General features: G+C 65.6%; 46 protein-coding genes (2 of these 46 running past the window's edge). 8 read left to right on the top strand and 38 right to left on the bottom strand.

The genetic code is table 11. The annotated features are described in order from the left end of the window. From HGI30_RS14290 to HGI30_RS14320, 7 genes are all read right to left on the bottom strand, one after another. On the bottom strand, positions 1 to 142 hold the beginning of the coding sequence (locus tag HGI30_RS14290) for a carbohydrate ABC transporter permease (RefSeq protein ID WP_168908171.1). Its footprint begins 734 nt before the window's first position; 142 of the gene's 876 nt are visible here — the first part of the coding sequence; its start codon is at positions 140 to 142; its stop codon lies off the left edge, out of view. 84 nt (positions 143 to 226) lie between these two features. Beyond that, on the bottom strand, positions 227 to 1,633 hold the full coding sequence (locus HGI30_RS14295) for an ABC transporter substrate-binding protein (RefSeq protein WP_168908172.1): 1,407 nt from the start codon (positions 1,631 to 1,633) through the stop codon (positions 227 to 229). 28 nt (positions 1,634 to 1,661) lie between these two features. Then, positions 1,662 to 2,132: a NanQ anomerase/TabA/YiaL family protein gene (locus tag HGI30_RS14300; RefSeq protein WP_168908173.1), complete on the bottom strand. Its 471-nt coding sequence runs from the start codon at positions 2,130 to 2,132 to the stop codon at positions 1,662 to 1,664. Positions 2,133 to 2,367: 235 nt separating this feature from the next. Further along, on the bottom strand, positions 2,368 to 3,549 hold the full coding sequence (locus HGI30_RS14305) for a response regulator (protein WP_168908174.1): 1,182 nt from the start codon (positions 3,547 to 3,549) through the stop codon (positions 2,368 to 2,370). Further along, entirely contained in the window at positions 3,533 to 5,332 is a 1,800-nt protein-coding gene (locus HGI30_RS14310) for a sensor histidine kinase (protein WP_235680134.1), read from the bottom strand. Before HGI30_RS14310 ends, HGI30_RS14305 begins: the two co-directional genes overlap by 17 nt. Positions 5,333 to 5,573: 241 nt before the next feature. After that, a complete protein-coding gene (locus tag HGI30_RS14315; protein WP_168908175.1) occupies positions 5,574 to 8,264 on the bottom strand; it encodes a discoidin domain-containing protein in 2,691 nt (896 codons plus the stop codon). A gap of 1,222 nt (positions 8,265 to 9,486) precedes the next feature. Then, a complete protein-coding gene (locus HGI30_RS14320; RefSeq protein WP_168908176.1) occupies positions 9,487 to 15,729 on the bottom strand; it encodes an S-layer homology domain-containing protein in 6,243 nt (2,080 codons plus the stop codon). A gap of 516 nt (positions 15,730 to 16,245) precedes the next feature. Here HGI30_RS14320 and HGI30_RS14325 point away from each other — a divergent pair. From HGI30_RS14325 to HGI30_RS14335, 3 genes are all read left to right on the top strand, one after another. Beyond that, positions 16,246 to 16,863, top strand: a complete 618-nt coding sequence (locus HGI30_RS14325; RefSeq protein WP_168908177.1) for a TetR/AcrR family transcriptional regulator — start codon at positions 16,246 to 16,248, stop codon at positions 16,861 to 16,863. Between the two features lie 73 nt (positions 16,864 to 16,936). Continuing rightward, positions 16,937 to 19,354: an MMPL family transporter gene (locus HGI30_RS14330; protein WP_168908178.1), complete on the top strand. Its 2,418-nt coding sequence runs from the start codon at positions 16,937 to 16,939 to the stop codon at positions 19,352 to 19,354. Positions 19,355 to 19,558: 204 nt separating this feature from the next. Further along, complete coding sequence (locus tag HGI30_RS14335; protein ID WP_168908179.1) at positions 19,559 to 20,011, top strand: helix-turn-helix domain-containing protein; 453 nt, start codon at positions 19,559 to 19,561, stop codon at positions 20,009 to 20,011. A gap of 158 nt (positions 20,012 to 20,169) precedes the next feature. Here the strand turns inward: HGI30_RS14335 and HGI30_RS14340 are convergent, their stop codons facing one another. The 3 genes from HGI30_RS14340 to HGI30_RS14350 all read right to left on the bottom strand — a co-directional run bounded on the left by HGI30_RS14340 (position 20,170) and on the right by HGI30_RS14350 (position 23,755). After that, a complete protein-coding gene (locus tag HGI30_RS14340; protein WP_168908180.1) occupies positions 20,170 to 21,012 on the bottom strand; it encodes a sugar ABC transporter permease in 843 nt (280 codons plus the stop codon). Further along, a complete protein-coding gene (locus tag HGI30_RS14345) occupies positions 21,012 to 22,307 on the bottom strand; it encodes a carbohydrate ABC transporter permease (protein WP_168908181.1) in 1,296 nt (431 codons plus the stop codon). Before HGI30_RS14345 ends, HGI30_RS14340 begins: the two co-directional genes overlap by 1 nt. A 107-nt stretch (positions 22,308 to 22,414) precedes the next feature. Next, positions 22,415 to 23,755, bottom strand: a complete 1,341-nt coding sequence (locus tag HGI30_RS14350; RefSeq protein ID WP_168908182.1) for an extracellular solute-binding protein — start codon at positions 23,753 to 23,755, stop codon at positions 22,415 to 22,417. A 1,097-nt stretch (positions 23,756 to 24,852) separates the two neighbouring features. Here HGI30_RS14350 and HGI30_RS14355 point away from each other — a divergent pair. Beyond that, on the top strand, positions 24,853 to 25,170 hold the full coding sequence (locus tag HGI30_RS14355; RefSeq protein WP_168908183.1) for a hypothetical protein: 318 nt from the start codon (positions 24,853 to 24,855) through the stop codon (positions 25,168 to 25,170). 89 nt (positions 25,171 to 25,259) lie between these two features. Here HGI30_RS14355 and HGI30_RS14360 read toward each other — a convergent pair whose 3' ends face one another. The 3 genes from HGI30_RS14360 to HGI30_RS14370 all read right to left on the bottom strand — a co-directional run bounded on the left by HGI30_RS14360 (position 25,260) and on the right by HGI30_RS14370 (position 27,516). After that, the gene (locus HGI30_RS14360) at positions 25,260 to 26,492 is read right to left on the bottom strand and encodes an aminopeptidase (protein WP_168908184.1); all 1,233 of its coding nucleotides are present in this window, start codon (positions 26,490 to 26,492) and stop codon (positions 25,260 to 25,262) included. Positions 26,493 to 26,635: 143 nt separating this feature from the next. After that, positions 26,636 to 27,034: a nuclear transport factor 2 family protein gene (locus HGI30_RS14365; RefSeq protein WP_168908185.1), complete on the bottom strand. Its 399-nt coding sequence runs from the start codon at positions 27,032 to 27,034 to the stop codon at positions 26,636 to 26,638. Next, a complete protein-coding gene (locus HGI30_RS14370) occupies positions 27,031 to 27,516 on the bottom strand; it encodes a DinB family protein (protein WP_168908186.1) in 486 nt (161 codons plus the stop codon). The genes HGI30_RS14365 and HGI30_RS14370 overlap by 4 nt, the downstream gene beginning before the upstream one ends. Before the next feature lie 206 nt (positions 27,517 to 27,722). On the opposite strand from HGI30_RS14370, the gene HGI30_RS14375 reads away from it, so the two are divergent. Beyond that, positions 27,723 to 28,634 (top strand): LysR family transcriptional regulator, encoded by a 912-nt coding sequence (locus tag HGI30_RS14375; protein ID WP_168908187.1) that lies wholly within the window; start codon positions 27,723 to 27,725, stop codon positions 28,632 to 28,634. Positions 28,635 to 28,728: 94 nt separating this feature from the next. Here HGI30_RS14375 and HGI30_RS14380 read toward each other — a convergent pair whose 3' ends face one another. The 3 genes from HGI30_RS14380 to HGI30_RS14390 form a co-directional block, all read right to left on the bottom strand. Then, the gene (locus tag HGI30_RS14380; RefSeq protein WP_168908188.1) at positions 28,729 to 29,913 is read right to left on the bottom strand and encodes a hypothetical protein; all 1,185 of its coding nucleotides are present in this window, start codon (positions 29,911 to 29,913) and stop codon (positions 28,729 to 28,731) included. Positions 29,914 to 30,083: 170 nt separating this feature from the next. Continuing rightward, positions 30,084 to 30,647 carry a hypothetical protein gene (locus HGI30_RS14385; RefSeq protein ID WP_168908189.1) on the bottom strand — a complete coding sequence of 188 codons (564 nt, stop codon included), beginning with the start codon at positions 30,645 to 30,647 and terminating at the stop codon, positions 30,084 to 30,086. Beyond that, entirely contained in the window at positions 30,644 to 31,279 is a 636-nt protein-coding gene (locus tag HGI30_RS14390; RefSeq protein ID WP_168908190.1) for an RNA polymerase sigma factor, read from the bottom strand. Before HGI30_RS14390 ends, HGI30_RS14385 begins: the two co-directional genes overlap by 4 nt. Before the next feature lie 128 nt (positions 31,280 to 31,407). Between HGI30_RS14390 and HGI30_RS14395 the strand changes: the two genes are divergently transcribed. Further along, positions 31,408 to 31,992: a hypothetical protein gene (locus HGI30_RS14395; RefSeq protein WP_168908191.1), complete on the top strand. Its 585-nt coding sequence runs from the start codon at positions 31,408 to 31,410 to the stop codon at positions 31,990 to 31,992. A gap of 415 nt (positions 31,993 to 32,407) precedes the next feature. Here HGI30_RS14395 and HGI30_RS14400 read toward each other — a convergent pair whose 3' ends face one another. The 4 genes from HGI30_RS14400 to HGI30_RS23050 all read right to left on the bottom strand — a co-directional run bounded on the left by HGI30_RS14400 (position 32,408) and on the right by HGI30_RS23050 (position 38,092). Further along, positions 32,408 to 35,185 (bottom strand): ComEC/Rec2 family competence protein, encoded by a 2,778-nt coding sequence (locus HGI30_RS14400; RefSeq protein ID WP_168908192.1) that lies wholly within the window; start codon positions 35,183 to 35,185, stop codon positions 32,408 to 32,410. A 353-nt stretch (positions 35,186 to 35,538) separates the two neighbouring features. Then, positions 35,539 to 36,081, bottom strand: coding sequence for a deoxycytidylate deaminase (locus tag HGI30_RS14405; RefSeq protein WP_235680135.1), 543 nt, complete (start codon positions 36,079 to 36,081; stop codon positions 35,539 to 35,541). Positions 36,082 to 36,163: 82 nt separating this feature from the next. Further along, positions 36,164 to 37,477, bottom strand: a complete 1,314-nt coding sequence (locus HGI30_RS14410) for a homocysteine synthase (RefSeq protein ID WP_168908193.1) — start codon at positions 37,475 to 37,477, stop codon at positions 36,164 to 36,166. A 60-nt stretch (positions 37,478 to 37,537) separates the two neighbouring features. Continuing rightward, positions 37,538 to 38,092, bottom strand: coding sequence for a ComEA family DNA-binding protein (locus tag HGI30_RS23050; protein ID WP_206109922.1), 555 nt, complete (start codon positions 38,090 to 38,092; stop codon positions 37,538 to 37,540). 242 nt (positions 38,093 to 38,334) lie between these two features. Between HGI30_RS23050 and comER the strand changes: the two genes are divergently transcribed. Further along, on the top strand, positions 38,335 to 39,174 hold the full coding sequence (comER, locus tag HGI30_RS14420; protein WP_168908194.1) for a late competence protein ComER: 840 nt from the start codon (positions 38,335 to 38,337) through the stop codon (positions 39,172 to 39,174). A gap of 516 nt (positions 39,175 to 39,690) precedes the next feature. On the opposite strand, the gene leuS is transcribed toward comER, so the two are convergent. Continuing rightward, complete coding sequence (leuS, locus tag HGI30_RS14425; protein WP_168908195.1) at positions 39,691 to 42,132, bottom strand: leucine--tRNA ligase; 2,442 nt, start codon at positions 42,130 to 42,132, stop codon at positions 39,691 to 39,693. A 481-nt stretch (positions 42,133 to 42,613) separates the two neighbouring features. Between leuS and HGI30_RS14430 the strand changes: the two genes are divergently transcribed. After that, positions 42,614 to 43,336, top strand: a complete 723-nt coding sequence (locus HGI30_RS14430) for a 3-ketoacyl-ACP reductase (protein ID WP_168908196.1) — start codon at positions 42,614 to 42,616, stop codon at positions 43,334 to 43,336. Positions 43,337 to 43,681: 345 nt separating this feature from the next. Here the strand turns inward: HGI30_RS14430 and HGI30_RS14435 are convergent, their stop codons facing one another. From HGI30_RS14435 to HGI30_RS14515, 17 genes are all read right to left on the bottom strand, one after another. Continuing rightward, the gene (locus tag HGI30_RS14435; protein ID WP_168908197.1) at positions 43,682 to 44,425 is read right to left on the bottom strand and encodes a tyrosine-protein phosphatase; all 744 of its coding nucleotides are present in this window, start codon (positions 44,423 to 44,425) and stop codon (positions 43,682 to 43,684) included. Positions 44,426 to 44,428: 3 nt separating this feature from the next. Next, positions 44,429 to 45,295 (bottom strand): carbohydrate ABC transporter permease, encoded by an 867-nt coding sequence (locus HGI30_RS14440; protein WP_168908198.1) that lies wholly within the window; start codon positions 45,293 to 45,295, stop codon positions 44,429 to 44,431. A gap of 17 nt (positions 45,296 to 45,312) precedes the next feature. Then, a complete protein-coding gene (locus tag HGI30_RS14445; protein WP_168908199.1) occupies positions 45,313 to 46,284 on the bottom strand; it encodes a carbohydrate ABC transporter permease in 972 nt (323 codons plus the stop codon). Positions 46,285 to 46,303: 19 nt separating this feature from the next. Beyond that, complete coding sequence (locus tag HGI30_RS14450; RefSeq protein WP_168908200.1) at positions 46,304 to 47,626, bottom strand: ABC transporter substrate-binding protein; 1,323 nt, start codon at positions 47,624 to 47,626, stop codon at positions 46,304 to 46,306. After that, positions 47,623 to 48,429 carry a metallophosphoesterase gene (locus HGI30_RS14455; RefSeq protein WP_168908201.1) on the bottom strand — a complete coding sequence of 269 codons (807 nt, stop codon included), beginning with the start codon at positions 48,427 to 48,429 and terminating at the stop codon, positions 47,623 to 47,625. The genes HGI30_RS14450 and HGI30_RS14455 overlap by 4 nt, the downstream gene beginning before the upstream one ends. Next, positions 48,426 to 49,433 carry a metallophosphoesterase family protein gene (locus tag HGI30_RS14460; protein ID WP_168908202.1) on the bottom strand — a complete coding sequence of 336 codons (1,008 nt, stop codon included), beginning with the start codon at positions 49,431 to 49,433 and terminating at the stop codon, positions 48,426 to 48,428. Before HGI30_RS14460 ends, HGI30_RS14455 begins: the two co-directional genes overlap by 4 nt. Positions 49,434 to 49,621: 188 nt before the next feature. After that, positions 49,622 to 50,269: a GntR family transcriptional regulator gene (locus HGI30_RS14465; protein WP_168908203.1), complete on the bottom strand. Its 648-nt coding sequence runs from the start codon at positions 50,267 to 50,269 to the stop codon at positions 49,622 to 49,624. Between the two features lie 98 nt (positions 50,270 to 50,367). Continuing rightward, positions 50,368 to 51,141: a class I SAM-dependent DNA methyltransferase gene (locus tag HGI30_RS14470; RefSeq protein WP_168908204.1), complete on the bottom strand. Its 774-nt coding sequence runs from the start codon at positions 51,139 to 51,141 to the stop codon at positions 50,368 to 50,370. Between the two features lie 22 nt (positions 51,142 to 51,163). Beyond that, positions 51,164 to 52,522: a CvfB family protein gene (locus HGI30_RS14475; protein ID WP_206109923.1), complete on the bottom strand. Its 1,359-nt coding sequence runs from the start codon at positions 52,520 to 52,522 to the stop codon at positions 51,164 to 51,166. Continuing rightward, complete coding sequence (gene rsfS, locus HGI30_RS14480; RefSeq protein ID WP_168908205.1) at positions 52,519 to 52,866, bottom strand: ribosome silencing factor; 348 nt, start codon at positions 52,864 to 52,866, stop codon at positions 52,519 to 52,521. Before rsfS ends, HGI30_RS14475 begins: the two co-directional genes overlap by 4 nt. A 19-nt stretch (positions 52,867 to 52,885) precedes the next feature. Then, complete coding sequence (gene yqeK / locus HGI30_RS14485) at positions 52,886 to 53,455, bottom strand: bis(5'-nucleosyl)-tetraphosphatase (symmetrical) YqeK (protein WP_168909897.1); 570 nt, start codon at positions 53,453 to 53,455, stop codon at positions 52,886 to 52,888. Then, positions 53,448 to 54,059: a nicotinate-nucleotide adenylyltransferase gene (gene nadD / locus HGI30_RS14490; RefSeq protein WP_168908206.1), complete on the bottom strand. Its 612-nt coding sequence runs from the start codon at positions 54,057 to 54,059 to the stop codon at positions 53,448 to 53,450. Before nadD ends, yqeK begins: the two co-directional genes overlap by 8 nt. A gap of 50 nt (positions 54,060 to 54,109) precedes the next feature. Further along, positions 54,110 to 54,406 (bottom strand): ribosome assembly RNA-binding protein YhbY, encoded by a 297-nt coding sequence (gene yhbY, locus HGI30_RS14495; protein WP_168908207.1) that lies wholly within the window; start codon positions 54,404 to 54,406, stop codon positions 54,110 to 54,112. A gap of 44 nt (positions 54,407 to 54,450) precedes the next feature. Beyond that, a complete protein-coding gene (gene aroE, locus HGI30_RS14500) occupies positions 54,451 to 55,350 on the bottom strand; it encodes a shikimate dehydrogenase (RefSeq protein WP_407944990.1) in 900 nt (299 codons plus the stop codon). 33 nt (positions 55,351 to 55,383) lie between these two features. After that, the gene (gene yqeH, locus HGI30_RS14505; protein ID WP_168908208.1) at positions 55,384 to 56,523 is read right to left on the bottom strand and encodes a ribosome biogenesis GTPase YqeH; all 1,140 of its coding nucleotides are present in this window, start codon (positions 56,521 to 56,523) and stop codon (positions 55,384 to 55,386) included. After that, the gene (locus tag HGI30_RS14510) at positions 56,520 to 57,047 is read right to left on the bottom strand and encodes a YqeG family HAD IIIA-type phosphatase (RefSeq protein WP_168908209.1); all 528 of its coding nucleotides are present in this window, start codon (positions 57,045 to 57,047) and stop codon (positions 56,520 to 56,522) included. The genes yqeH and HGI30_RS14510 overlap by 4 nt, the downstream gene beginning before the upstream one ends. Positions 57,048 to 57,285: 238 nt before the next feature. After that, positions 57,286 to 57,452 carry the end of a DUF4129 domain-containing transglutaminase family protein gene (locus HGI30_RS14515; protein ID WP_168908210.1) on the bottom strand. 2,089 nt of this gene lie beyond the right edge of the window, so the window shows 167 of its 2,256 coding nt (coding positions 2,090-2,256); the start codon falls outside the window, past its right edge; its stop codon occupies positions 57,286 to 57,288.

A 57,452-nucleotide genomic window follows, 5' to 3' on the forward strand; every position in this document is an offset into this window, starting at 1 on the left:
CCTGGTACTGCACCTTGTACAGGCTGAGGCGGATGCCTTCGAGAATCGGGTAGACGACGAACACGAGGAACAGCAGGAACTGCGGAGCGATGAACAGATAGCCGGTCAAGCCTTCTCGAAGTGCGGGTTGGATTCGTTTCATGGCTGCGTACCTTTCTCCCCTCGGCGGCAGGCGCCCTCAGGACGCCTGCCCTTGCTTCGGGAACGTGATTTCTTCGGGTCGGGGCTAAGGCTGGATGACGGAGCTCTCCCGCGCCTTCTCGAGCACGGCGTTGCCTTTGGCCTGGTAGTCCTTGACGGCCTGGGCCGGCGTCTTCTCGCCCGTATACATCGCCTGCAGCTCCGGATAGAGCACCTGCCTCAGCTCGCTGTAGCCGGCGACGTTGCCCGTGAAGGCGAACATATGCGAGGCGTTCTTGTCGTAGGCGGCGAAGAGCGGGTACGACGAGGCCAGCTCGCCGGCGACCGAGCTGCGCACCGGAATGCTGTTCTTCGAAGCCTTCACGAGCTCGGGATCGGAGGAGAAGAATTGAATGAAGTCCTTGGAGGCTTCCATGCGCGCCTCGTTGCCGGTATTGAACAGGCCGGCGCCGATGACGTAGGTGAACGTGAGCGGATCGCCCGCTGCGGACGGGATGTTGGCCAGGCGCATGTCGAACGACGGCGACTTGCCGGCCTTCATGTCCGCCTTGGCGTTGTTGAACAGGACGGCGTTGGTGAAGCTGATCGCCAGCTGCTGGTTCTGGAACATCGCGTTGGCGTCGTTCGAGGAGACGGACTCCGCGCCCGGATTGCTGTAGCCGCTGCTGTAGACGTTCTTCATCCACTCCGCCGCCTTGACGCCGTTCGCGTCGTCGACCGCCAGCTTGCCCAGATCGTCGAAGAAGGCGTTGCCGAACATCCTCAGGTAGGCGAGGTTCCACGTGTCGCCCTGGTTGTTGAGCGCATACAGCGCCATCGGATAGGCGTTCGGGTACTTGTCCTTCGGCAGCTTGGCCTGGAGCGTCTCGAGGATCGCGTCGTACTCGTCCAGCGTCCATGTCTTGATCTCATCCTCGCCGCCGACCATGGATTCGAGGCCGGCCGCCCGGAACATGTCGGCGTTGTACGCCAGCGTGCCGGGATTGTGGGCGAACGGATAGAAGTACACGTCCTTGCCGAACGTGACGTTGTCCCAGTAGCCTGAGGCGATGTCCTGGCGCGCCTCGTCGTCGACGATGTCCGTCAGCGGCGCGAGCGCGCCCCGATGCACGTAGTCGCCCATCGCGAACACGCTTTCAAAGAAAATGTCCGGCGGCGTGCCTCCGTTCAAGTTGACGTTGAGCAGCTCGTCGCGCTGGTCGCCGGCGACGACCTGCACGTTCACCTTCACGTCGTACTTGTCGTACTGCGAACGGAACTTCTCGGCCGCCTTCAGGAAGAAGCTGTCGTAGTCCGCGCCCTCCTCGGTCGCGTCGAAGACGCCTTTCCACTGCGGGGTGAGCCACAGGTTCAGCTCCACCTTCTCCTTGCCGCTTGCGGCCGACTCGCCGCCTTCCGCCTGCGTTCCGCCCTCGTTGCCGCCGGAGCAGCCCGCGGCCACCGCCAGAGCCGTCATGGCCGACAGGACGGCCGTCCATCTGCGCTTGCGCATGTCTGTTTCCCCCTTGTCGTGGATGTGTTCAGCCTTGCATCTGGAGCCGGATCTTCACGACGACCTTGCGGATCGTGCCCGGCGCGCCTGCCGCTACGCCCGGACGGTGGATGTCCTGCGGGTCCAGCACGACGTACATGCCGGGCCGCAGCGCCAGCATCGCCTCGCCGTCCAGCTCGCCGTAGAGCGCGCAGTCGTCCTCGGCATCGTACGGCTGGCGGACGGCTTCGCCGCCCTCGCGGCGCTTCCAGCCGATGCGCTCCTCGCCCTCGAGCAGGCAATGGATGTCGAGGCAGCGCTCATGGCTCTCCGCGAGCCGGTCCGGGGCCGCCCGGGTGTCCAGCGTCATGACGACGGCGTGCACCCCTTCTCCGAGCTCGATCCGTCCGTCGGGCGCCGCCCCGAAATCCGTCTTCCGCAGAAACGACAGTGCCTCCGCCACGGCCGGGAGCTGCGGCAGCGCTTCGTGTTCCCGGCTTGCCAGCGTTCCTGCCATCATGGACGCTCCTCCTTCTTGTCGCCTGAAAGCCCTTTATCGGTGTCAGCTTTCCGGTCGATGGCTCCATTATATCGGCCTCTGGCAACGGCAGACAGGCACGCATTTGTTCAAAGCATTCACTCTTTTTTGTCTTTTTACGGAGGATGTTCACATTCTTTCGAAATGAAAACGGAATCATTCACGATTTTACGAAAAAGAGAGGCTTCCTCCATGGAAGGAAACCTCTCTTTTTTCGTCATCTCATTCCTTTGCGGAAGCGGGTCCGGTACTGCTGCGGACTGACGCCTTTGATCTTTTTGAAGATGCGACCGAAATAATTGATGTTCTCGTAGCCGACCTGCTCCGAGATCAGGTAGCTCGGCTGATCCGTCGCCCGCAGCAGCTCGGCGGCCTTGTCGATGCGCAGCCGGTTCACCCAGTCGGTGAACGTGGAGCCCGTCTCGCGCTTGAACAGCGTGCTCAGGTACGCCTCCGTCATGCGCAGCCGCCGCGCCGCTTCCTTGAGCGAGATCGGCTCGCGGTAGTGCTCGCCCATATGCTCCAGCAGGCTGCGGATGTCCTCGCGCGTCGATAGCGCCTGCCTTCCTCCGCCTGCTCTGGCCTCCTGCTCCGCGAACGTCCGGACGGCCTCCCACGACGACAGCGGCGGCGACAGGCGCGGCGTAAGCGGGATGCCGAGCCAGCGCCCGGCCGCATGGCCGATCGGGGCGATCAGCGCCCGCAGCTCGTCGTCGCCGAGGCCGTCCGCGCGCAGCAGCGCCCCGGCCGCGCCGTCCGGAGCGGCGGCGACGGCGGCCGCGCGGCTCTGCAGCTCCGCTTGCACGAGATGCGCCAGCCGGGTGCTGCGGGCGCCGTCCTCCGCCGCCTCGCCCGGCGCGCCGCGCAGCAGCAGCAGCCGGTGCGCGCCCGGCGGGAACGCCGCACTCGGCACGGCGGCAGCGGCTGCCCCGGCCAGCGCCGCTTCCAGCAGCGCCGCGAGGCCGGGCTCCGCCGCCGGCGCTTCCAGCGGACTCGGAGCGGTTCCGCGGCCGCGCTCCAGCTTGCCCGCCGTTTCCTTCAGCAGCTCCAGCAGCACGGCCGGCTTGATCGACGTCTTGAGCACGTAGTCCTCGATGCCGAGCTTCATCGCCCGCCGCACGTAGTCGAACTCGCCGTAGCTGCTGAGCACGAGGATGAGCACATGCGGGTACAGCGCCTTGACCCGCTCGATCAGCTCCAGCCCGTCCATCCGCGGCATGACGATGTCGGTGAGCAGGATGTCGGGCGGCTGCCGCTCCATGAGCTCGAGCGCCTTCTCTCCGTCCGCCGCTTCGCCGATGAAGTCGAACGAATGGCGCTCCCAGTCGACGAGCGACCGGATGCCGAGCCGCACGAGCAGCTCGTCCTCGACCAGCATCACCTTAACCTTCTCCCCCATCGGGACTCCCCCTTCGTCTCTCGGGCAGCAGGCAGGACACGGCCGTGCCTGCCCCTTCCCGGCTCTCCACCTCAAGTCCGTACGGCTCCCCGTACTGCAGCCGCAGCCGGTCATGCACGTTCTTCACGCCGATGCGCCCGGACGGCTCGCCCGCCGCCTCGCCGGACAGGCTGCGCCGCAGCGCCTCCAGCCGCTCCGGTCCGATGCCGGAGCCGTCGTCCCGCACCGTCACGGCGACCGCGCCGTCCCTCGCCCTCGCCTCGATGCGGACGCTTCCGGCTCCCGGCCGGTCGGCGAGGCCGTGCAGCAGCGCGTTCTCGACGATCGGCTGCAGCATCATCTGCAGCGCCTCCTGCTCCAGCAGCGCCTCGGGAACGTCGATGTCGAGCCGGACGTCGCCTGCGCTCATCCGCATGAGGCTCACGTAGCTGCGGATGTACTCCAGCTCCTGGCCGAGCGTCGAGAGGCGGCCGTCGCGGCCGATGCTGCCCTCGAGGATGCCCCCGAGGCTCGACAGCATGTCGCCGACCTCGTTGTCCTGCCGCAGGTACGCCATCCATTTGATGTTGTTGACCGTATTCAGCAGAAAATGCGGATTGATCTGCGCCTGCAGCGCGCGGAAGCGCATCTCCTCCTTCTGCCGGTACTCCTGCTTCACCCGCTGCAGCAGCTCGCGAATTTCCCGCACCATCTCATTGTAGGTGCCGATCAGGGAGGCGATCTCCTCCGGTCCCGCCACCTGCAGGGTGGAGTGGAACTGCTTGCGCTCGAGATCGGCCATCTTGCGGCGCAGCAGCCGCAGCGGACGCGACATGCCGCTCGCGATCGTCAGCGAGACGAGCACGAACACGAGGACGATCGCCACCAGGGCGATGACGTTCGTCCGCCGGATGGCGGATATCTCCTCGAACACCTTGTCGTACGGCACGATCTGGACCGTCTTCCAGCCGTTCGTGCCGACCGTGTCATGGCTGACGATCCACTTGGCGCCGTCCTTTTCGATGATGCGCTGCCCTTGTCCGGTCTGGTGGATGCGGGCGAGCGCGATCTCCTCCGGCGCCGCCTCGCCGAGGCGCGCGCCGCTCGAGCTGGACACGACCTGCCCGTCCCGGTCGACGAGGTAGACCGTGCCGTCGAGGCCGCGCAGCATCTTGCGCACGTCCGTCTCCGGCACGCTGAACGTGACGGTCCCGAGATTGTCCCCCGCCGGAAAGTCGTTGATCGTCTTGACGAGCGTCACGAGGCGGCGCGGCTCCAAGTAGAGCATCCGCGAGTCGGCGGCCATCCATTGCTGCTGATAGGGCCGGCTCATGAGCTCGACGTACCAGTCCGAGCCGATGTAGGCGCGGATGGCGGGCTCGCTGACGTAGCTCGTGCTCAGCCAGCCTCCCGCCCGGTCGACGAGCGTCACCTCGGTGTTGCTGAAGTAGGAGCTGAACACGCGGTTGAACGCGGCGTCGCTGAGCCGCAGCCGCTCGAAGCGGGAGTAGCGCCCGGGCTCCTTGAGCATCGCCCGGATGTCGGCATGGAGCGTCATCTCCACCGACGCCTGCACCATGTCGTCGAGCAGCAGCCGCACGTTGAACGTGACGAGCGACAGCGCGTCCTCGTTGGACTCGCCGATCTTCTGCTCGATGACGCGCTCGAGCGGCTTGTCCAGCAGGTACATCGTGGCGACGACCGGACCGATGAGGAACACGAGGATGGAGAGAAAGATGCGGTTGCGGATCGAATTCCAGCGGAACGCCCGGCGTCGGGCAAAGAAGGATCGCAGGGGCGTCAAACGGGCTCACATCCTTTTGTCGTTCTGGCTGCCTGGCGTTCGAGAGGAAAAGAAAGGAAAAGAAAGCGAATCCACAGGCCTCTTTCGCCTAAGCATACCGGAATTCGCCGCCCCATGAAATACCTTCCGGGAAATGGAACAAGCCCCCGCCGGAGCGGGAGCTTGGAGACGGAAGGCATGGGAGAGTCGCTGGCGGACCGAGGGGAGCGGCCAGCGAAGCGGGCGGCCGCTTCGTCGGACGCTACCAGTTGTTGCCGGAGCCGCTCGCCGTGAAGCTCGGCGAGTCGTTCACGAACTTGCCGGACGGGGCGCCGTTTACGGTATTGTTCGTAAAGGTCGAGCTGCCCGTCGCGGAGCCGCGCATGTAGAAGCCGTGCGTGCCGGCGTTCGTGATCGTGTTGGAGCTGTACGTCACCGCGATGCCCGGTGCCGGTTCTTCGATGAAGACGCCGGCGTACGTGCTGTCCTCGATCGTGTTGCCGGCTACGGATACGCTCAGGTTCTGCGCCTTGCCGTTGTTGTTCAGCCAGTACGCCCAGATCGCGCCGATGCCGTATCCGTAGTCCTTGTGGAGCGAGCCGGCGCGCGCGAGGCGGTTGTTCTGCACGGTCAGCGTGCCCGTCATGGACGGCGGGTTGAAGTTCGTGCCGAAGCTGATGCCGGAGCCGTTGACGACCGTGTCCTCGAGCAGGTTGTTCAGCACTTTGTTGTCCTTGCCGCCATAGATGGCGATGTTGTTGGCGAGCGTCGGAATCTGGACCGTGTTGAAGCTGAACGTATTGTTCGTGTTCAGATACGTGTCCGACCACATCGCCAGCCCGTCGTCGCCGCTCGTGCGGACCGAGTTGTTCGTGACGGTCGTGTTCGACGTGCCGTAGTGGAGGTTGACGCCGTCCGCCCAGACGTGGCGGATGCGGGAGTTCGAGAACGTCGCCCCGCTGGTCTGGTTCGTCAGCCAGAGTCCGACCTTGGCATGCGTGATCCACAAGTTCGTGATCGTAGAGTTCGTGCCGTTGCCTTCTACGGCGGTCACGCCGTTGTAGTCGTCGCGGATGCGGTCGTCCGGCGCGATCTTGAAGTCGGAGATCGTCACGTTGCCGCCGCGCAGGTACAGTCCGGCATACGCCCCGTTGATCTCGGAATGCCAGATGCCCGCGCCGCGCATGGAGACGCCGCTGTCGAGATACAGGCGGGTGCCGGTGCCGTTGTAGCCGGCGCCCTTCGTGCCGCTGCCGATCGTGAACGCGCCGGACGGAATCCAGACGCCCTTGAGCGTGCCCCCGGAGTTCTTGACCGCCTGGATCGCGCTGTTGAACGCGGCCGTATCGTCGCTTCCCCCGTTCGCCGTCGCGCCGTAGTCCGTCACGGAGGCGTAGTTCGCCGGCTTGGAAATGGCGGCAGGAACCGCCTCCGTCTCCACGAGGTCGACCGTGACGTAGGACGTCTGGGCGAAATTCAGGTTGCCGGAATCGCGCTGCAGCTTGATGACGGTGCCGGCCGGGTAGGATTGGTCGAGCTTGAAGCCGACCTCGTCGTACATATGATGCGGCGTCGTCGGCTGGGCGTTCGGATTGTTGGACCAGCGGATCTCGCCGCCCTCGGTATTGTAGGAGCCGTAGATCCAGCTGTACTTGGACGTCAGCGGCACCTGCTGCTTGAGCGTGCCGTTCACGTACAGGCTGATGCCCGCGTCGATGCCGGTGCCGGCGGCGTTGTCCGGAATCGAGTAGCGCACCGTCACGCCCTGCGCCGCCTTGGCCAGCGTCAGCTGCACGTACTGGCCCGCGCCGGTCAGCCGGACCGCCCTGCGGCCGGACGCTTCCGAGGCGGGATCGCCGAACGTGCGGGACGGACCGATGACCGTTCCGTTGTAGGTCAGGCTTTCCGCCTGGTACGTGTCGTACGGCATCGTCGCGCCGAAGGAGCCGGACGGCGCCGGGGTCGGGGTCGGGGTGGCCGTCGGCGTCGGGGTTGGCGTGGCCGTCGGCGTCGCAGTAGGAGTCGGCGTCGGCGTTGCGCCGCCCTGTCCGTAGACCTCGAGCTCGGCGGCCTGTCCGCCCGTCGCGCCGCTGTTGGCCGTGAAGCTCAGCCGCACATAACGGGCACTGGAGGCGGAAAAGGAGATCGCCGCCTCGTTGCCCGTCGCCGGATCGAACGTGTAGCTGGCCGACGCCTTCAGCGTCGAGTAGGACGTATTGTTCGCGCTGCCGAGCACGGCCAGCGTCTGCGAGCGGCTGCCCCAGCCGGACGGCAGCTTGACCTTCACGCTGGTGATGCTCTGGGCGCTGCCCAGGTCGACGGTCAGCGTGTTCGGGTAGGTCCCGGCCGCGCCTTCATAGTAGGTGGAGACGTTGCCGTCCGTCGCTGCGGAGGCCGGGAAGCCGCCGACGCTGCTGCTCGCCGTGGCGGTTTTGCCCAGCGCCAGGTTGGCGCCGAGCGACGCTTCCAGCGCCAGATGGTCGACGTTCACGTTGCCGCTGTCCGACGCGTCGAACTTGTACTGGAGCGTGTTGGAGCCTGCATTCAGCGTCACCGTCTCGCTGGCGGCGGCCCAGCTGTCCCAGTTCGCCGTGGCGGGCAGCGACAGCTGCTTCAGCTTGGAGCCGTTGACATACAGGCTGAGCGTCTGGGACGAGCCCGTGCCGTTGGCGTACCGGAGCGCGGCGGAGTAGCTGCCGGCGGAGGCGGCGCTCACGCTGAAGGTGGTGGAGGCATTGCCTTTGTTCGCGTCCGTATAGCCGCCGACAAAGCCGGTGCCGGTGTATCCGGCATGGTCGCTGGCGACGGACGCGCCGCCGGCCCGGACGGCGGACTCCGCCTCGTAGATCGTCGGAGCGGCGGACGCTTGCGGCGCTGCCGCCACGAGCTGCACCGCCAGGACGGCGGTGGCGAGGACAGCGGCGCATCGCCGCATCCATGGGGATCGATTCATTGTTGTTCCTCCTTGAGTAGGTTGATTGAAGTTCATTCGCGGACCGTTTCGGGCGGTCCGGATGACGGTATTCGGATGGCGCTCCTCCCTCCCTTCATGAAGCCGAGCCGGGATGCCGGTTCGGAAAGCCGCGCCCCCTTCTCAGAAAGCGCTTTCCACGATCTCATTATCTCGACAACGCGATGCGGATACTACCATTCTGGTGACCTGTACGGACATTTTGAGCAGATTTTCGCTGCCATTCATGCGCGATCCGATCCGCATTCACCGTCCCATCGAGCTGCAACCCGAACGAATCGGGCTGCAGCTTGCCGCGAGCGCGTCTTTCGAGCTGTAACTCGAACTGCCGAGTTGCTCGGTTTTTCCGCGCATCTCCGACCGTTCGGCCCTCCACTCGCCCGAGTTGCTCGGTTTTTCCGCGCATCTCCGACCGTCCGGCCCTCCACTCGCCCGAGTTGCTCGGTTTTTCCGCGCATCTCCGACCGTCCGGCCCTCCACTTGCGCGAGTTGCTCGGTTTTTCCGCGCATCTCCGACCGTCCGGCCCTCCACTTGCGCGAGTTGCTCGGTTTTCCCGCGCATCTCCGACTGTTCGGCTCTCCACTCGCCCCAGTTGCTCGGTTTTTCCGCGCATTTCCGACCGTTCGACCCTCCACTCGCCCGAGTTGCTCGGTTTTTCCGCGCATCTCCGACTGTTCGGCCCTCCACTTGCCCGAGTTGCTCGGTTTTTCCGCGCATCTCCGACCGTCCGACCCTCCACTCGCCCGAGTTGCTCGGTTTTTCCGCGCATCTCCGACCGTCCGGCCCTACACTCGCCCGAGTTGCTCGGTTTTTCCGCGCATCTCCGACCGTTCGACCCTCCACTCGCCCGAGTTGCTCGGTTTTTCCGCGCATCTCCGACCGTTCGGCCCTCCACTCGCCCTCCACTTGCCCGAGTTCCTCGGTTTTTCCGCGCATCTCCGACTGTTCGGCCCTCCACTCGCCCGAGTTGCTCCGACCCGCATTCCAAACGAACTCGATTTTTTCGACTTAATGGCTCGACTGCGCACCTCCGGCTGACTCGCTGGCTTGCAAACGTATCGCACAAAGGCGACTGACGTCTCCCATGGTCCCTTGACCGGCTGCTTCGGCTTGTCGTTCCGGAGACAAAAACAAAAAAGCCGCCCGCATGCCGATGAATCGGCAAACGGGCGGCCAGAGCTTCCTCTGTGCGGTCAAATGGAGTTACGGCCGCAGCTGCTCCAGAAAACGGAGCAGAAGTATCGCAGCCTCGGCCCGCGTCACGTCCGCCTCCGGATGGAACTTGCCGTCCGGAGCGCCGAGCAGCAAGCCGCGCGCGGCCAGCTCGCGTACCGAGTCCGCCGCCCAAGGGCGAATCGAGGCGGCATCTGCAAACGGAGGCGCCGAGGACGATGCCGCTGCTGCAACGGAACTTCCGGCAGTCCCTTCTGCTTGCGCGCCGCCGCCTGCCTCCAGGCCGGCGCTCGCAGCGGCCTCGGAAGCGGCGGCTCCGCTCGTTGCCGAAACGCCCGCGAACGCCAGAAGGCGCGCGGCGAGCACCGCCAGCTCCTGCCGGCTGAGCGCGTCATCCGGCCGGAAGCGTCCGTCGGCATCGCCTTGCACGATGCCGGCCGCCTGTACGGCGGCCAGCGCCGCAGCCGCGTCCGGCCGGCTGGCCGCATCGCTCCACGACGCCGGAGCCGCAGGCATCGCCTCCAGCCCGAACGCGCGGGCCAGCAGCAGTGCGATCTCCGCGCGGGTCACGCGGCGCGAAGGCTCGAACGAGCCGCCCGGCACGCCGGCGGCGACGCCTTTGGCCGACAGCGAGCGGATCGCCTCCGCAGCCCAGTGGCCGTCCGCCACGTCGCGGAAGGCTTGCGCCGGCATCTGCGCCGCCGCGAAGCTGCCGGCGCCAAGCGCGAGCACGGTCACGACGCTGCCGCTGCCGTCCGGCGAAGCGAAGGCCGGTGCGGAAAGCCGCTTACCGCTGCCTCCCGCCACGCCGACCGCCGCTGTCCGCGACGTCTCCAGCGGCTCCGCGACGCGGAAGCGCAGGGACACATAGCCGAGCGAGCCGGCCGGCACCGGCAGCGTCCGGCCGCCGGCGCCAAGCTCGGCGCTCCAGCAGATCGAGCCGGAGCCCGTCCGTCCGCCTCGCTCCGCAGCCGCAGCGGCCAGCTGCGCCTTCTGCGCGTCCGACGCCTCGCCGAGCTCCAGCTTCAGCGCCGCCTCGGCGCCGCCTGCCGCGATCAGCGCGGCCAGCCGGGCCGCCTGCGGCGCCGCGAGCTCCAGCGAGCGCCCGTCGCCTTCCAGGCGCAGCGCCGCGCGCGGCTCGCCGGCGAGCGCCTGCAGCGCCGCGAGCGGCACGAGAGCGGCCAAGCCGCCGTCCGCCGCGCGGTAAGCCTGCAACCGCACAGAGAGCTGTCCCGTGCGGACGGCTTCCTTCAGCAGCAAGCCGTTGGCGGCGAGCGAAGCGTCCGCATCCAGCATTGGCGTCGGCGTCGGGCTGGCTGTCGGAGCAGGCGACCCGCCGCTTCCTCCGGAAGGAGCCGGGGTCGGATCCGGCGTCGCCGTCGGACCGGATGTCGGCGTCGGCGCCGGGGTCGGCGACGATCCGCCCGGCTCCTCCGGCTGTCCGGGCTCGGACGGCTCGGCCAGTCCTTCGCCCGTCGCCGCGCCGTCGACCGGCAGCGGCCCGGACGGCACGCCTGCCGCCTCCTGCAGCTCGACCGTCGCGCCGCCGGCCCGGAAGCGGCTGCCGAGCTTCGCTCCGCGCTGCTCCAGCCCTTCCAGACGCAGCAGTCCGGCCGCTCCCGGTCCGGCATGGATGCCCCACGTGCCGGAGCCGTCCAGCACGAGGTCGCGGATCGTGATCTTGCCTCCGGCCGCGCCCAGCGGCTGATTGCCGCTGACGTACAGCCCGGAGTACGTGCTGTCCAGCACGTTGTTGTCGAGGATGTCGATGTCGGCCTCGATCGGCAGGCTGTCCGTGAACAGCCAGATGCCGCCGAAGTCCTGCTTCCAGTTGGCCTCGCGCCCGCCGGTGCGGATCAGCGTGTTGCGCTCGACGACGGTGCGGCCGCCGAACGGAACCGGATTGAAGCGGGTCGACACGGCGATGCCCGCGCCGAAGCCGACCGTATCGCTCAGCACGTTGTCCTGCACCTTGTTGTCCGAGCCGCCGAACACCGCGATGTTGTCGGCGAGCCAAGGCAGCTGCACCGTGTTGTAGCGGACCGTGTTGCCGGACACGCGGGCATCGTCCGCGCTGACGCCTTCCGGCCGGGCCGACCAGAGCGCGATCGAGTCGTCGCCGCTGTTGCGGACGTGGATCTGCTCGGCCATCGAGTTGCGCGTTCCGGTCGAGAAATTGATGCCGTCGGCATATGTGTCGCGGATGCGCAAGCCCGCCGCGTAGAGCCCGTCGGTGACGATGCCGCCGTCCTCGTCGTCGCTGCGCACCGACCAGATGCCCGCCTTGGCATGCTCGACCCAGACATGCTGGATCGTCGAGCCGGCGCCGAACGTGCCGTCGAAGGCGGCTTCGCGCCGCTCGTCATGGCGGGCCGTCACGCCGACGTCGATCATCAGGTCCTGGACGGCAATGCCGCCGCCGACGCCCATGAAGCCCGCGCCCTGCAGCTTCGCCTGCCACATGCCCGCTCCGCGGATCGCGATGTCCTTCAGCTCGATCGGCCCTTGAGCAAGGTCGAACGTGCCGGCCGGGATCCAGACGCCTTCGCCGGCCTTGCGGGCGTCCTCGATGGCGGCGCGAAGCGCGTCGGAATCGTCCTGCCCGTCATCCGGCGCCGCGCCGTAGTCGACGATGGACCGATAGCCGTCCGGCCGGGCATAGGCCGCCGGGGCCAGCTCCAGATCCGCGCTGTCGAGCACGACGTACTCGGCTCCGTCGTCGGCGCCGAGCTGCAGGCGCAGCAGCGAGCCCGCCGGAAGCGTCCTTCCGAACCGCAGCTGCGACTCGTCGTAGAACCGGTGCGGGTCGCCGTCCTCCGGCTCATTGGACCAAGGGTACTTGCCGTACACCCAGCTGTGCTTGCTGGACAAAGGAATCTTGCCCGCATCCTTGCCGTCCACCGTCACGCTGAGCGTCGCGTCCAGCCCTTGACCGTCCGCGCTGTCCGGGAGGATGTAGCGCAGCGCCATCGCGCTCGCGGGCTTGTCGAGCCGGAACTCCACATGCCGCCCCGGCTCGTCCAGCAGCACCGCGCGGCGCCCTGAAGCCTCCGACGCGAACGTCATGAACGTCCGGTCCGGCCCGAGAATGGTGCCGTCCGTCGACGCATGCTCCGCCTCGTACGTGACGAAGGGCAGCGTCGCCCCGCGATAGGCGCGGCTGACCGCCCGCTTCACCGTCAAGCGGTCGACGAGCAGGCCGCCCTTCGCCCCCTCCGCGCCCTCCGCGAAGCTCAGCTCCACCGAGTTGTACCCTTCGCGCAGCGACAGCGCAAGGGATGCGTCCGTCCAGCCTGCAGGCCCGTCCACGACCAGCTCGCCCTGAGGCAATCCGTTCACGGATACGGCCGCGACCCCGGCGCCGCCCTCGGCGGCGATCCGGAACGACGCCTCGTAGTCGCCGGCCGCCCCGGCGGCCACCGCGAGGATGAGGCGGTTGCCGGGACGGCCGAGTCCGGCCGCATAGCCCTTGCCGCTATGCCCTTCCCGCTGCGACGCGGCTGCCGCGCCGCCGCTCATGAAGCCGTTCTCGGCTTCATAGCGGATGTCGCCCGGCTGTTCCTCCAGCGTCCACCGGATGCTCTCCGGCGCCGGACCTGTCTCGGCGGCAGCCTCCAGCCTCAGCTGTCCGCCGCTCAGCGCCAGCGCCCGGCCGGGCCACGCGGCGCTCTCCAGCACGAACCGGCCGCCGCGCGCCGCGAGCGTCCACTGCGCCTCGGCCGATGCGGCGTCTGCGGCGCTTGCGGAGCGGATCGAGCCGTCCGCTCCGGCCGCCAGATAACGCTCTCCCGCCGCGCTGCTCAGCCGCTGCCGTCCATTGAAGTCCTCCAGCCGCCACAGCGCGTCCGCTCCGGCCGCATCGCCTGTCAGGGCCGTCACCGCTCCGTTCCGGTCCCAGCCGACATAACGGCCGGCCACGGCGTTCGCCAGCCGGTACAAGCCACCATGCGGCGCGGCCGGCGTCGAGCCGTCGCCGGCCGCATCGGCTTCCTCCGGCACGAAGCTCTCTTCCGGCGCGGCTTCCAGCCGCCACTGCACCCCGGCCTTGTCCACCGAGCGCAGGCCGAGCTGCGCATAGCCCTGGCCGTCCTCGATGTGCACATATTCGTCGGAGCGGCCGTCGGACAGGCTTCTCACCAGCACGACGCCGGAAGCCGCGCCGCGCTCCAGCGCCCACTCCGCGCCATGGAGCGCGGCGTCAGGCTCAGCAGCCGAGGCCGTCAAGTACGGCTTGCCCTCGTTCCAGCGCAGCCAGCCGCCTGTCGCGCGGTTCTGCAGCCGCCAGCCGCCTTCGTCCGCTGACGGCAGCCAGTGGGAGCGCGCGTCGCCCGGCTCCGGCGAGCCGTACAGCACCGCGCCGCGCCCGTTCGCCAGCAGCGCCGCACCGCCGCTGCCGACCAGCCGCACATAGCCGTCCGGCAGCTCGACCGGCTGCTCCGGCTGCGGCTCGCCGCCTTCCGCGAACGTCTCGAAGCGCCATTTCGGACTGCCCCAGCTCGGATCGATCGGGTTGTACTCCGCCGTCTTGAGCTGATGCTCGACGTTCAGGTAGCCCGACGCGGACTCCGGCCGGACGTCCGCCGCGCTGCGGATGAGCCGCAGCCCCTTCGTCTCCTTGACGATCCATTCATCGAGCGCGGAGCCCTCGGTGCGCTCCGCGACCCGCACCGGCTCGCGCGAATCCGGCTTGACGCCTTCCAGCGTCATGTAGTGCCCGGTCGCCCGGTTGCGGATCGTCTGCACGCCTTCCTTGCCGGCCGCCCCCTCGACGAGCCACATCGCGGCTTCATCCGCCGCCGCGGCATTGCCGTAGGCGAGCTTGCCGTCCTTCTCGAACAGATACAGCTCCAGGTAATCGTTCTTGATGCGCACATAGGGCGAAAGCTCCGCATCCGGAGCCGGATCCTTGACCGCCCACGCGGCAAACGCCACCTCGCCGGACGCGACCGCTCCCGCGCGGACCGTGCCGTCGCCTGCCGCCGCATGAAGCCTCATCGCCGGGTCGTCCCAAGCGGCGAACGCCGCCTTGATGCCAGCGCCGAGCTCGTCCCTAGCCGGCGCCATGCTCCATCGCGCGGACGCTCCAGCATCCGCCGCTGCCGCCAGCATGAGCGGGCCGCCGTCCGCCGGACGGCTCATGTAGCGGCCGTCGGCGACGCTCCGCAGCCGCACGGCCATGCCGTCATCCTCGATCGCCCAATACGACGACGGGTCCTGGTAATCGGCCGCGAGCGAGGCGACCGCTCCGCCGCGCGCGGCCACATACAGCCCCGCGCCGCCGTCCTGCAGCCGCTTGGCCGGCGCGTCCGTCGCCGCCTCCAGCCGCCAGCTCGAGCTGCCCCAGCCGGGCTGCGCCCAGTCGCTGATCTGCAGCCAGCCCGTCTGCTGCTGCACATGCAGGATATACGACGGATGCTCCGCGCTGCGGAGCGTCAGCTTGCCGCCGGCCTGGACCTCGACGAGCAGGTCGCCCGCCGAGCTGCCTTCCGGCAGCTCGGACGCTTTCGCCGGCGCGTTCAGCGCGTCGCCGTCGTTGCCGAGCCGGTTCAGCACATGGCCGGTCGCCCGGTTGACGAGCCGCTCGCTGCCCGCCGCCGCTCCCGGCATGCGGATCCAGTGCGAGGCCGGGTCGTTCGCCGCCGGCGTGCCGTACTCGACTTTGCCGTCCTTTTCGAACAGGGCCATGCCCTTCCAGTCGTCTACGAGCCGCACCGGCTCGGCGTCCAGAGCCGGCTCCAGATGCCAGGCCGCCGAGCCCCAGGACGGCTGCGCCCAGTCGCTCGCATTGGCGAAGCCGGTGAGCATCTGAATGTTCAGCACCTTGCCCGGCGCTCCCGGCACGGAGACGTTCACCGCATCCGCGCCGTAGCTGCCGCCGGCCGGCGCGACCGTCCAGGCGGCAGCGGCATCGTCCTCCGCTGCGGGCGATACGCCCAGCGCATCGAGCGGATTCGGCGATCCAGCGCGCGTGAGCGCATGACCCGTCGCCCGGTTGACGAGCCTTTTCGCGCCATCCGGCCCGGCCTGCACGCTCCACTGCGCCGAGCGGTCGGCGATCGCCGGGAAGCCGTAGCGCAGCTTGCCTTCCGCTTCATACAAGTAGTAGCCCTTCCAGTCATTCTTGAGCCGCATGTACACGGACTCCCCGACCGTCGATGCCGATCCGCCCCCAGCGCCTGCGCCCGGCTCCGCCGCCGCAGCCGCCGACAGCGGCGGCAACAGCAGGATCAGGCTGAGCAGCGCGGCGAGCATCCGGCTGAAGCTGTTCCTCATCTGTCTTTCCCCCTCTTGAGATAGCAACCGCTTTCAGTTTACGCAGAGGCGGACGGGCCCTCTACCAGAAAGGGGACCTAGAAGGGTAAAATGGTGACTTTCTCATCAAAAACGGAACGCAAAAAAGCCTCCCGCACTTATGTGCAGGAGGAGACAGAAAGGTTATGCTGCGGCCCGGAGCCCTCATCCGCGCCCACTCTCACATAAGCGCTCTGGGAAGGAGGCCGAGCGGACCGCAGCGCCTCGGAGTTTCGTCCTTGGCTCCGCCTAGTATACCGCATCGGGCGGCCGGCCGCCTTAGGGAGCGGGAGGCAGCGGAGGAAAAAAGGGGCAGGCCCGCCGGACGGCGTTCGCCGCAGCGCTCGGTCAGCGGCTCGGCGAACGGCCCCTCCTCTTCCAGCCGGATCTATTTCGTTCACAATACATGCACAAAAGGCAAACTTGCACAATGGGCAATGAATGAAGTACGATGAGCACAGCCATTTTTCATCAGCTTATTCAAGGAGGTGAACCTTCATGCGGCCGCACAGCCTGCGGGACATGAAAAAAGAAGCGACCGCCCATGCCCTGGCGACCGCCGCCTTCGAGCTCGCGCTCGAAAAAGGGCTGGACGGCTTCGTCGTCGAGGACGTCGTCCAGCGCGCCGGCTATTCGCGGCGCACGTTCGCGAACTACTTCTCGTGCAAGGAAGAGGCGGTCGCCATGATCGCCATGACGTTCGACGGCAGCGTGCACGAGGACGGGGAGCTCAACTTCGACCTGTCCGAGCGGCTCTCGCCGGTCGACGTGCTGCATCGCTGGCTCCAGGCCCGCTTCACGACCGACCTGCTGCGCAAGATCCGCGAGCTGTTCTCGCTCTCGCGCCGCCACCCCACGCTGGAGCCGTTCATCCTGAGCGTGCTCAAGCGGCTCGAGGCCGGCGCGGAAGAGGAGCTGCGGCGGTTTTCCCGGGACGGCCAGGACCTCGTCTATTCGCATCTGCTTATCGGCGCCGTGTTCGGCGCGGTGCTGCCGATCCTCGACGGCACGCTGCAGGTGCGGCTGCCCGGCGACCCGGAGGAGCGCGCGCCGGGCGCCATTCCGTTCGAGCAGCATCTGGCGGCGACGTTCGCGTACTTGAGGAACGGCTTCTGACGGCCTTCCTCCACGACCTCATCCCGCTTCATCCGCTTGCATCTTGCCCCATCAAAGGAGAATGCATTCCATCATGTCCAAATTATTCTACAAGCTAGGCAAGACCGCCTTCGACAAGCCGTGGGCGTTCATCGCCGCCTGGATCGTCATCCTCGGGGCCGTCGTCGCCCTGATCGCGTCCAACGGCGTGAGCGTCAGCTCCGAGATGAAGATCGAAGGCACCGAGTCGCAGAAGGTGCTCGACAAGCTGCAGCAGGAGCTGCCGCAAGCGGCCGGCGACCAGGGCAGCGTCGTGTTCACCGTGCCGGACGGCGAGCGGCTCGACACGCCGGAGCGCCAGCAGGCGATCCTCGCGGCCATCGCCGACATCTACAAGCAGGAGTATGTCATCAATCCCGCCGACCTGGCGGCGGCCGCCGGCGCGCAAGCGCAGCAAGGCGCAGCTCAAGGCGCCCAAGGCGCGGCCCAGAGCGGCCAGGATGCCGCAGCCGGTCAAGGCGCCGGTGCCCAGGACCAGGCGGCAGGCGCCGCCCAAGGCCAGGGAGCCGCGGGCGCGGCGGCGGCGATGCCGTACGGCCCGCTCCTCGTCGACGGCCAGCCCGTCCCGGGCGCGCTGATCGCCTCCAACGGCAGCGTCGCGCTGTTCCAGTTCCAATTCACCGTGCAGAAGACGTCCGTGCCGGCCGACGTGCTGAAGGACATCATCGCCACCGTTGAAAAAGCCGAGAGCGGCACCGGCATCGACGCGCTGCCGAGCGACTCGCTGCTCATGCCGGAAATCCCGATCGGGATGAATGAAGTGTACGGCCTCATCGTCGCCGTCCTGGCGCTGCTCGTCACGCTCGGCTCGCTCGTCGCCGCGGGCCTGCCGATCCTGACCGCCCTCATCGGCGTCGGCATCGGCGTCGGCGGCGCGTACTCGATCTCGAGCTTCGTGCCGATGACGTCGTTCACGCCGATCCTCGCCCTCATGGTCGGCCTCGCGGTCGGCATCGACTACGCGCTGTTCATCGTCAACCGCCAGCGCCGGCTCATCCTCGACCAGGGGCTGACGGCGCGCGAGGCGGCCGGACGCGCGGTCGGCACGGCAGGCAGCGCGGTGTTCTTCGCCGGCCTGACCGTCATCATCTCGCTGTGCGGCCTGCTCGTCATCGGCATCGCGTTCCTGAGCACGATGGCGCTCGTCGCTTCCGTCACGGTGCTCATCAGCGTGCTCGTCGCGCTGTCGCTGCTGCCGGCATTGCTCGGCCTCGTCGGCGAGCGCATCTGCTCGGCCAAGGCGCGCGAGAAGAGCCGCCAAGCGGCGGGCACGCAGAAGCACGGCTTCGCCAAAAGCTGGGTCCGCTTCATCATCCGCTTCCGCTGGATCGCCATCCTCCTCGTCATCGTCGCGCTCGGCGCGGCCGCCCTGCCGGTCCGCGACATGCAGATGGGCATCCCGTCCGGAGCGACGGCCAACCTCGACTCCGGCCAGCGCCAGAGCTACGATGCCATCGCCAAAGGCTTCGGCGAAGGCTACAACGGCCCGCTGCTGCTCGTCGCCGAGCCGCGCGAAGCCGGCGGCGCGATCGCGCCGGAAGCGCTCGGCAAGCTGGCCGCCGAGCTGCAGCAGGTGAAGGACGTCTCGATCGTCACGCCGATGGGCCTCTCCGAAGGCGGCAAGATGGCGATCCTGAGCATCATTCCGAAGTCCGGCCCGACCGACGAGGCGACCAAGGACCTCGTCGAGACGTTGCGGGACAGCGACTCCGCCTTGGCCTCCGGCAACGGGGTCACGATCGGCGTCACCGGCTTCACGGCGATCAACATCGACATGTCGGCCCGTTTGGCCGAGGTGTTCCCGCTGTACATCGGCATCATCGTGCTGCTGTCGCTCCTCATCCTGCTGCTCGTCTTCCGTTCGATCCTCGTCCCGATCAAGGCGACGGTCGGCTTCCTGCTCAGCGTGCTCGCCACGTTCGGCATCACGACCGCCATCTTCCAATGGGGCTGGATGAAGGACCTGCTCGGCTTCGATACGGGCGGACCGATCATGAGCTTCATCCCGATCCTCGTCACCGGCATCCTGTACGGCCTGGCGATGGATTACCAGGTATTCCTCGTCTCGTCGATGCGCGAGTCGTACGTCCACGGCCATCGCGGACGGGACAGCGTCGTGCACGGCTACGAGCAGGCGAGCCGCGTCGTCGTCGCGGCGGCGGTCATTATGGTGTCCGTGTTCGCCGGCTTCATCTTCACCCATGACATCATGATCAAGCAGATCGGCTTCGCGCTGGCGCTCGGCATCCTGCTCGATGCCTTCCTCATCCGCATGACGCTCGTGCCCGCCGTCATGGCGCTGTTCGGCGACAAGGCGTGGAGCCTGCCGCGCTGGCTCGACCGCATCCTGCCGAACCTCGACGTCGAGGGCGACAAGCTGATCGCCGAGCTGAACGCGGCCGGCGGCGAGCGCGAGCAGGTGGCGAAGGTCGCCTCCGCGCGGAAACCGTAAGCCAGACAGCATGCTTCCCGTTCAAAAAGCGTCCCGATCCGCAGCCATGCGGACGGGACGCTTCTTTTTTTTGCAAAGTGGCAACCATAAGCCCGAATCCATGACAACATGAGGTTGCGGAGCCGTGCAACCCATGCGTTCTTTACATTTGAATTCGATTCGACAAACAATAGCTTATAAACGGATAGAAAGGCAGCTGCTGCTATGATCTTCAGCGAGAAATTAAAAACGGAGAGAACCAAGAAGGGCTGGTCGCAAGAAGAATTGGCCGAGAAGCTTTTTGTCAGCAGACAATCGGTTTCAAAGTGGGAGAAAGGTCAAAACTATCCCAGCATTGAAACCTTGATTAAATTGAGCGATTTATTTCAGGTGACCCTGGACGACTTGTTAAGGAGCGACGGTGAGTTAACCAAAAAGGTGATTCGCGAAAGCAAGCAATTGGCTTATCCGAAAGCAACGTTCGCGTTTGACCTGTTGTTCTCACTCGGACTTGTCCTGCTGGGAATCAAGCTTGCTGTTTTGCTTTTGAACCAAGCGACGCCTCTTGACATCAAGCTGTATGGCGGATCTTTTTTATGGAATTTCGGATCTGCCCTGCTCCTGATCGGCGCCGGAATCGGGTCCCGTATCCTGAAGGGCAAATTCAAACAAGATTAAGGACGTTCAGCTCGTTCCATGCCGAACCAGAAAAACCGCCTTGCACCAAGGCGGTTTTCTCAGGTTCAATTAGCCTTTGCCGAAAGGAACGGAACGGCTGCCGAAGCACGGACGGCTCCATCACGCGCCTCCGGCTGCGCCGCCCCTGCCCTCTCCGATCACCCCTTCGTCGCTCCGTCCGCGAGGCCGGAGATGAGGAAGCGCTGCAGCAGCAGGAACACGGTGGCGATCGGGACGGCGATCAGGATCGTGCCCGCCGCGAAGATCGTGAAGTTGTTGGAGAACTTGTCGTTGATGAAGTTGTACAGCCCGAGCGCCAGCGTGTACTTCTCCGGCGAGCGCAGGATGATGCGCGGCGTCAGGAAGTCCATGAACGGCGCCATGAACGTGAACAGCGCCACGACGGCCAGGATCGGCCGCGCGAGCGGCATGAGGATGCGGAAGAACACCGTCAGATGCCCGGCTCCGTCCATCGTCGCGGACTCGTCGAGATCGCGCGGGATCGTGTCCAGGTAGCCTTTGACCAGGAAGACGTTCATCGGCAGCCCGCCGATCGAATAGATCAGGATCAGCCCGGTGAACGTATCGAGCAGGTTCACGAGGTTCAGCAGCAGGTAGATCGCCACCATGCCCATGAGCACGGGGAACATCTGCAGCAGCAGGAACGTGTAGATGCTGTGCTTGCGCCCGGCGAAGCGGAAGCGCGAGAACACGAACGCCAGGATCGAGACGAGCGACACGCTGATGAGCGCGTTGAACGAGGCGACGATGAGCGTGTTCTTGTACCACAGCCCGTACTGGCTCAGCGGATCGGCGAACAGCCAGCGGTAGTGGCCCAGCGTCAGGTTGTCGGGAATCAGCTTGGCGCTGAACAGGGTGCTGCCGGGGTTGAGCGAGATGCTCACCGCCCACAGCAGCGGATACAGGATGACGGCGAACATGACCAGGACGATCAGATAGATGCCGGATACTTCCAGCCGGGAACGCAGCGTGCGGCCCATCAATATCCCTCCTCGCGGAACGAGCGCGTCCGCCGGAACTGGTACAGGGCGAAGGCGGCGACGACGATGCCCATGATGATGCTGATGGCCGCGGCCATCTTGTAGTTGTTGTCGGTGAACGTCAGGTTGTACACCCAGGAGATGAGGATGTCCGTCGCCCCCGCGCTCTGCCCCGGCACCGGCGGCCCGCCTTTGTTGAACAGGAAGATGAGGTTGAAGTTGTTGAAGTTGAACGAATACTGCATGATGAGCAGCGGCGCGGTCGCGAACAGCACATGCGGCAGCGTGATGAACCGGAACTTCTGCCAGCGGCTGCCTCCGTCGACGTCGGCGGCCTCGTACCAGTCCTTGGAGATGCTCTGCAGCACGCCGGTGAACAGCGTGAACACGTACGGGAAGCCGAGCCACACCTGGATCAGGATGATCGCGGTCCGTGCCCAGCCGGCGTCCGTCAGCCACGGGATCTGGATGCCGAAAGGCGCCAGCAGCTGCGTGTTGATCGCCCCGAACGTGTCGTTGAACATCGCCGCGAACACGAGCACCGTCATGAACGACGGCACCGCCCACGGCAGGATGAGCACGGTGCGGATCAGCTTCTTGAAGCGGATGCGGCTGTCGTTGACCAGCACGGCGAGCAGCATCGCCAGCGCGATCTGCAGCGTCGTCGCGACGAGCGTCCAGACGACCGTCCACGACAGCACCGACAGCAGGCTCTGCGTCCACAGCGGATTGACGAACAGCTCCTTGAAGTTGGCCCAGCCGACCCAGTCGAGCAGCTTCGCCGGCGGCGAGTTGTACAGGCTGTAGTTCGTGAACGCCAGCGCGACCATGAACAGCAGCGGGAAAATGACGACCATCGCCAGCAGGATGAAGCTCGGCACGACGACGAAGTACGGAAAGCCCTTGTCGTAGCTGTCGTGGAACGCCTGCCGCACGGACGGGATGCGCTCGCCTTCGCGGCGGCGGACCGCGTCGCGCCAGGCGTCGCGGATGTTCAGCCCGTAGGCGCACAGGAGCACGACGCTGAGCAGCGCCGCCAGGATGCCCTCGGTGAGCAGCGTGCGGCTGTCGTCGACGTTCGGGTCCTCGCCGAGCGTGACGAGTCCTTGCAGCCCGCCGGCCGTCCACGGTCCGAGCGACGCCGCCAGCGACAGCGCCAGCAGCAGCAGGATGCCTCCCTTGATGTAGCGCCGGTTGTACAGCTGGCCGAGGCCGGGCACGACCGACAGCCATGCCGCCGTCTTCGGCGACGGCGCCGAGGTCGGCGACGGCCCGGTTTGCAGCGCGTTTTGCATGATGACTCTCCTTCCTCTCCTTGCTCTAGGCTGTCTTGATCTGCTTCAAAAGAAAGCCCGCGGAGCGTGCCGGTCGCCCGGCGGCCCGCAGGCTCGTGCTTGCTGCCTTACTTGCCGGACATCGCCATCTTGTCCTGCACCTGCTTGACGGCGTCGTCGAGCGACTGCTGCACGTCGCGTCCCTCGGAGGCGAACTTCAGCGCGTTGGCCATCGGATCCCAGACGTAGTCCAGCTCCGGCACGGTCGGGAACGGCTGGCCGTACTGCACCTGCTCGGAGAACCCGGCGACGAGCGGGTCGCTCGTCAGCTTCTCGTTGTTCAGCACGCCTTTGACCGGCGGCACCTGGCCCGTCTTTTCGTAGTACTCCAGCGCGTTCTCCTCGTTGGTGATGAACGCCGCCAGATCGCTCGCCCACTCCGGGCTCTTGGAGAACTTGGAGAGCATCCAGCCCTTGACGCCGATGAAGGACGTCGGGTGCTTGCCGTTCTCCAGCGTCGGCAGCGGCGCTACGCCAAGGTCGTCGCCGAGCTGCTTCTTGTAGTCGGTGATCGCCCACGGTCCGTTGATGACCGCGCCGACCTGGCCTGCTCCGAACAGGCCGCCGACGACGTCGCCGTTCACGCCTTTGGGCAGGTAGCCCTTGTCGAACCAGCTCTGGATCAGCTTCACGCCGGCGACGGCGCCTTCCTTGTTGAGGCCGATGTCGGCGGTGTCGTAGCCGGTGTCGGTCTTCTTGAAGATGTAGCCGTCGTTGCCGCCCATGAACGCCCACGCGTAGTAGAAGTTCAGGCCTTCCAGGAGGAAGCCGTACTTCTGCTTCTTCGCGTCGGTCTGCTCCGCCGCCAGCTTCTCCAGGTCCGCGACCGTCGCCGGCGGCGTCGGCACGAGCTTCTTGTTGTAGAACAGCGCGTACGTCTCGGTGACGAAGGGCAGGCCGTACAGCTGGCCGTCCTGGCTGAGCGCGGTGAGCGACTCCGGCGTGTACGCGTCCAGCACCGGCTGCTCGGCCTTCACCGGCTGCACGAGTCCTTTGAGCACGAGGTTGCCGATGCCGGGCTGGAAGAACAGGTCCGGCCCTTTGCCGCCCGGTCCGTCGAGGGACAGGATCTGCTGCTGGTCGTTCATCTTGACCGGCTTGACGCTCACCTTGATGCCGGTCTTCTCCGTGTACTTGTCCGTGATCGCCGTGATGGCGGCGACGCTCTCGGCGTTGTCGTCCGGCCAGATCGTCAGCTCGGCCGGCTTCTCCGGCATGCCGCTCGCCTCGCCTCCGGCTGAGGCGTCGTTCGTCGGCGCCGCCGTGTTCGCCGGCGCAGCGGCGTTCTCGTTCGCGGCGGAGCCGCTGTTGGTGTTGCTGCTGCCGTTGCCGTTGTTGCCGCAGGCTGCCAGGCTCGTCAGCGAGAGCGCCAGCATCAGCGCCGCCGCGGCGGTCGTTTTTCGGTTCATTGTTGTATCCTCCCCTGTATGTCGCGATCCAGCTTGCATGATGTCATTGTAGTGGCTGCAGGGATTCAGCCACTACCAACCTGGTGACCGCGTTGAGCACGATTGTGACATGGTGCGGGAGGTCCGCTTGCTGCCCCGCGAAACGGCTTGGGGATCCTGCATGGAGGCTGGCGCTCGGAGGAGAGAGCAACGAGGAAGCCCGCCGCCTCTCCCTAGTTCAACTGCCGAGCCTGCCGCCTCCGCTATGCGGACGGATTCTTCTTGCGATACCGCTGAAGCCCCGACTCCTCTGATTCCCCTTTTCAAAAAGGCGGGAATCCGGCCTTCCAGGGTACCGCTGCCGCTTCTCCAGAAGGCATCCGCCCTCTCCCGCTCTCCATCCCCTGCGCCGCTCTGCAGGCAGCTTGGCCTTCGATTTTCTGGCTTTCGGTTCAATCCCCCGCTGCCGCCACGCATCTCCAGCTGATCCGCTCTTCGACAAGCCGCCCTTGGACAAACCGCTCTTCGACAAGCCGCTCTCCGACAAGCCGCTCTCCGACAAGCCGCTCTCCGACAAGCCGCTCTCCGACTGGCCGCCCTCTCAGGTCATCGCGTTCTGCCCTTCAACTAGCTCGCTTTAGTTCTTCCGCTCGCTGCCCGCTCGTTGAACCTAAGTCTGGCTTCAGCTCTAACGAAACGAGGAAGCGCTATTCGTCCAAAAAGCAGCCATTTCAACATGTAACGAAACTCACACGCGCTATTGCGGGTTAAACCCGCGATTATGGCCCCCTAGAGGCTTAATAGCGCTTGTGAGTTTCGTTAGAAATTTCAGAGTGCCGTTTTGAGCGAAATAGCGTCTCTGAGTTTCGTTAGATTTGTTGGAGCGACCAAATGGCGCGAAGGAGCTTTTTTCTTGTCTTCAATCGGACAAACATCCGTGATTACTATCACAAATCGTTGATGAATGACATACCAAGGCTTGCCGAAAACCGCTAAGATAAGGGTGCAAAGCAACTCCCTTACTCCTAAACCAATTCGCCCGAAGGGAGGATTCAGCTCCGGTTCAAGCAAGAGGAAGCCCGTTCTCTACCTACTCCCCAAGCAAAGGATGAGATGTTATGAAAAGAAAAGCCATCAGCCTGCTCCTTCTGACCCTCGTGCTGTTCGTCCTCCCTGTCGCGACCGCTTCCGCCTACACCAGCTCCCAGATTACGGGACAAGGCACGCTTGTCATCTCCGGCTCGTTCTCCGGCTCCACAGCCGATCTCTGGGTGACGAACCAAAGCGGACAAGTCGTCTTCTCCCGTGCTTACGGCTCTTACGGCGGCTCGGGCACGATCAGCGCATCGGTGCCTAACCTCCCTTACGGCACGTACACGATCTCGATCGGCGGGCCTGCGTTGTCCGTCAACCAATTGAACTACTCGTTCCAGTAACGCATCATCCAGACGAAAAAGGAGCTGCTCCCGCGATCAATTCCGATCGGGAAGCAGCTCCTTTTCCATACCAATATGATCGCGATCGATCAAAAAGCCCAGTTGCCGCCGCGGAAGATCGGCTCCACCGAGCCGTCCTGCGTCACGCCGTCGATGTCCATCTCGGCCGAGCCGATCATGAAGTCCTCGTGGACGAGGCTGCGGTTGGCGCCGCGGCTCGACAGCTCCTCCGGCGACAGCTCCGTTCCGCCCTCGAGGTTGACCGGATACGCTTGTCCGAGCGCCAGATGGCAGGAGGCGTTCTCGTCGAACAGCGTATTGTAGAACGTCACGCCGGAGTTCGAGATCGGCGAGTCGTCGGGCACGAGCGCGACTTCGCCCAGTCGCACGGCGTTCTCGTCCATCGCGAGCAGCTTGGAGAGCGCCTCGTAGCCTTGCTCGGCCGAGAACTCCGTCACCTTGCCGTCTTTGAACGTGAGCGAGAAGTTCTGGATGAGCTGGCCGCTGTAGTTGAGCGGCTTGGTGCTGCGCACGGTGCCGTTCACCCGGTCCTTATGCGGCATGGTGAACACTTCCTCCGTCGGCATGTTCGGATTGAACAGCACGCCGCGGCCGTTCTTCTTGCCGCCCCCGAGCCAGAGATGACCTTCCGGCAGGCCGATCGACAGCTCCGTGCCCGGCGCGGTGAAGCGGAGCTCCGCATAGCGCTTGGCGTTGAGGCGTTCCACCATGTTCAGCAGCGTGGCGTTGTGACCGCGCCAAGCTTCTACCGGATCTTCCAGGCCGATGCGGGTCGCATCGATGATCCGCTCCCACAGCTTCTCGACCGCCGCTTCGGACGGCTCGTCCGGGAATACTTTCGCCGCCCATTCGGCCGTCGCCCAGGACACCAGCGTCCAGGCGTTCTCATGGTTCATGAGCGCGTTGCGGTAAGGCGCAAGCGCCGTGGATGCGGCTTTGGAGCTGGCGGCGACACGCTCCGGATCGACGCCGTTCAGCAGGTCCGGATCGGGGGAATAGATCTGGATGAAGGCGGCGCCTTCGGCGACGAAGCCTTGGAACGCTTCCGCGCGCCACATCGGATACTTGGAGAAGCTCTCTTCCGGCGCTTGGCGGAAGCGGATGCGGGTGAGCTGCTCGTCGTTGTACTCGACGAATACGTCGCTCGCTCCGGCGCTGTAGGCGCGGGAGACGATCTGCCGCGCCAGCGGGGCGGCGGCGATCGGGGCCATGACGACGACCTTCTGGCCCTCCTGCACGTTCACGCCGACGCGTACGATCAGCTCGGCGTAGTTTTCCAGTTGCTGCTGAGTCGGAATCATGGTCAAACCTCCATCAGGTAGGATTGTAGTCTTGATCTCTCCAGTATAAGGAACGGGGCGGAAAGTTCCAAGGGCAGGCTTGCGCGGCGAAGCGGCGCTTGCACGCGAAAAAAAGGGCCGCCCTCGAGGCAGCCCTGAACCGGTCACTCTTTACGGAAAGCCGCTTCCAGCGCTCCCGAATCTTCGAACACTCGGAAATGCTTGATCTTGCCGTCCTCCACCTCGCATGCGACCGCCCAAGAGCTCGCAAAAATGCGGCCGGTCGAGCGGACCCGGTGCCGGAACTCCCCCCAGGCGAAAACCGACCCTTCATCGGTCAGCATCCGATGCAGCTTGACCTCCTGCGGCTCCAGCTCCCGCTGAAGCTTGGACAACAGCGTCCGAGCCCCTTCGACTCCGCGATAAGTGCCATAAAAGGGATGCCGCTCCGACTCATGCTCGCAGACCGCGATGAAAATCGCTTCCGGGTGGACGTACTCGAGAGCCGGGTCCACCTCCCTCATCTTTTCCATATAGCTCAGCAAGACTTGGTCCGCTTTCATGGAAGTCGCTCCCCGCTCGTTCGGGTCGCTCTCAGCAGGCTCATCACGACGCCGAGGTGGATGCCCTCGTGGACGAGAGCGAAGTTGAACAGCTCGGCTGAGGTGTGGAACGAGAACGGCCACATCTCCAGCGGCGGCTTCAACTCCGCCTCCCATTTCTCCGGAGCGATCTCCGACAATCGGCCGAGCTGAGCGGCCAGATGCTCCAGCAGCTCCGCCTTGGTCGGGGGAGCCTCCGTCCAATCCGCAGGCTTCGTGCCCGAGTCGAAGAGCGCCGCATAATGGCCGGGAATGGCCGACGGCACGCCGAAGCACAAGGTGGCATATCGATCCCTCCAGTACACGATATGCCCGATATTCCAGCGGATCGTGTTGGCGAAGCCTTCCGGCTGCCGGTCCATCTGCTCCTCGGCTGCCGCCTGGACCTGACCGAGCACGATCTGGCGCACCACTTGACTCGTATGGACGATGGCTTGATCCATGATTGAATTCCTCCTTGATTTCGAGTGGCTTCCTTGATTCAAGAATAACGAAATGGCGGAAACCCAACCATCCCGCAATTCCGATGCCATCGATCGGTTTCGCTACTCCAAGGGGGGCACGATGCGGGCCGGCCGGCTTTGCGGTATAATGGAATAAACTGGACCATCCGTGCCTGACCACTTCATTCGATGAAGGAGCCCATGACATGGAACTTAGGCAGCTCCACTATTTCGCGGCCATCTGCAAGGACATGCATTTTTCCAAGGCGGCGGAAGCTCTCTGCACCACCCAATCCAACCTCAGCCAGCAAATCAAGTTTCTGGAGAACGAGCTGGGAACTCCGCTGTTCGACCGCATGGGGAGGCGGATCGCGCTCACCGAGGCCGGACGGATCGTTCTGGAGCAGAGCCGGCTTATCTTTGAACGAGTCGATACTATTCAAGCGGCGATCTCGGATTTGAAGCGAATGGAGGGCGGCCAGCTCGATATCGGCATCCTTCCCGGCGACGGAGATCTTCTGTTCGATGCGCTGCTGATCGACTTCCACCGCTCCTATCCGAAGCTGTCGATTCAAGTGACGGAGACGACGGAGGTGTACGGGCAGGTGCTCGAAGGAGTCCGGGACATCGGCGTGACGACGACGCCGGACGATCCGGATGACCGCATCGCGGTCATCCCGCTTTTTCATGAAGAATTCGTGCTGGCAGTCCGGTCCGACCATCCCGCCTCCAAGGCCAAGGCGATGGCCTTCGAGCAGCTGCAGCAGCTGAAGCTGGTCGCCTTCGGAGACGAGCACCAGATGACCAAGGTCATTCGGGAGAGCAGTCGAAAAGCCGGAATCCTCCTCGATCGCCCGATTGTCGCGCCCTCGCTGTCGACCCTTCTCGCCCTGGTCGAGCAAGGCGTCGGAGCCTGCATCCTGCCGCGGCTGCTCGTAGACAATCTCGGCCGCGATTCCATCGATGCCGTGACCCTCTTGAACCCGACTCCGAGTCAAGACATCTGCATCCTCTACCGCAAGGACCGGTTCATGAGCCAGGCGGCGAAGCTGTTCATGGAGCTTTTGCAAGACTATATCCACAAGGCGCAGGAGGCGAGCCGCCGTTCGTTAGGGTGAAAAGGAAAAGCGTTCCGATCCGCGCTCGTATAGGCGGATTGGAACGCTTTTTTTCTCCGGACGAAGGCTGGTCTTGGACGCCCCGGGACCCCGCTCAGCCGAGCGGCTCGGGGCGGCGGATGCTGTCCGGAGCTTCATGCAGCGGCATCGGCTCCGGCGGATTCGGGCGGCCGAGCAGCATGCGCAGTCCGAGGGCCAGCAGCAGGAACGCCGTCACGGCGGCAGGCAGATTGTAGCGGATCGTCTGGTACAGGGAGTAGATCCGCGGCGCATGCTCGGCGGCCAGCGGCATGACGAACCGGTCCGCCAGGAAAAACGCGCCGACGGCGATCAGCGCCGCGCCGATCCAGCGGTGATAGGCCGACAGCTCCGTCATCACCGGCACGTCGGCCAGCTCGCCGCGCTGGAAGCGGCCATGCTGCTGGATCGCATCGAAGAAGGCGTACAGCCAGACGAGCGGCAGCAGGAACAGGAACAGCGTCATCCGCAGGCTGTCCATCAAATAGATGGACACGAGGAACAGCCCCATCAGCTGCAAGCCGCGCTTCTGCAAGCCGAGGTACAGATGACCCGCTCCGGGCAGGAACGAGAGTGCCGCCGCGGCCATCTTGTTTTTGTGGCCGGAGGCGAAATGCCCCTCCAGCTCCTCGAACAGCGAGCGGTCGGCCAGCGGCTCTCCCGCGTGCTTGCGCTGCACGAGATGCACGGCGTCGAACATGGCGTAGATCCAGAGAATCGGCAGGAGCAGCAGGAAGAGCAGGAACGCCGGCGCCGACAGCACGATGGCGACAAAGACGACGAACACGCCCAGGCCCACGAACGAGATGAGGAAGGCGACGCCGCGCTGCATGAGGCCCAAGTACATGTGGCCGAGGCCAGGCACGAGGGCGAGCAGGATCGCGGCCGTCTTCTCGCGCTGGCGCTCCGCCGCCATCGTCGGCACGAGACGCGCGGACGGGATGCCGATGCCGTCGATCGGTCCCGGCTCGTAGGCATGCGACGAAGCAGATGGCGCAGACAGCGTCGTGCCGAGCAGGTCGATCATGCTGACGACCCAGATAAGCAACGGGAACAGCACGAGCAAGACTTCGTTGCCTCCCAGGTTGCCGCTCACGGCGACCAGCAGCAGTAGAAGCGCCGGTCCCCAGAACGACAGGCCGTACAGCACCATCCTTCCGAACTTGCGCAGATAGGCGTGGCCCGCTCCGGGCAGGAAGCCGAGCAGCAGCGCCAGCAGCGGATGCGGCGCGGGGGCGGGAGGCGCGGGGTGATTCATCATAAGTCGCTCCTTTTATCGAAATTGATACAGGCTTGGATTGATAGAGGCACGCCGGATGAGAACCGGCTCGCCAGCTTCTCCAGCGTGACGAATGGGGAGTCCTTCCGTTCTCTCCTCGTTTGCGGCAGCGGCCGGAAGCTCTGCTCTGCCAGCGAAGCCGCGGACGAGCTTCAGCTCGCGCCGCCGTCCCGATAACGAGCCGATTGCCATTCGTTCAGCAGCCTCGACGTCCGGTCGACCACGCGGGACGACCAGCTTGCCTCAGCCCTGGGTGCGGAGCGTCCATCGGCCGAAATGGAGGGCGGCTTCTGCGGCTGGACTGCCGATGCGTGCTCCAATTGCCGTCCGAGCTCGCCGAGCGCCCCGCTGCCGAGAAGCAGCAGCGTCAGCGCTGCCGCCAGGCCATAGTGGAACGCCGGATGGCGCGTCCAGCTCCGGCGGCGTTGTTGTGGACGCGCCGGGGGAGCCTGCTCGCGGGCCAGCTCTCGGGCCAGCTCGCTCAGCACCGCGCCGCGGACGCGTTCCAGCGCCGCGCTTTGAGCTTTCGCGGCCTCGGCAGCGGACGTCAAAGCCACCTCGCAGCCATCGCCGGCCGGCTCCGCCAGAGCGGCCATGAACGGATTCAGGCAGCCTTCGCAGCTCTCCAGATGCCGCTCCATGGCGAGCCGCTCCGGCACGTCTCCTAGCCCGGCCGCATAGCGGGTCCATGACTCCGTCGAGGGATGCCTATTCATTCGAAGTCCTCCTTTCGCCAATGCCGCCTCATCCAGCTGCGGGCCCGATAGAGCTTGGACTCCACGCTCTTGGGGCGCAGTCCCTGCTCCTGCGAGATCTCCTCCTGCGTCCGGCGGCGAAAATAAAAGTCGCGGACCATCGTCCGGTATTCCGGAGGCAGCTCGGACACCTTGCGCCGAACCTCGCGCCTCCGCTCTCCTTCGATCAACTGCTCGACGATCGGCTCCGCCTCAGCGCCAGGCTCCATCCACGGAGCCGCCGATATGAACTCGTTATCGGAGCCCAGCTCCGCCGGCTCCTCGCGCCGGGCCCTGCTCCGCTTCCAATCGATGGCGCGGTTGACCGCGATGCGGGTGATCCACGTCTTGAAGCCGTCCAGACGGCATTCCGGCAAGGCGCGGCTGATGGCGATCAGCGCCTCCTGCAGCACGTCTTCCGTATCGTGGGGGGAGCGCAGGATCGCATAGATCGTGCGGTACAGGTAGTCTCCGTATTCATCGATGATCTCTCCGAACCGCTCCGTCCCGCTGTCCCGGACGGCTCGAAGCCATGCTTCGTCCTGCCTGATCGTCTGCGCCCCCCTTCCCCATCCTTGATATAGACGAGCGAAGAGGGCCTTGTCCCTGCGCAAGCTTGAAAAAAAGTTTCCGAGGCGCGGTCATGCACGCGGGAATGGGCTAGCGGCATGGAGAAAGAGTCCATTCGGAGCTAGCGCAGCGTACAGGTCAGTGGGCGATTTAGGAAGGGAGGATCGATTTCATGGCATCAAACCCGGCTTATCTCCCCTATACCGTCTTGCTCGTCGCCGCCTTGGCGGTGCTGCTGGGCATCGGATGGGCGAAAAGAAAAAAGCGGCTCGGGCGCGCGGCGCTGCTCCTGTCGCCGCTCGCGGCCGCCTTGATGCTGCTCTATTACTGGCATCCGCCCTTTCATGACGCGGCTCGAAGCCTTCTCGCTCCGAGCCGTTCCTACAGCTGCGAGCACGAAGGCGATGCAAGTCGGTCGCTGGAGCCGTTCTCCATTCCGTTGCCGAAACGGACCGTCTTCCTAGGGAAGTCGGACGCCTGCTCCCCGTTTTACCGGACGTATGCGACTGTCGACGAATTCAACCGGCTCTACGAATCGGAGCTGAAAGACGGGAAGCGATCCGGCGCCATATCCGGCTGGACCCGGATCGAGCCTGAGATTGCAGAAGACGGGAGCGGCTGCGTCTCGGAGGGGTACGGCTTGCGGCTGCGCGACGGCCGGACGGTCACGATCCGGATGTCTGCTTATGCGGGAGAGAGGGAAATGAGGATGATCGCCATCGAGGTTCCCTTGACAGCGGAGGGGAGCTCAAAGTGAATTCGTGGCCATGGAGGGAGCGCGGACTGATTCCATAACGAATCCCAAAAAGCGATCAGGCATCGCAGCCATAGCGCGCTAACGACGAATTAGCTCGCTACGAGGCCGAATTCAGCTAGTCCTATATGGCAACGACTCCTGAGACGCTTAGACCTAGAAATCAAGCCACCAACAGGTAAAAGATTGAGTTTGGGAACGTTTAAGCGTCTCAAGAGTCGTTAGCGAAAGGGAACGACATAATACGGGCTTCTAAGCGTCTAAGGAGTCGCTAGAGCCTAAAAGGCTACCGGGCCGGACGCCACGACAAGACGCGGGCCTGACCCAGCCTGGCCAAGATATCCTCATTCCCTTGAAGCTCTGCACATGAGTTTCATAGGTACAGAAGGGTTCACAGTCGTTTCCGGCTTGGCCCGCTTTATTCCATAGCCTTCCCTTCTTCCCGCAGCAGCCTCATCTCCATCTCTCCATCCCGATGAATCCGGAACTCGATCTCCCCGTTATGGTCCGTGCGAAGCGCCCGGGAGCCGGCGCGCTCAAGCCGCTCCAGCACTTCGTCCGCCGGATGGCCGTACCGGTTGCCGAGACCGGCGGACAGCACCGCCATCGACGGGCGCCAGGCCGCCAGCCAAGCCGGCGACGTGGAATGCTTGCTGCCGTGATGCCCGGCCTTGAGCACGTCGATCGGGCCGGACAGCCCGAGACTGCGCGCCAGCGCAAGCATGGACGGCTCGCTGACGCTGCCGACATCGCCCGTCAGCAGAAACGTGCGGCCGGACAGCGTCAGCAGCAGCACGACGCTGCGCTCGTTCTGCTCCTCCAATGGCTGCAGCGACTCCTGCTGATCCGGCCACAGCACGTCCAGCCTCGTCTCGCCGTCGAGCTGCCAGGACTGGCCGCCTTGCGCGCCGTACAGCGGAATGCCGAGCTCGATCGCTTCCCGCAGGAACGGCGGCGGCTCGCCTTCGGCGTCGAGGCTGCCGTTCCAGAGCAGCCGCCGCACCGGCAGGCTGTCGACGACGGCCTCCAGACCGCCGATATGGTCCTGGTCGAGATGCGTCGCGACGAGCAGGTCGATGCGGTCGACGCCGCGCTTCATCAGCAGCGGTACAAGCAGCTTGCGGCCGATCTCGTACGGATCGCGCCTTTCGCGCCAGGCTTCCTTCTGGAACGGGATCGTCCCGCCGCCGTCGATCAGAATCGTCTTGCCCGAGGCGGTGCGGATGAGCGTCGAATCGCCCTGGCCTACGCTTAGGAAGGACACGGTCGCAGGGCGTCCGCTCCAGTCCGGATGGGCGGCATGCAGCAGCAGGGCCAGCAGGGAAGCTCCTGAGGCGACAGCTGCCGAACGGGCACGAAGGCGGGGCATTCCCCGCGTTCGAGCGAAGGCCGCTCCCGCAAGAGCGCGCATGAGGCGCAAGACGAGCGTCCGGATCGAGGCCGGTCCCGAAGCGTGTAAGCCTGAGGGGACACGTGCTCGAACGGAGGCCGGTCCCGATCCCGCTGCAGCCGCCGCAACGACGCCGAGCGGCTGCGTATCCTCATCCCCGGCCTCGGCGGCGGCTGCCGCCTCGTTTTGCCGGAGGCTTTTCCAGCGGGCCAGGCTCGCCAGCAGCCCGAACGCCGCCCCGTAATAGGCGCCGATCCACCAAAGCGGAGGCGTCGCCCACACCGTCGCTCCCTGCCGCCAGCTTCCCATCCTCTCGATCAGGCGGAACGTCCACTCGTTGCCGACAGCGGATACGGATGCGATCGCCTGCGCCGCCCAAGGCCACAACGGCTCCAGCAGCATCGCCGCCGCGCCGGCCGGCATGATGAGGAAGCTGATGAACGGCACGAGCAGCAGGTTGGCCGGCAGCGACAGCAGATGGAGCTGGTTGAAGTAGAAGATCGTCACCGGAAACGACGCCGCCTGCGCGACGATCGTGACGACGACGGCATCGTACAGGAAGCGCGATCGCCCGCGCGGGCGAGGCCGGACGCGCTGCACGGCCGGCACGCCGAGGATGAGCCCGGCGGTGACGATGTAGCTGAGCTGGAAGCTGACGCTTTCGATGAGCCGCGGCTCCCACAGGAGCAGCAGCACGGCGGAGGCGGCCAGCAGGTGAAGGCCGTCCTTCAGCTTGCCGGCGCGGGCGGCGGCGAGGCCGAGCAGCGCCATCAGGCCGGCGCGCAGGATCGACGGAGAGGCGCCGGTCAGCAGCACGTAAGGCGGCACGGCGAGCAGGAGCAGCACGAGGATGCGCTCCCGCGACAGCCGCAGCAGGCGCAGCAGGCCGGCGAGCAAGCCGAGCATGACCGCCACATGCATGCCCGATACGGCCATGATGTGCGTCAGGCCGAGCCGGGCGAAGCGGCGGTACAGCTCCGGGTCCGTCTCGTCCTGGCCGCCGAGGACGAGCGCCTGCATGTATCCGGCCTGCTCCGCCGGATACAGCCGCGTCAGCGCGCCGCCGAGCGACGCGCGCGCCGCATCCATGCGGCCGAGCAGCGCGGCGGCGCTCCAAGGGCTGCCTGGCGCGGCCTCGACCGCGCCGGCGCCCTGCACCTGCAGCTGCCAGGCGATGCCCTGGCTGCGCAGGTAGCGGCGGTAGTCGAAGCCGCCGCGATTGGCCGGCGGAGCCGGCACCTCCAGCGTGCCGCGCAGCCGCACGCGGTCCCCGCGCCGCCAGCTGCGGGCGGCGGCAAGCTCTTGCTCGTGCAGCAGCTTCACGCGCACGAGCAGCGTCTCGCGCAGCGGCATCGCCTGCTGCGCGTCCCCCGCGCGGAGGCGATGCGCCTCCACGCGCAGCTGCGCCACGTCGCCGTCGAGCCGGACCGGCGACGCGATCGTCCCCGCCGCCTCGGCGCGCAGCTCCGGCGGCTCCAGCTGCGCCGCAGCGGCGGCGTATTCGGCGGCGAGCGCGGTCACCGACCGCGCCTCCGCCCATTGCCGCTCGCCTGCGGCAAGCGCATAGGCCGCCAGGCAAGCGGCGGCCAGTCCGGGCCTGGCCTGGCCGGCGAGCGCGAGCGCAGCCAGGACCAGGCCGAGCCCGAGCCCGGCGGCGAGCATGCCGCCGGGAGTGGCGTACGCGGCCGCCGAGCTGCCCGCGACGAAGCAGACGGCCGCCCAGACGAGCGGCCGCCCGTCCAGCCATCCCCTTTTGCGCCGGGGCGGCTCGATCGGCCAGCCCCTCCCTTGCATCGGGTCGATCATCCGACAATGCCTCCTTCCGCACGCAACGAAAAAAGCACCTCCCGGCCATCGCGAACACGCGATGCTCCGAGAGGTGCTTCCTCCCTGCCTGATATCCAATCTTTCCTTGCCATCATTCGGTCTTGACCCGAACAGCCGTATGCCGAAATCCATGCGGCCCGCATGGTCTCATCCAGGCCTTCCAGACGCCATTATCTGCCCTGGCTGCCGCTCTCGTCCAGGCGTTCAGCCGCCCTCATCGAGCCTGCAGCCGTTCTCGTCCAAGCCATCCAAACTCTCTCATCCGCCCGACAGCCGCTCTCATCCAGGCCGTCCGGCCGCGCTCATCTCGACAGGCAGCCGCCGCTCCGTCCTCAATCGACCACCGCGGCGCCCGCTTGCGGAGGCGGCGCGTAGCCGTCCAGCCGGCGGAACACGATGCCCTTTTGCGCCATCAGCTGCTCCACCTTGGCGGCGTCCTTGGGATAGCCCCGGTGGAACACGATCTCCACGATGCCGCTGTTGGCGAGCATGTTCGCGCACGTCCAGCAAGGCTGGTCCGTCACGTACACCGTCGAGCCCTCGCGGTCGATCCGGTCGGTGAACAGCAGCAGGTTCTGCTCGGCATGGATCGTGCGGATGCAGCGCTGCTTCTTGACCATCTCCGGCTCGCCGGCGACGCCCTCGCGCTGCTCCCATTCCTCCACGATCATGCAGCCCGCCTCCGAGCAGTCGGCGACGCCCATCGGAGCGCCGTTGTACGCCGTCCCGAGCAGCTTCTTGCCCTGGACGAGCAGCGCGCCGACATGACGCCGCGAGCAGCGGGAGCGGGTCGACACCATGTAGGCGATGTCCATGAAATACGTATCCCAGTCCTTGCGGACCTCATCTTGCTGTCCTGGCATCCGGTCGGGCATCGAAGCCCCTCCTCCCTGTCGAATCCTGTCTACAGCCATTATACCGGATTCGAAAGGAAAGTCACACGGGACCCGCTGTCTGTCAGCCCGCCGATCCGGCCGCTACAGCCTGGCTCGCCTGAATCGCCTGCTCCAGATCATGCAGGATGTCGTCGATATGCTCCGTGCCGACGGACAGCCGGATCAGGCCCGGCGTCACGCCGGAGCTCCGCTGCTCGTCCGGCGAGAGCTGCTGGTGGGTCGTGCTCGCCGGGTGGATGATGAGCGACTTGGAGTCGCCGACGTTGGCCAGATGGGAGAACAGCTGAACGGAGTTGATGATCGCCTTGCCGGCCTCGACGCCGCCCTTGATCTCGAACGTCAGGATCGCGCCTTGGCCGCGCGGCAGGTACTTCTGCGCCAGCGCATGCGACGGGTGGCTTTCCAGGCCGGCATAGCTGACGGAAGCGACCGCGTCGTTCCCTTCGAGCCAGCGCGCGACCGCGAGCGCGTTCGCGCTATGCCGCTCCAGCCGCAGGTGGAGCGTCTCCAGCCCTTGCAGCAGCAGGAACGAGTTGAACGGCGAGATCGCCGCGCCGATGTCGCGCAGCAGCTGCACGCGGGCTTTGATGATATAGGCGATCGGACCGACCGCGTCGGTGTAGACGAGGCCGTGATAGCTCGGGTCCGGCTGCGTCAGGCCCGGGAACTTGTCGTTCTGCGTCCAGTCGAACTTGCCGCTGTCGACGATGATGCCGCCGATCGACGTGCCGTGGCCGCCGATGAACTTGGTGGCGGAGTGCACGACGATATCGGCGCCGAAGTCGATCGGACGGAGCAGGTAAGGGCTCGGGAACGTGTTGTCCACGATGAGCGGGATGCCGCTGTCATGCGCGATTTCGGCGACGGCCTCGATGTCCAGCACGTCGCCGCGCGGATTGCCGATCGTCTCGCCGAAGACGGCCTTCGTCTTGTCCGTGATCGCGGCCCGGAAGTTTTCCGGGTCGGAGCTGTCGACGAACTTGACCGTGATGCCGAGCTTCGGCAGCGTGTGCGCGAACAGGTTGTACGTGCCGCCGTACAGGCTCGACGAGCTGACGATCTCGTCGCCCGCGGAGGCGATGTTGAGGATGGCGAACGTGATCGCCGAGGAGCCGGAGGCGACCGCAAGCGCGGCCGCGCCGCCTTCGAGGGCGGCGACGCGCTTCTCGAACACGTCGCTCGTCGGGTTCATGATGCGCGTGTAGATGTTGCCGAACTGCTTCAGCCCGAATAGGTCTGCAGCATGCTCCGTGCTCTCGAAGCCGTAGGACGTCGTCTGGTAGATCGGTACCGCCCGGGACTGCGTCGTCGGATCGATTTCCTGCCCGCCGTGTACGGCCAGCGTTTCCGGGGCCGGCTTGCGTGGTTCTGCCATGTTCATTCTCCTCCTAAGTCGATAAGAATAATGGGCAAAGAATTGGTTTCATCCATTTTCTCACATCTCCTGGGAGACGACAACAAGATTTTTCCACTTTTCAAGCAGCTTCGGGCCGATCCCTTTGACCCGCTCCACCTCGTCCACGCTGGCGAAAGGTCCGTTGCGCTCGCGGTCCTCCACGATCGCCTTCGCTTTGGCTGGACCGACTCCAGGCAAGCCGTCCAGCTCCTCGGCCGTCGCCCGGTTCAGGTCGAGGCGGCCGTCCGCCGCGTAGCCGCCGGCAGGCTGCGCTTCCGCCTGCCCGCTTCCCGCGCGGTCTTCCTCCGATCGTCCGCCTCCCGCGCCGTCGACTCGATCCGCATCCGCTGTCCCGTCCCCCTCGTCCTCCTTCGCGATCTTCCCGTCCGCTCCCGTGCCGGCAGCCAGCGCCGCCCGATCCGCCGCGGCGTCATCGAGCCGGATCCAGCCCGACGGCTCCGGTTCTCTTTCCGACTGGAGGCCGAGCGCGAGCAGCAAGCCGCCCGATACGGCCAGCGCGGCGACGGCTGCCCGTCCCCTCCATCCTCGCCTCGCCATCGTTCGCTTCTCCATGCGGTTCTGATGGTTTTCCATGCCCTTCACCCTTTCGGCTTCAAGTTTTTCCAAAATCCGGCGTGCCTGTCGACATGTTGGCCGGGCCTCGCCGCATACAGTAATAGCGATTCGCCATCCGTCCGCCCTGCGGTCCCGGATGGCCTGACGGAAATGGGAGGTGCGGCCGCATTGCGGCGGCTTGCCTCCCGGCTCCATGCGAGGCGCCCTGCCAAGCCAGGCCGGTACAGAGCGCGCTTCAGCCCGCTAGGAGGGATTCGTTCATGAAGGTGGGTTTCATCGGTACCGGCAGCATGGGCAGCCTGCTCGTAAATGCCTTTGTCCGTTCAGGCGCCCTGGAGGCATCCGATATTGTCGTCGCCAACCGCACCCAGGCCAAAGCGGAGCGGCTCGCCTCCGCCTATCCCGGCATGTTCGCCGCCGCGACCAACCGCGAGCTCATCCAGCAATGCGACTGCTTGTTCCTCTGCATCAAGCCGTCCGAATTCAAGACCGTGCTGCAGGAGCTTCGCCCCTGGGCGCGGGAGGATCAGATCGTCGTCTCCATCACGAGCCCGATCCTCATCCAGCAGCTCGAGGATCAGCTGCCGTGCCGCATCGCCAAGGTCATCCCCAGCATCACGAGCGGCGTCCTGAGCGGCGTCTCGCTCTGCATGTTCGGCAGCCGCATGGCCGTGGCCGACTGCTGCCTGCTCGAAGGGCTGCTTTCCCATATCAGCGAGCCTCTGCTCATCGACGAACAGTACACGCGCGTCGTATCCGATCTGTCCAGCTGCGGCCCGGCATTCATGGCGTTCCTCGCGCAGCGGCTCGTCGACGCTGCGGTCGAGGTGACCGGCATCGACCCGGACGAGGCGGTCGCCATCACGAGCGCCATGCTGCTCGGCACCGGCAAGCTTCTCACCGAGGGCGGCATGACGCCGAAGGAGCTGATCCAGCGCGTTTCCGTTCCGGGCGGCATCACTCAGCAAGGGCTGCAGCTGCTGCGGCAGGAGACCGACGGCGTGTTCCAGAAGCTGATCCGGACGACGCATGACAAGTACCGCGAGGATCTCGAGAAGGTTCAAGCGGCCTTATACGGCGAAGAGGTGAACGGTCCCTGACCGCTTCATCAAGAAGCGGACTCAGGGTCCGTTCACCTCTCCGGGATGCTTTCCTCAGGAAAGTTCAAGCCCCCGTCGGGGGCTTTTTTACATATAGGGGGTGCTGGTTTTAAACCATACACCAAGTCAAGACGTACAGGACAGCCTCTTCCATACCACGATGAACCAGCCGTTCCTGCGATGTAAACGTCTTGTTCGGCTACCATCAGACGCCATCAGCCCAACCGGCTGTTGCCACACGATCGGACTTCAAGCGCTAGCGATACGACAAGACGCTATTCGCGCCAAAAAGGGGCTGCTGAAGCGTGCAACGAAACCCGCAAGCGCTATTTGCCGATACATCGCCGAAAATACCGCCAGTAGACCGGAATAACGCTTGAGAGTTTCATTAAATAAAATGGAACGTTTATTTCTAGCTGAATAGCGTCGCTCCGTTTCGTTAAACGGGCCTGGGGACAAGCAACCGTATTTACAACCCTGCGACTTGATGAATCGTCGGGGGGCTAGGCCCCAGCCTCAGTTCGCCACGATGTTGACGAGCTTGCCCTTGACGGCGACGACCTTGCGCACCGTCTTGCCGGCGATCAGCTCGGCGACCTTCGGCAGCTCCTTGGCGACGCGCTCCATCTCTGCCGTATCCATATCGGCGGCGATCGAGACGCGCTCGGCGATCTTGCCGTTGACCTGCACGACGATCTCGACCTCCTGGTCGACCGTCCACTGCTCGTCAAACTCCGGCCAGGCGACGTAGCTGACGGAGCCTTCGCGGCCGAGCTTCTCCCACAGCTCCTCCGCGATATGCGGAGCGAGCGGCGACAGCAGCTGCACGAAGTTCTCCACCGAGCGGCGCGGCAGCGTCTCCGCCTTGTACGCCTCGTTCACCCAGATCATCAGCTGGCTGATCGCCGTGTTGAAGCGCAGGTTCTCGAAGTCGTCCGACACCTTCTTGATCGAGCGGTGCCACACGCGGTTGTACGCATCGCTGCCCGCCTCGTCCGAGATGCGCGGGTTCAGCTCGCCGCCTTCGCCGACGAACAGGCGCCAGACGCGGCTCAGGAAGCGGTGCATGCCCTCGACGCCGCTCTCGTTCCACGGCTTGGTCGCCTCCAGCGGCCCCATGAACATCTCGTACAGACGCAGCGTGTCCGCGCCGTACTCGCCGACGATGTCGTCCGGGTTGATGACGTTGCCGCGCGACTTGGACATCTTCTCGTTGTTCGTGCCGAGGATCATGCCCTGGTTGACGAGCTTGTGGAAAGGCTCCTTGGTGTCGACGGCGCCGATGTCGTACAGCACCTTGTGCCAGAAGCGCGCGTACAGCAGGTGGAGCACCGCATGCTCCGCGCCGCCGATGTACAGGTCGACCGGCATCCACTCGCGCTGCTTCTCCTTGGAGACGAGCTCCTTGTCGTTGTGCGGGTCGATGAAGCGCAGGTAGTACCAGCAGCTGCCCGCCCACTGCGGCATCGTGTTCGTCTCGCGCCGCGCCGGCAGGCCGGTCTCCGGATCGGTCGTGTTGACCCAGTCCGTCACGTTCGCCAGCGGCGACTCGCCCGTGCCCGACGGCTTGATCGCGTCGACATCCGGCAGCAGCAGCGGCAGCTGGTCCTCCGGCACCGGCTTCATGCTGCCGTCCTCCAGATGGAGGATCGGGATCGGCTCGCCCCAGTAGCGTTGGCGGCTGAACAGCCAGTCGCGCAGCCGGTACGTCGTCTTGCCGCGGCCTTTGCCGCTCTCCTCGAGGCGCGCGATCATCGCGGCGATCGCCTCGGCGTTGGACTTGCCGTCCAGGAAGTCCGAGTTCACATGCGGGCCGTCCCCGGCAAAGGCTTCCTGCTCGACGTCTCCGCCCTGCACGACCTCGATGATCGGCAAGCCGAACTGCTTGGCGAACTCCCAATCGCGCTGGTCGTGGCCCGGCACCGCCATGATCGCGCCCGTGCCGTAGCCGGCGAGCACGTAGTCGGCGATCCACACCGGCACCTTCGAGCCGCTGACCGGATTGATCGCGTAGGCGCCGGTGAATACGCCGGACTTTTCCTTCGCCAGATCGGTCCGCTCCAGGTCGCTCTTGCGGGCGGCCGCCTCGCGGTACTCCGCCACGGCGGCGCGCTGCGAGTCGCTGGCGATGGCGTCGACGAGCTCATGCTCCGGCGCCAGCACGCAGTACGTCGCGCCGAACAGCGTGTCCGGACGCGTCGTGAACACGTGGATCTCGGCATCCTTGCCGTCCACGGCGAACGCGACTTCGGCGCCGACCGACTTGCCGATCCAGTTGCGCTGCATGTCCTTGATGCTCTCCGACCAGTCGAGCTCCTCCAGGTCGTCGAGCAGCCGCTCGGCGTACTCGGTGATCTTCAGCACCCATTGGCGCATCGGCTTGCGCACGACCGGATGGTTGCCGCGCTCCGACAGGCCGTTGATGACCTCCTCGTTGGCCAGCACCGTCCCGAGCGCCTCGCACCAGTTGACCGGAATCTCGGCGACGTAGGCGAGGCCTTTCTTGTACAGCTGGATGAAGATCCACTGCGTCCACTTGTAGTAGTCCGGATCGGTCGTGCTGATCTCGCGGTCCCAGTCGTAGGAGAAGCCGAGCGACTTGATCTGGCGGCGGAAGTTGTTGATGTTCTTGACCGTGATGTCGCGCGGATGCTCGCCCGTGTCGAGCGCGTGCTGCTCCGCCGGCAGGCCGAACGCGTCCCAGCCCATCGGATGCAGCACGTTGTAGCCCTTCATCCGCTTGTAGCGGGAGACGATGTCGGTCGCCGTGTAGCCCTCGGGATGGCCGACATGGAGGCCGGCGCCGGACGGATACGGGAACATGTCGAGCGCGTAGAACTTCGGCTTGCCCGGCTCCTCGGTCGTGGCGAACGTCTTATGCTCATCCCAGTACTGCTGCCATTTCGGCTCCAGCTGCTGGGGATTGTACCCTTGGTGTTGGTTGCGGTCTTGACTCATCGTTATATGGCCTCCTGTTCGAGTTGAAGCGCTGCAGGCATGCAAAAAAACCTCCCGCCCCAGCGCTGAAACGCTAGGGACGAGAGGTTTGGATTCCCGTGGTACCACCCTAGTTGACGTCCGGCCCACGGCTCGGTCCGCCCACTCATTGACGCCCTTAACGCGGGCCGGTCGGCAAGGCTGCGCCCGCGGCGCGGGGATGACCTTGCGGCTCCGAGGCGAGATTCGGCACGCTGCGGCTCCGGCTCGCACCACTTCTCCGGATCTCTGACTTCCGCTGCGGAGCCTACTGCTCCTCATCAACGCCAATTTTGGCTAATTGAACCGATTATAGCGGAACCGCTCGGATCGTGTCAAGCCGGCGGGGCTGGCCGCGAGGCCACGCAAGTAGCCGGCTGGCGCGCCGTTTGGCGCAGCCCCGCGGCATCCGATATACTTAGGCTGAACCTCGATCCATTCGAGACCAAAGGAGAGATCATTCATGGAGCTCAAAACAAAGACCGCCATCATCACCGGCGCCGGCAAAGGCATCGGCCGCGCCGCAGCCGAAGCGCTCGCCCGCGAGGGCGTCAGCCTCGGCCTCATCTCGCGCACGGAGTCCGAGCTGGCCGCGCTCGCCAAGCAGCTGTCGGACCGCTACGGCGTCGACGTCCATTATGCGGTCGCCGACATCTCCGACGCCGCCCAGGCCGCCGAAGCGGCGCAGGGGCTCGCCCAAGAGCTCGGACGCGTCGACATCCTGCTCAACAACGCCGGCGTCGCCAGCTTCGGCAAGGTCGCCGACATGGACCCGGCCGAGTGGGAGCGCATCGTGCGCGTCAACCTGTTCGGCACCTACTACGTGACGCATGCCGTGCTGCCGTCCATGCTGGAGCGCCAGTCCGGCTCGATCATCAACGTCGCCTCCACCGCCGGCGAGCGCGGCTTCGCCACCGGCTCCGCCTACAACGCCTCCAAGTTCGGCGTCATGGGCTTCACCGAGGCGCTCATGCAGGAGGTGCGCAAGTCGGGCATCCGCGTGACGGCGCTGACGCCGAGCACGGTCAACACGCCGCTCGCCTCGGCCAACGGCCTGCTCAAGGGCGGCGAGCACGACGAGAGCATCCTTCAGCCGGAGGACGTCGCCGAGCTGATCGTCGCCACGCTCAAGCTGCCGGACCGCGTCTTCATCAAGACGGCCGGCATCTGGACGACGAACCCTTGATTTGACTTCCTCTCCACCAAAAGACGCGGCGGCCGTTAGGCCCGGACAGATCCGGGAGCGGCCGCCGCGTCTTTTTGATCGAGCAGCACAGCATTGCCTCGCACGGGGAGCAGACGAGACAGAAGCCGGCCGCCATTCCCCTTTGAAACGCGAGGAATCGTCCTCAAGGTCAGCCGGGCGAGCCCGACGAGCGCCTAGATGAGCTTCGTCTGGCCTGCGGCAATTCGTCGCAATGCAGCGAGTTGCTTGCCGCGCGGAAAGCAAGCCGATCCGGAAGCGGCGGACGCATCCTGGCGACGCGAAAAAAGAGCCGTTCCGGGTCATTGGCCCGGGACGGCTCTTCCGTCACGCCATCAGCAGCTTTTCCCGCAGAGCTCCCAGCTCCTCCTCGCTCAGCCCGATGCCGCGCAGGTACGCCTCCGCTCCGCCGTAACGGCGATGCAGATGCTCCAGCATGCGCTCCATATGGATCGGCGGGCTGCCGAGGAACGGCTCGTACGCCTCCGCCGGCACCGCCTGCGGCCGCTCGGCGCGCAGCTCCTCCAGCATCGGAGCCAGGTTGCGCTCCGTCTCGGCGTAGTCCGCGATTATCGTCGCGTCGTCGACGCCCGCCAGCTGCAGGAGCAGGGCGGCGACGACGCCGGTGCGGTCCTTGCCCCCGGCGCAGTGGAACAGCACGGCGCCCGGCTCGGCGGCGATCAGACCGAATATTTCGCGCAGCCGCTCGGCGCTGCCGTCCAGCATGGCGATATACAGATCGCCTAGGCTATAGGCATCCGTCGGAGCCGTCTGCGGCAGCGCGGGATTGAGCAGGCTCACATGGCGGTAGGCCAGCTCCCGGCCGTCCGCGAACACGTTCGGCTTGGCCGCCAGCTCCCGCTCGGTGCGCAGGTCGATGACGAGCCGGAGTCCGCGGCCGAGCAGCTCGGCGCGGTCCCGGCCGCTCAGCCGGTGCAGGCCGTCGGCGCGCAGCAGCCGGCCGCAGGCGACCGCGCCTCCGCCGGCAGCGGGGTAGCTGCCGATGTCTCGGACGTTGCAGGCGCCTTCCAGCAGGATGCGGCGCTCATAGGCTTCGGTAATGGATTCCATCTTTTATTTCAGTCCGCCTTTCACGAAAGAATCGATGATGCTGCGCTGCAGCAGCAGGTAGAGGAGGAGCACAGGCAGGCTCGCGATCGTCGTGCCGGCCATGAGCGCCCCCCACATGTTGCCGTCGGAGGAGATGAACATCTGCAGCCCTTTCTGGATCGTCGAATGCTCCAGCTTGGTCGTGACGAGCAGCGGCCAGAAGTAGTCGTTCCAGGAGGTGATGAAGAGCAGGATGCCGATCGAGGCGATCGGCGCCTTGAGGTTGGGCAGGATCGTGCGCCACAGAATCGCGAAGTCGCCGCACCCGTCCAGGCGCGCCGCCTCGATGAGGGCGGAAGGATAGGACTTGAACGCCCCGTACAGCTGCATGACGGCGAACGCCGAAGCGAGGTTCGGCACGATCAGGCCAGCGAGCGTGTCGCGCCAGCCGAACCCGCTGATGGCGACATAGTTAGGAATCATGATGACCTGAAAAGGCACGAGCCAGGTCAGCGCGATCAGGCCGTAGATAAGGCCGCTGAACCGGAACCGCCAGCGCACGAACGCATACGCGGCAAGAAGGCTCGTCGCGATCTGGCCGAGCGTCTGCGCCAGCGCGGTCACCCACGAGTTCGAGAGCATGCGCGCCATCGGGATTGAGCTCCACGCCGCCGCGTAGTTGTCCAGCGTCGGGCGGAGCGGCACCCAGGCCGCCCCGTAGACGTCGGCTTCCGGCTTGAGCGAGGTGGCGATCATCCAGTAGAGCGGGAACACGGCGAGCAGGCTGAGCGCGAGCAGCGCGGCATGCTTGCCGATGCCGGCAAGAGCGGATGCCGGCCGCAGCGGCCGCGGCGCCGCAGCCCGGTTCCCTGTCCGCAGTACGTCAGACATCGTCGATCCGCCTCCTGTCAGTTGTCATAAAAGCTGAGCCTGCGCGAAAGCGCCATGAACGCCGCGGCGAGCACGCCGAAGCCGAGGAAGAACACGACGGCGGCGGCGGAGCTCGCCCCGATGTTGAACGTCTCGAAGCCGTTTTGCCAGAGCAGGTAGTAGATATTGGTCGTCGAGTTGAACGGGCCTCCTTGCGTCAGGACGTTGATGTAGGCGAAGCTCCATTCGGAGGCGAACAGCAGGTTCATCATCGCCAGGAACAGAATCGTCGGCGACAGCAGCGGCATCAGCACGTGCCGGATGATCTGCCAGCGGCTCGCGCGGTCGATCTGCGCCGCCTCGACGTAATCCTTGCTGATGCCGGTCAGAGCCGCCGACAAGATGAGCGTGCTGAACCCGATCAGCTTCCAGCCGGTGATGAACGTAATGGACCAGATCGCCCAGCGCTCGTCGGTGAAGAAGCGGATCGGCTCCTCCAGGCCGAGCAGCGGCATGAGCGCGCGGTTGACGATGCCGTTGACCGGATGCATCATCCAGCGCCATACCGACGATACGGCGACCGGCGCCATCATCATCGGGACGAAGATCAGCGCGCGGTACAGGTTGCCCCAACGCCGGGCGATGCGGTCCGTGCCGATGGCGATGACGAGCGGCAGCAGCAGCGAGAACGGCAGTACGCCGATCGTGTAGACGAGCGTGTTGCGCAGCGCCGCCCCCATCTCCGGCAGCTCCAGCAAGCGGCGGAAGTTGTCCAGTCCGACGAACGTCTTGGGCGAAGTCGGCAGCAGGTTCCATTGATAAAAGCTCAGCTCGAACGTTTCGACGAGCGGCTTGTAGATCCAGAATCCGATCGAAAGCAGGGCGGGCAGAAGATACAGATAGGGCTTGAGCCGGCCCGCGCGGGCAAGCGTCAGCGAACGCGCGGCGGACGCGCGGCGCGCGGAAGGACGCGGCGTCCTTTTGCGGGCTTCGGCCAGATGGATGCTCATAGGTGAAGCGCCTCTTTTCCTATTGGATCAGCGCCTGGGCGCGCCCGGCGGCATCCCGGAGAAGGACGGCCGGATCCTCCGTGCCGAGGATGGCTTTGGAGACCGCATCCTGCAGGATCGTCTCGATCTGCTTCCAGTTCGATCCGGGATAGGATACCCAGGGACGGAGCGAATCGAGCTGCTCCAGATTCGGCTTGACGAGCGGATGCTTCTCGACCCAGTCCTTCAGATACTCCGGGTCGTCGACGATCGAGGGACGCAGCGGCAAGTAGCCGATTTCGGATGTGATGATCGTATAGCCGCGCTTGCTCGTGACGAACTTCAGGAATTGCCAGGCCGCCTGCTGCTTGGCCTTGTCGTCGCTGAGGATGAAGAGGGCGCTGCCGGAGTTGACCGGCGTCGTCGGCTTGCCTGCGAAGGCCGGCATCTTGGCGGTGCGCAGCTCCCAGCCTCCGGCTTCGGCGCTCGCCAGGAACGAGCTCTGCAGCGCGCTTGTGAACAGCAGCATGCCGCTCTTGCCCTGGCTGAACGCCTCCATGGCTTCGCCCTGGTTCATGGAGTTGCTTGCACCGCTTTGAATCATGTCCTGCCACATGGAGATGGCCTCCGCCGCCTCCGGCTCGCCGAAGCGAATCGTCTTGCGGTCGTCGGACAGCACGGCTCCGCCGTTGCTGCCGATGACGGCCTGGATGATCCAGTCGCCGCCGGTGGCGCCGTTGATGTGGACGCCGGCCGCGCCGGTTTTCTCCTTGATCGCCAGACCTGCTTCCCTGACTTCTTCCCAGGTCCGGGGCGGCTGCTCGGGATCGAGGCCCGCCTGGCGGAACAGGTCGGCGTTATAGAACAGCACCGGCGTGCTGAACGTGAACGGCAGGCCGTACGTCTTGCCGTTCAGCTGCCCGAGCTTCAGGCCGCTCGGGGAGAAGTCCTTGAAGTTCTCCTCCATCTCGTCGGCCGGCACGATGTCCTCGAGCGGCTTGGCGCCAAAGTTGTTCACCGCGAAATCGAGGCCGTCGAACGTCAGCTGCGCCACGTCCGGGGCGGTGCCCGCGACGATGTCGGCCTGCACCTTGGCGTTGATGTCCGTCGAAGCGACCGGCACCGCGTCGATCTTGACGTCCGGATGGGCCGCCTCGAACTCGGCGATCAGCTTTTTGGTGCCCTCCACCTGGCTCGCGATCGCCAGATTGTAGCTGTAGAACTTGAGCGTAACCGGCTCGCCGCCGCTCTCGGCAGCAGGACCGCTTCCCTCTCCGGTCGCGCCGTTCACGCCGCCGCAGGCGGCGCTCGTCAGCAGGACGGCCGCAGTCAGCGCGGCGGCTCCGTATCGAATCTTGCTCATGCGTGCATCTCCTCCGCTGTGTATTCGAACAGAAGCGTCTGGTCGCCCGGCAGCATCGCCGGATGGCAGATCATCCGTCCGCTCTTGACGAGAACGAGGTTGTAGGCGCTGCTGTCAATAAAACGCATGCTGCGCCGTGCGGTCGGGTCGATGCCGAACGCCGCCCCGGACGCCGCGAAGCTCGGGATGCCGCCGAACAGCCCGGCGCTGTGGAAGTGGATGTGCCCGGATAGCAGCCCGATGACGTCGCTGCCCTCGATCGCCTCCAGCAGCCGCTCGGGACGCTTCAGCAGATGGCTGTCCATCGTCTCCGACGGCGTCTCCACGACCGGATGGTGGAGGCCGATGACCGTGCCGAGCGGAGCCGGCTCCCGCAGCTCCCGGCGCAGCCAGGCGAGCTGGGTGTCGTCCAGCTCCCCGTCATGCGAGCCGGGAACCTGGGTGCAGAGCATGACGACCCGCAAGCCCTGCTCCTGCACGGAGTACCAGTACGGCTCCTCGCTCGCTTCCTCGCCGAGATACCCTTCCCGGAACAGCGGCCGCGAATCATGGTTGCCGAGCCCCACATGGACCGGCACGCCGAGCTTGCTTCCTTCCTCCTGCAGGAGAGTCCGCAGATGACGGTAATCGTCGGCGTCTCCGTCATGCACGAGGTCGCCGGTGACGAGCACGAACGCCGGCTTCTCGCCGAGCTCGCCCAGCTGGCCGAAGATGGCGCGCAGCCTTGCTCCGGCGTCGATGCCGAACAGCGGCGTCTGGCCCGGCTTGTTCACATGTGTATCCGTAATATGGGCAAAGATCATTTCAAGGCCCCCTCTTGTCCTTCAGGATGATGCGGCTGCGGCGCGTAGCCTTCGATGCGCTTCATGCCGCCGAGCTCCAGCACGCGGTAGTCGGGACGGCCGTCCTGCATCGATACCCAGAGCACGAGATGCTCGCTCTCCGGACCGCTGCCGTGCCCGTGGCCGCCGGTGCGGCCGAGCTGGATCCACTGCTGATCTCCCTCCGCCGTATGCTCCATCGCATGGAGATGGCCGGCGAATACGGTGAACGGCCGGTCATGAAGCATCTCCATGATCCGCTCGTAGGCAGGCGATTCGGATTTCCAGCCGGGCTTGTGCATCGTGACGAACGTCCATTGCACGTCGGCGTTGTCCGCCAGCACCTGCTCGGCGAAGCGCAGCTGCCTCTCCCCGATCGCCACGTCGATGCGGGAGAGGCCGACCAGCTCCGACGGCTCCATCCGCTCCATGATCGACTGGAAAAAGAGCCGCATATGATCGTCGCCGCGTTCCGGCTCCCGATGGAACCGGTCCGTCGCTTCCTTGATGACATCAATCAGCGCGTCCGGCATCTCGGTCGGCGGGTCCTCCGTATTCAGCATCAAAAACAGCACGCCGCCGACCCGCAGCGCATAGTGGCCGTACCCCTTGCGCTCCTCCCACACGCGGCGCATCAGCTCGCTGCCGACGTCGTGGTTGCCGACGACGGGGAAAAACGGCAGGCCCATTTGTTCCACCAGCCCGTCCAGCTCGTCCCATTCGGCATGCGCGCTGTCCACGTCCCGCCAGTACCCCTCGATCAGATCGCCGACCGCCAGCACCAGATCGGGACGCAGCGCGCGAACGGTTTCCAGCGCCTCCTCGAACACGCCCGGCGTCATCATGCCGCAGCGGTCGCCGAGCACCGCGAACGATCGCAACTCCCCTTCCAGCTCGCCGAACCATGGCTTGCGCATGGCCCCGGCAGCCATCGTCGGCCGCCCGTCTCCCCCATCCGTCCAGATCCGAAACGGCTGTTTGTCCATTTTCCCCACGCTCCTCGTTCGTCTTTTCTCAACCAGTATGCAAGTTGTATGTAAGTAGAGCGTCAACCGGGCCTAAAGGTATCGTAAACATAGGGGGCTTTCCCGGCAGCATTTGACAGATCAAGAAAAAAGACGCCTGCTCAGGGCAGGCGTCCGTCGGGACAAGTTGGGCTCTGGATGACGATGGATTACATCATCCCGGAATACGCCAGCTGGCGCGTCGTCCGGTCGTAGTTGTCGAGAATGGCTTCCTTGGCGGATACGATCCGCCCTTCGCGCAGCGCCTCGTACACCTGATCGTTCGTCCAGCCGCTCCACTGCGGCTTCGGCTCGGGATGCTGCTTGCGGAACGTGACCATCCGGCAGATGAACTTGCTTCGGCATAGGTCGAGCACCTGCATCATGAATTCGTTGCGGCCTGAACCCAGCATGATGCCGATGAAGTCGAGCGCCGCTTCATAATAGCCGGCATAGTCGTCCGCCTCGCGGGCGGCCAGCTGCTTGTCGAGGCAAGCCTTGAGCCGCTCGAGATCGAACGATCGCTGTCCGGCCGCAGCCAGGTCGAGCGTGAACAGCTGCATGGAGACGAGCACCTCGTAGATCTCGCAAAATTTGCGGAACGAGATTTCCTTGACGAGCACGCCGCGTCCTTTGAAGCTTTCCAGGAAGCCGTCCCGCTCCAGCAAGGAGATGGCAGCCCGCACCGGCGTGCGGCTCATGCCGAACTCTGTCGCGAGCTCGTTTTCCGAGAGCATGACGCCGGGCATGTAGACGCCGTAGACGATGCGGTGGCGCAGCTTTTCGTATGCGGTCTTTTCAAGGCTTTCCTGAGTCATCGGTCGCATGTCCTTTACGCTTGAGATGGACTGTATGATACCAAACGAAGCCGTTCTTGAAAAGTAAAGAAACGGTAAAGCCGGCGCGCCGCCCGCGGCTACTTCACTGCTGCGAAGAACAGCCGCTCGGACTCTTCGGTCGGCTCCTGGAGCCGGAAGTCCGCGTAGCGGTCGACGCGGGAGAAGCCCGCCGCGCGCAGCGCGGAGACGATCCAGTCCGGATCGTAGGCGCGCTGCTGATGCACTTCCTCGAAGCGGACGAACCGCCCTTCCCGATCGGACTCGTCGCGCGCGAAGATCGTCAGCTGATGGCGGATCTCGACGCGCTCGTCGTCGAGCTCGGACGTCCAGATGTAGCCGACGTCGCGCTCGTCGAGCGTGAACGGCTGCTCCTCGGCGTAGCGCCGAAGCGTGAGCGGCGCGTGCACGTCGAACAGCAGCGCGCCTCCCGGCTTCAGTCCGCGATAGGCGGCGCGGAACGCCGCCTCGACATCTTGCTCTTCCGTCAGGTAGTTGAGGCAGTCGCAGAAGCTGATCGCCGCGTCGACCGGCTGCGGCAGCTCCCAGTCGCGCATGTCCTGCTGCAGCCAGCGGACCGAGCCTGCGCGCGGACGGATCGCCTGCTGCGGCGTCTCGTCCCACTTGCTGCGGGCGATCGCCAGCATGTCGGCCGACAGGTCGATGCCGTACACGGTAAAGCCGGACTTAGCGAGCGGAATCGCCAGGCTGCCGGTGCCGCAGCCGAGATCGGCGACGGTCTCCGGGATGCCGTAGCGGTCCCAGCACTCCCGCATGAAGCGGATCCAGTCCGGATACGGCATGTCCTCCATGAGCCGGTCGTAGACGCCGGCGAATTGACGGTACGCTCTCATCGCGTAAGCATCTCCTTCCTGGCTAGCGGCCGCGTTTCGGACTTCCGGGCGGCCTTTTTCCCGCTCCGCCGTCTTTCGGACCGGAGCGAGCCGGACGGGCCTCGTTCATTCGAGGAGCATCCGGCCGGCCGGCGTTCGGACGCGAGGCGTTCTGGCGTGCCGCGTCGGGGCGGGAAGCGTCGGGACGGGCAGTGCCGGGACGGGAGACGCTGGGCCGGGCCGCATCGGGACGGGAGACGTTGGGCTGGGCCGCGTCGGGGCGGGGGGCCTTCGGCGCTTCGGCGCCCGCGCCGGTCGCTTTTTGCATGCCGCCATGCGTCCTGCCCGCATTCGGACGTGCGGCGCTCGAGGCGCCGGGTTTCGCGGCTTCCGCCTGCGCAGCGCCTGCTCTTGTCCTCGCTTCCGCCTTGGCCGCCTGCGCGGCCGCCCTTTCGGCTTCCGCTTTCGCCGTCGCCGCTTTGGCCGACTCCGTTTGGAACGCCGCGGCTTCCTCTTCCGTCAGCAGCTTCGTCCAGCTGCCCTCCTGGCGGACGAGCCCGTCGCGCATCAGCTTGCCGACCGCGCGCTTGAACGCCGACTTGCTGATGCCGAACTTGTTCTTGATGAGCTCGGCCGGCGTCTCGTCAGAGTAAGGCATCGCGCCGCCCGGACGCTCCTTGATGAAGTCGAGCAGACGGTCCGCGTCCTCGATCCGGCCGACCTGCTTGAGCTTGCCCATCGACAGGTTGACGCGGCCGTCCTCGCGCACGAACGTGACGCGCGCGCTGACGCGCTGGCCGAGGCGCAGCGGCTCCGGCCGCTCCGCCGCCGGAATCATGCCGTACGCGCCGAAGCCGACGACGCCCCCGTCGAGCACGACGAACGAGCCCATCTGCAGCGTGCGGCTCACCCAGCCTTCCTTCCATTCGTTCTTCCAGGCGCCAGGCGCGGCGAACACATGCTTCGCCAGATCCTCCTCGCGGGCGAGCTTGGCGAGCAGGCGGCCGCTCTTGTCGTGCGTCAGCGTCACGAACACCTCGTCGCCGGGCAGCGGCCGCAGGTCGATCAGCTCCGGCAGCTCCGAGACCGGCAGCAGCAGCTGGCGCCCGAGCCCGATCTCGAGGAAGCAGCCGAGCCGCGGGTGGATGTCCGCGACGGCGAGACGCTTCAGCTCGCCGAGCCCGATCAGCGGCTTTTTGAGCGTGGCGGAGAGGCGGTCGTCCGTGTCATGGAACAGGAACGCCTCGACCTCCATGCCCTCCTTGATCTTGACGCCGTTCGTCTCGGAATAATGCAGCAGCACTTCCGAATCCTCGGCGTCGCCTAAAGACAAAAAATAGCCGAAGGGCGACACTTCGCGCGCCACCCTCAGCTTCATCGTCGATCCGGCGTACGTCGTCATGCGAACTCCACGACTTTGGCATCGGACCAGAGCCTCTCCAGGCTGTAATAATCCCGCTCGTCGCGGTGGAACACATGCACGACGACGTCGCCCAGGTCGATCAGCACCCAGCGGGCCGTGTCCATGCCCTCGATGCCGCGGATCGTCACGCCGCCCTCCTGGGCGCGCTTGCGGATTTCAGTGGCGATCGCCTGCACCTGCGTATCGGAGTTGCCGTGGCAGATGACGAAATAATCCGCGACGAGCGAAACTTCCTTGAGATTCAGGGCGACGACGTTGCCGGCTTTTTTGTCTTCGGCCGCTTCGACGGCGGCTTGCAGCAGTTGTTCGGGATTCAGGGCCATTCCGTTGCCTCCTTGGGCTTTAAGTGATTGTATTGGTGCGAATGAGGCCGTTGCGGGCCGTTACGGTCAGCGGATAGATGCGCTTGCCCTTGTCGAGCAGGAAGCGGATCGTCGAGTCGAAGCCGGCCGCCAGCGCGGCGTCCAGATCGCTCTCGGCGAGCTCGCGGATGCGCTCGACGCCGGGAAATTCGCGGCTCGGCTCCATGTAGTCCGCGAGGCAGACGACGCGGTCAAGCCGCGTCATGGACTCGCGGCCGGACGTATGCCAGCGCACGGCGTCCAGCACTTCGGCGTCGGCCACGCCGAAGTCCTTGGCCGCGGCATAGGCGCCGGCAGGAGCATGCCACAGCTCCTTGTCATAGTCCAGCACGTCCAGATCGACGCCCTCCTCGCGGATATAGGCTTCCATCCGGTCTACCGGCCAATACTTGGCCAGGTCGTGCAGGATGGCGGCCAGCTCGGCCTTGGCGGGGTCGGCGCCGAAACGCTCGGCCAGCACGATCGACGTCTCGATGACGCCCTGCACATGGCGCCAGCGGCGCTCCGGCATGCCGGAGCGGATCGTCTCGATCATGCGCTCCTTATCCATCATGGCGGTACAGCCCCTTTGCGGTCAGATAGCCGAGCACGGCGTCCGGCACGAGATAACGCGCGGACAGTCCCGCGGCGAGCCGGGTGCGGATCGCCGTCGAGGAAATGTCCAGCTGCGGCATCGGCACGCGGATGACGCGCTCGCGCAGAGGCTCCGGCAGCGGCGGCATGAGCGCCGGGTCGGCCGGCTTGCCGTCGTCCGGACGATCGACGCCGATGAAGCGGATGCGCTGCGCCAGCTCGTCGATCCGGTGCCAGAGCGGCAGATCGCGGATGCGGTCGGTGCCGACGATCAGGTGGAACTCGGCGTCCGGCTCCAGCCGGCTCAGCTCGTCCACCGTATCGTACGTGTAGCTGATACCGCCTCGCCGCAGCTCCAGGTCGAGCACGCGGAAGGCCGGATGGTCCTCCGTCGCGAGCTCTGCCATGCGCAGCCGCTCCTCCGGCGAAGCGCCGGGCGCTCGCTCCTTGAGCGGCGGCCCGGCGTTGGGAATGAACCAGACCTGCTCGAGCCCGCAAGCCTCCATGGATCGCTCGGCGGCGACGAGATGCCCGATATGGATCGGGTCGAACGTGCCGCCCATCAGTCCGATCTTGCGCATCCGCCTTCCTCCTTGTCGCGATCTCCGCTCGGCTCACGCGGCGGCGAGCCTTAGCGCGGGAGCTCGATCGTCTTGTGGTCCTTGGACTCCTTGTACAGGACGATCGTCTTGCCGATCACCTGCACGAGATGCGATCCGGAGCCTTCGGCCAGCTGGGCGCCGACCTCGCGCGGATCCTCGTCGCAGTTGTTGAGCAGGTTCACCTTGAGCAGCTCCCGCTTCTCGATCGCTTCCTCGATATGCTTCACCAGCTGCTCGTTGTAGCCGCCTTTGCCGATCTGGAAGATCGGGGTCAGGTGGTGGGCCAGCGCGCGCAGATGGCGCTTTTGCTTGCCGGTCAATGTCATGAACGTCACGGTTCCTCTCTGTTTCGTCCGCCCGAAGGCGGAAATCAAGTCGCGGACGGGACCTGCAGCGCCTGCAGCACGGTCTCGCGCATCGCTTGCGCGGGGGCCGTCAGTCCCGTCCAATATTCGAAGGCGTAGGCGCCTTGGTAGATGAACATCCCGAGGCCGCCGTGCGTGCGGCAGCCGCGCTCGCGCGCGCCGGCCAGCCAGGCCGTCTCCAGCGGATTGTAGATGAGATCGCTGCAGACGGCGTCCGGCCGCAGCAGCGAGATGTCGACCGGCATGTCGGCCACGTACGGATACATGCCGATGGACGTCGTGTTGACGACCAAGTCGGCCCGGCGGATCGCTTCGTCGGCGTCCGCGCCTGCCGAGGCCAGCGCTTCGATGTTCCCGCGCCCGGCGAAGGCGGCCGCCAGCTCGCTTGCCCGCGACTCCGTGCGGTTGAGCAGGCTCACCCGCTCCGGCTCCTCGCCGAGCAGCGCGTGCAGGATGCCGCGCGCCGCGCCGCCGGCGCCGATGACGGCGATGCGCTTGCCCTTCAGCTCCGGCATGGCTTCTTCCTTGAGCGAGCGGACGTAGCCGATGCCGTCCGTATTGTAGCCCGTCAGCATGCCGCCGTTGTTGACGACCGTGTTGACGGCTCCGATCAGGCGCGCCCCTTCGTCGACGAAGTCGAGATGCCGCATGACGTCGAGCTTATGCGGAATCGTGACGTTGACGCCGCGGATGCCCATCGCCCGCACGCCGAGCCAGAAGTCGCCGAGCTTGTCGGGAGTCACGTGGAACGCCGCATAGACGCCGTTCACGCCCGTCTCGCGGAAGGCGCGGTTCATCATGATCGGAGATTTGGAATGGCGGATCGGATCGCCGATGACGCCGAACAGCGTCGTCGAGCTGTCGACGGCGATCCGCTCCGATCCGTCAAGTCGGGTCTGCATCATAAGTCCTCCTGCTTGCGGAATGTGGCGCGGCTGCTAGATGAGCGCTTCGCGGACGAGCACCTTGACGCCTTTGGACACGTACACTTCGACCTGGGCGCCGCTCGTGCCGTTGACCCGGATCCAGCCGAGGCCGGAGATGAACACATCGGACTCGCTGCCGCGCGGAATCCGCAGCGAATGGCGCGTCCAGGCCGGCATCTGCTCCAGCTCCTCGGCCGTCGGAGGCGCGAGCAGCTCGCCTTTGTGCTGGGCGTACAGGTCGTCGGCGCGTTCCAGCTTCGTGCGGTGCACCTTGAGCCCGTTGGCCGTATACAGCGTGAAGCTGAGGTTCGCGCCCCGCGTGTAGTCGAAGCGGACGAGGCTGCCGAAGAACAGCGTCTGCCCCGCATCGAGCTGGTACACGAGCGGCTTGATCGGCTTGTCGGGCAGCAAGGCGCCGAGCACGCCGCGCGGCACGAGCTCCGTCAGCCGCGACGGATAGACGATGCCCGGCGTGTCGACGATCGCCTTGCCGTCGTCGAGCGGGATGCGGATCTCGTCGAGCGTCGTGCCGGGGAACCGCGACACGGTCAGCTCCCGGTCCAGATCGCTGTAGTCGGAGATGAGACGGTTGATGAGCGTCGACTTGCCGACGTTCGTCGCGCCCACGACGTAGACGTCGCGGCGGCCGCGCAGCTGCTCCACGGACTCGACGACGCGCTCGAAGCCCATGCCTTTCTTGGCGCTGCACAGGACGACGTCGACCGTTCGCAGCCCCTGAGCCTTGGCCTGGCGCTGCACCCAGTTGCGGATGCGGTTGTAGTTCGTGCCCTTGGGCAGCAGATCGATCTTGTTGACGACGAGCAGCACCGGATTGGCGCCGACGAACCGCTGCAGGCCCGAGATCAGGCTGCCCTCGAAGTCGAACAGGTCCACGATATGCACGACAAGGCTGTCGGTGGACGCGATGCCGCCGAGCAGCCTCAGGAACTCGTCGTGATCCATCGATACCTGAGCCGCGTCATTGTAGTTGCGGATGCGGAAGCACCGCTGGCAGATCGCCCCTTCCGCTCCGAGCGCGGTGGCGGGCACATAGCCCGGCCGATCCTTGCTCAGCGTCTGCAGCTCCGCGCCGCAGCCGGCGCAGGACGGCTTGTCCTTCTCTTTTCCTAATGGCTTCCCTTGCTTGCTCACTTGCCTGTTTCCTCCTCCTGCCACAGGCCCTTGCGGCGCAGCCGCGTCAGGGCGATCCGCTCCAGCACTCGGTTGATCCGGGTGCCGAAGCCTTCGTCCAGCGGCGCGATCGGGGAGACGAGGATCGTGTACAGTCCCATCCGCTTGCCGCCGAGCACGTCGGTCATCATCTGGTCGCCGATGACGACCGTCTGCTCCGCCTCCAGCCCGAGCACGACGAGCGCCTTGCGAAAGGCGCGCGTCGATGGCTTGCGGGCGGCGTGGATGAACGGAATCGACAGCGGCAGCGCGAAGCGCGACACCCGGGTCTCGTGATTGTTGGACACGACGACGACCTGGAAGCCGAGCTCGCGCACCTGGTCGAGCCAGGCGATCAGCTCCGGCGTGGCGAGCGGAATCTTCGATCCGACAAGCGTGTTGTCGAGATCGGTGATGATGCCCTTGACGCCTTTGCGGGCGAGCAGATCCAGATCGATATCATATATAGATTTCACGCGCATGTGCGGCACCAGCCGTTCGAACATCGCTTAGTCTCCCTTGCTATAGAGCCTGCTTGTCTTACGAAACTATACCATAGTACAGGATGCGGGCGCAAAATGGAACCTCCCGCGAAAAAGCGCGAAAAACCCCGAACCAGGGGCTGGGTCTCCAGCTCCTCGTTCGGGGTGTGGAATCGCTCTCGGCGCAGCTTCGGAGCAGCCACTTCGCGGACTGCGGCCGGCTGCCCGGCCGTCCGAGGCGGATGGCGCAGCCGGCCGGCGATCAGCCCGGCGAACGCAGCCGTCCGCTCAGCTCGCGGATTTTGGCGGCATACGAGTCGGCTTCCTCGCGGGTCGCCGGCCGAGCGCCGTACTTCGTGCGCTCGAACAAGGCGAGCACCTCGCTCAGCTCCTGCTTCAAGAAGCGGCGCTGGCCCGACCAGCGCTCCA

Source organism: Paenibacillus albicereus, from assembly GCF_012676905.1.
GTDB lineage: Bacteria > Bacillota > Bacilli > Paenibacillales > Paenibacillaceae > Paenibacillus_O > Paenibacillus_O albicereus.

Excerpts from the sequence above, each read along its gene's own strand:
- HGI30_RS14460 (WP_168908202.1), bottom strand. The coding sequence starts at position 49,433 with ATGGACAAACAGCCGTTTCGGATCTGGACGGATGGGGGAGACGGGCGG.
- HGI30_RS14330 (WP_168908178.1), top strand. The coding sequence starts at position 16,937 with ATGTCCAAATTATTCTACAAGCTAGGCAAGACCGCCTTCGACAAGCCG.
- HGI30_RS14360 (WP_168908184.1), bottom strand. The coding sequence starts at position 26,492 with ATGATTCCGACTCAGCAGCAACTGGAAAACTACGCCGAGCTGATCGTA.
- yqeK (WP_168909897.1), bottom strand. The coding sequence starts at position 53,455 with ATGGATAAGGAGCGCATGATCGAGACGATCCGCTCCGGCATGCCGGAG.
- HGI30_RS14355 (WP_168908183.1), top strand. The coding sequence starts at position 24,853 with ATGAAAAGAAAAGCCATCAGCCTGCTCCTTCTGACCCTCGTGCTGTTC.
- HGI30_RS14465 (WP_168908203.1), bottom strand. The coding sequence starts at position 50,269 with ATGACTCAGGAAAGCCTTGAAAAGACCGCATACGAAAAGCTGCGCCAC.
- HGI30_RS14450 (WP_168908200.1), bottom strand. The coding sequence starts at position 47,626 with ATGAGCAAGATTCGATACGGAGCCGCCGCGCTGACTGCGGCCGTCCTG.
- yhbY (WP_168908207.1), bottom strand. The coding sequence starts at position 54,406 with ATGACATTGACCGGCAAGCAAAAGCGCCATCTGCGCGCGCTGGCCCAC.
- HGI30_RS14350 (WP_168908182.1), bottom strand. The coding sequence starts at position 23,755 with ATGAACCGAAAAACGACCGCCGCGGCGGCGCTGATGCTGGCGCTCTCG.
- HGI30_RS14295 (WP_168908172.1), bottom strand. The coding sequence starts at position 1,633 with ATGCGCAAGCGCAGATGGACGGCCGTCCTGTCGGCCATGACGGCTCTG.
- HGI30_RS14315 (WP_168908175.1), bottom strand. The coding sequence starts at position 8,264 with ATGAATCGATCCCCATGGATGCGGCGATGCGCCGCTGTCCTCGCCACC.
- leuS (WP_168908195.1), bottom strand. The coding sequence starts at position 42,132 with ATGAGTCAAGACCGCAACCAACACCAAGGGTACAATCCCCAGCAGCTG.
- HGI30_RS14510 (WP_168908209.1), bottom strand. The coding sequence starts at position 57,047 with ATGTTCGAACGGCTGGTGCCGCACATGCGCGTGAAATCTATATATGAT.
- rsfS (WP_168908205.1), bottom strand. The coding sequence starts at position 52,866 with ATGGCCCTGAATCCCGAACAACTGCTGCAAGCCGCCGTCGAAGCGGCC.
- HGI30_RS14380 (WP_168908188.1), bottom strand. The coding sequence starts at position 29,913 with ATGATGAATCACCCCGCGCCTCCCGCCCCCGCGCCGCATCCGCTGCTG.
- HGI30_RS14325 (WP_168908177.1), top strand. The coding sequence starts at position 16,246 with ATGCGGCCGCACAGCCTGCGGGACATGAAAAAAGAAGCGACCGCCCAT.
- HGI30_RS14395 (WP_168908191.1), top strand. The coding sequence starts at position 31,408 with ATGGCATCAAACCCGGCTTATCTCCCCTATACCGTCTTGCTCGTCGCC.
- HGI30_RS14320 (WP_168908176.1), bottom strand. The coding sequence starts at position 15,729 with ATGAGGAACAGCTTCAGCCGGATGCTCGCCGCGCTGCTCAGCCTGATC.
- HGI30_RS14335 (WP_168908179.1), top strand. The coding sequence starts at position 19,559 with ATGATCTTCAGCGAGAAATTAAAAACGGAGAGAACCAAGAAGGGCTGG.
- HGI30_RS14475 (WP_206109923.1), bottom strand. The coding sequence starts at position 52,522 with ATGACGACGTACGCCGGATCGACGATGAAGCTGAGGGTGGCGCGCGAA.
- HGI30_RS23050 (WP_206109922.1), bottom strand. The coding sequence starts at position 38,092 with ATGGAAAACCATCAGAACCGCATGGAGAAGCGAACGATGGCGAGGCGA.
- nadD (WP_168908206.1), bottom strand. The coding sequence starts at position 54,059 with ATGCGCAAGATCGGACTGATGGGCGGCACGTTCGACCCGATCCATATC.
- HGI30_RS14470 (WP_168908204.1), bottom strand. The coding sequence starts at position 51,141 with ATGAGAGCGTACCGTCAATTCGCCGGCGTCTACGACCGGCTCATGGAG.
- HGI30_RS14445 (WP_168908199.1), bottom strand. The coding sequence starts at position 46,284 with ATGAGCATCCATCTGGCCGAAGCCCGCAAAAGGACGCCGCGTCCTTCC.
- HGI30_RS14410 (WP_168908193.1), bottom strand. The coding sequence starts at position 37,477 with ATGGCAGAACCACGCAAGCCGGCCCCGGAAACGCTGGCCGTACACGGC.
- HGI30_RS14385 (WP_168908189.1), bottom strand. The coding sequence starts at position 30,647 with ATGAATAGGCATCCCTCGACGGAGTCATGGACCCGCTATGCGGCCGGG.
- HGI30_RS14370 (WP_168908186.1), bottom strand. The coding sequence starts at position 27,516 with ATGGATCAAGCCATCGTCCATACGAGTCAAGTGGTGCGCCAGATCGTG.
- HGI30_RS14455 (WP_168908201.1), bottom strand. The coding sequence starts at position 48,429 with ATGATCTTTGCCCATATTACGGATACACATGTGAACAAGCCGGGCCAG.
- HGI30_RS14305 (WP_168908174.1), bottom strand. The coding sequence starts at position 3,549 with ATGGGGGAGAAGGTTAAGGTGATGCTGGTCGAGGACGAGCTGCTCGTG.
- HGI30_RS14400 (WP_168908192.1), bottom strand. The coding sequence starts at position 35,185 with ATGATCGACCCGATGCAAGGGAGGGGCTGGCCGATCGAGCCGCCCCGG.
- HGI30_RS14340 (WP_168908180.1), bottom strand. The coding sequence starts at position 21,012 with ATGGGCCGCACGCTGCGTTCCCGGCTGGAAGTATCCGGCATCTATCTG.
- HGI30_RS14365 (WP_168908185.1), bottom strand. The coding sequence starts at position 27,034 with ATGAAAGCGGACCAAGTCTTGCTGAGCTATATGGAAAAGATGAGGGAG.
- HGI30_RS14440 (WP_168908198.1), bottom strand. The coding sequence starts at position 45,295 with ATGTCTGACGTACTGCGGACAGGGAACCGGGCTGCGGCGCCGCGGCCG.
- HGI30_RS14345 (WP_168908181.1), bottom strand. The coding sequence starts at position 22,307 with ATGCAAAACGCGCTGCAAACCGGGCCGTCGCCGACCTCGGCGCCGTCG.
- comER (WP_168908194.1), top strand. The coding sequence starts at position 38,335 with ATGAAGGTGGGTTTCATCGGTACCGGCAGCATGGGCAGCCTGCTCGTA.
- HGI30_RS14300 (WP_168908173.1), bottom strand. The coding sequence starts at position 2,132 with ATGATGGCAGGAACGCTGGCAAGCCGGGAACACGAAGCGCTGCCGCAG.
- HGI30_RS14430 (WP_168908196.1), top strand. The coding sequence starts at position 42,614 with ATGGAGCTCAAAACAAAGACCGCCATCATCACCGGCGCCGGCAAAGGC.
- HGI30_RS14435 (WP_168908197.1), bottom strand. The coding sequence starts at position 44,425 with ATGGAATCCATTACCGAAGCCTATGAGCGCCGCATCCTGCTGGAAGGC.
- HGI30_RS14375 (WP_168908187.1), top strand. The coding sequence starts at position 27,723 with ATGGAACTTAGGCAGCTCCACTATTTCGCGGCCATCTGCAAGGACATG.
- aroE (WP_407944990.1), bottom strand. The coding sequence starts at position 55,350 with ATGATGCAGACCCGACTTGACGGATCGGAGCGGATCGCCGTCGACAGC.
- HGI30_RS14405 (WP_235680135.1), bottom strand. The coding sequence starts at position 36,081 with ATGCCCGACCGGATGCCAGGACAGCAAGATGAGGTCCGCAAGGACTGG.